The organism is Phaeovulum sp. W22_SRMD_FR3 (assembly GCF_052113705.1).
GTDB lineage: Bacteria > Pseudomonadota > Alphaproteobacteria > Rhodobacterales > Rhodobacteraceae > JBGQOG01.
The window spans coordinates 113,935-170,154 of record NZ_JBGQOG010000005.1 but is presented as its reverse complement, the minus strand read 5'-3'; the positions used below and the strand labels follow the sequence as shown (position 1 = coordinate 170,154).

Below are 56,220 nucleotides of genomic sequence, written 5' to 3'. Positions count from 1 at the left end.
GCCGAAACCATCCTGCCCTACATCCGCCGTTCCCGCATGCCACTGGTGCGCGGGATCGACAGCCGCGCCGACAGCGCGGAGGCCCTGACCGAGGCGCAGAAGCAGGATTTCCGCGCCGCACGTGCGGCGTTCAGGTCGCATCTGCGCGCCCTTCTTGGGGCAAAGGGCGTGCTGCTGGCCCCCGCCGTCCACGATGCGCCCTTCAGGCTGGATGCCCCCGTCGAAATCTTTGACGGCTTCCGCCACGAGGCCATGCACCTGCTCTGTGTGGCGGGCATGGCGGGGCTGCCGCAGGTCGTTTTCCCCGCGGGCCAGATCGGCGGCGCGCCCTATGGCGCCTCGCTGATCGGTCCCTATGGTTCGGATCTGTCGCTGATCGCATTGGCCTGTAAACTGGCACCAAAGGGGGCCGCATGACCTGCCCGATTGAACGCAAACTCGTGGCCATGGGATTGGCTTTGCCGCCCTCGGCCCCGTCCCGCGCGTTGTTCCTGCCCGGCAAAATCACCGGGAACCTTCTGGTGCTCTCAGGGCAGATTTGCGAATGGGAGGGCGTGCCACAGTATTTCGGCCCCGTCGGAGCGGTTTTCGACATTGCCGTTGGTCAGAAGGCTGCGCAGCTTTGTGCGCTGAACCTGCTCTTCTCGATCAAGGCGGTGGCAGGATCGCTGAGCCGGGTCCGCAGTGTCGTTCGTCTGGGAGGTTTCGTCGCCGCCGGACCCGGCTATCCGGACGGCCCGCAAATCGTGAATGGCGCCTCGCAGCTGTTCATCGACCTTTGGGGCGATGCCGGACGGCATGCGCGAACGGCGGTCAATGTCTCCTCACTCCCCGCCAATGCTCTGGTGGAAATCGACGCAATGGTGGAACTCAGCGAATGATCTTGCTGATGAACCCGAACAGTTCCGCCGCCACCACCGAAACGATGGTGGCCATTGCCCGGCGGTTCCTGCCCGATGTTACCGGCTGGACGGCACCTTCCGGCCCTGAATTGCTGATCTCGATGGCCTATCTGACAGAGGCCGCGGCACTGGTGGCACAAGCCGATCTGCCCCCCGCGCTGCGGGGGGTGATTGTGTCGGCCTTCGGAGACCCCGGACGTGCGGCGCTGGCTGCCAGATTGAATCTCCCCGTGGTCGGAATTGGTCAGGCCGCCGCCCTGGCCGCCGCGGCCGGGGGGCGCCGCTATGCCGTCGCGACCCATACCCCCGGGCTCGTCACCGGGATCGACGCCCTAATGCGCAGCTATGCTGCGGCAGGATATCTGGGAACCTTCCTCGCCGAGGGGGATCCGCTCGCGCTGTCAAAAGACCCGCAAAGGCTTGATGCCGCGCTGCTTTGTGCGATGATGCGCGCGCATGATGCAGGGGCCGAGGCCGTGATCATCGGCGGAGGACCCTTGGGCGAAGCGGCAGAGCGGCTGCGCCCACTGGCACCCTGCGCCCTGATCGCACCCATTCCGGAAGCCGCGCGCCTGATGCTGACACTTTTGGAGGGGACACCATGACCACATTCGCCGAGCAAGTGCTCGCGGCCTATCGCGCGGGGACCCGTGTGGCGCCGGAAGGCGATCTGCCCGCATCCGCAGAGGAGGCCTATGCCGTGCAATCAGCGCTATCTGCGGCACTGGGCCCGGTTGCAGGTTTCAAGGTGGGGCTGAAAGCGGACGGCCCGCCGATCATGGCCCCGATCATGGCCGCACGCTGCGTGGACTCGGGCGCCACCGTTGCGGTGCGCGATCACATGGGTGTCGAGCTGGAGATCGGCTGGAAGATCGTGGGCCCCCTGCCCGCTGCGGACAGCGATGATCTGGAGGCGGCACTGGCGCGGGTTGTCCTGCCGGTTCCGGTGATCGAGCTGGTGGACAGCCGGATCAGCGGGCCCGCCGCCGATGACCCTTTGGTAAAACTGGCCGATCTGCAAGTGAACCACGGCTTGGTGGTGGGGACGCCGCTGACCGCTTGGGACGGCTCCGACTTCGGGGCGGTGCGCGGGCAGATGCGCGTTGGCACGCGGGATCTGATGGCGCCGCAATCCTCTGTGCCCGGGGGATCCGCCCTTGCCACGCTGGCGGCCTTTTACCGGCATGTTGGCGGGCATTGTGGCGGCCTGCAGCCGGGCCAGATCGTCATCACGGGCACGCTGCACCCGATGACCAATCTTCCCGCCGGTTCCCAAGTGTCGGGCGAGATCGAGGGCGTTGGCGCCGTTTCCGTCACGCTGAACTGAGCGCAAGATCCGGCCATCGGAACGGTTCTGCCACCGTCTCTGCAAGGTCCGTCAACATCGCCTCTGCCCCCATCGGCCCGATCAATTGCATGCCGATGGGCATGCCTTTGGTGCCAGAGGCCGGAAAGCCGATGGCGGGCAAGCCGCAAGCATTCACCCAGCCGGTGTAGACGGCATGCCCGCGCGGTCCCACGGGCTGCCCGTCGATCTGCGCCGGATGTGTTTGGTCTGCGGGCCAGGGGTTGGCCGCGCTTGCCGGCATCAGAATGGCGTCATAGCCGAAAAGACCGCGCGCCGCGTCGCGCAACGCAAAGACCCGGCTCAGAATTTCATAAAGCTGCGTGGCGGCAAGCTGACTGCCCCGCAACGCCATCTCGCGGTATTTTGGCGCGGCGGCGGCGGCAACAGCCGGATCCGCGGCGAAATATCTCGCCAGTCCGATCTCGGCAATCTGTCCCCACACCTCGGTCAACGGCCCTAGGCACAGCGGGAGCGCACCGCGCTGCACCCTGTGTCCCGCCGCCGACAGCGCACCGCAGCTGCGCGAGAATGCCGCCCCTATCAACGGATCCAACGGGGCATCCTCCAGCGTTTCGACCGCCAGTATCCGCAAAGCGGGGCGCGGTTCGTGCCGGCATATGCTGCTCCCCGACAATACCGCGTCGAGCAGCCTCAGATCACCAAAGGAGCGGGCAACCGGTCCCACCACCTCAAAATCCAGCAGCAGTTGCGGCAATCCCCCGGCGCGCGCCACATGCCCCAATCCGGGCTTCAGCCCCACCAGCCCGGTATAGCCCACGGGCCTGCGGATCGAGCCGCCGCCATCCGTCGCCACCCCCATTGAGCACAGCCCCGCCGCAACGGCCGCGACAACACCACCGGAAGAACCGCCGGGGGTGAGGGCGGGGTCGAACGGATTGCGGGTCGGCCCGAAGGTCAGGTTGTCGGTGTAGCCCTCCACCGCGAATTCGGGGGTATTGCCCTTGCCGAGGATGACGGCGCCCGCCTGACGCAGTTTCGCCACCGGCAACTCGTCCGCGTCGCGCTGACGCTGCGAAAGCGCCGCATTGCCCCAGGCGCTTGGCATGCCCGCCACCGAGAGATTGTCCTTCACGATGACCGGCACCCCATCGAGCGGCCCCTGAGGCGCCCCCGCTTGCCAGCGCCGCGCCGCAGCCTCGGCGGTGGCACGCGCGCGCGGCGCATGCGCGACAAAGGCATTCAGCACCGGATTGAGTGTCCCGATGCGCGCCATGTGTGCTTCGAAAACGTCGACCGGGTCCAGCCGACCCTGCGCATAGGCGCGGATGAGCTGCGTCGCGTCCAGCTGCCACATTCTGTCACCATCCATCGCCTGTACACCCGGAGCCCGTCCTCGCAGATCGGATCGTCTGCGAGACAGGTCCCGGATGACAGGGAATTTGCCGCAAAAACGCCACGCGCCGCACCTTTCGCGTCCCCTTGCCTGTGGCATGAGCACCAATGCACCGCGCCGCCCAATATCGGCGCTCAGGCAGCGTCGGGTCTCCATGGCAACCGGGCGTCGCCATCGACGATCAGCGCCCGGGCAGATGATCGCCGCAGCTCTGCCGCCCGGCGATCCCGGATAGCCCGCAAGCCCCCTGAAAGGCCAGCGCAGGCGTCCCGGCCCCCGGTCATTCCACTCCGCCTGCACATCGGGCTCGTCGGCAGCGGGGTCAGATCATCGGAACCATCCGGCCGGAAAATGCCCACTTCCCTTTGTGCCGCGAATTCCGGAAACTGGCTGCATGAGCAAAATGAATGTGAACCACTTTGATCTGAACCTGCTGCGCGTCTTTCTGGCCATCTGGGATCAGCGCTCGGTGACGGGTGCGGCCGAACGGCTGAACCTGACCCAGCCCGCGATCAGCCATGCGCTGCGGCGCTTGCGTGAGCAATTCTCGGACCCGCTTTTCCTGCGCGTCGGCCAGAAGATGGAACCGACCGAAGCCGCAAAGCGCCTGCATGAGCCCTTCAGCCGGGCGCTGCGCGTTGTGCATCAGACCATGCATGACCATGAAGATTTCCGCCCCGCAGAGAGCGAGCGCAGCTTTGTCATCGCCATGTCGGACATGGCCGAATTCTACCATCTGCCGCATCTCGTCGCCTATCTGGAACGGGTGGCGCCGAACCTGCGGCTGAGGTCGGTTCAGCTTGAGGCCGCAACCATCAGCAGCCAGCTGCGCTCGGGGCAAGTGGACATCGCCCTGGGCTATCTGCCGGGGCTGGGCGCCCCCGAGGTCGATGGTCAGCATCTGATGTTTGACCGCTTTGTCTGCCTGCTGGCCGCCGGGCATCCGCTGGCCGGAAAAGTGCTGACCCCGGACGATTTTCCCCGGCTGCGTTTCGTGGATGTTGCTTTGCATGCAACGGGTTACAAGACGATCGAAGCGGGTCTGCAGGAGCTTGGGGTGCGGCGCAACGCGGCGGTGATCCTGGAGCATTTCACCATCGTGCCGGAGGTGGTCCGAAACAGCAGCTGCGTTGCGCTGTTTCCCTATTCCGCGTCACTTCGGGTGAATGAAGGCGGGGCGTTCAGTCTGGCCGAGCTGCCGTTCGATCTGCCGCAGATCGAGATTTGTCTGTTTCTGCACACCAATTTCCTCGCGGATCCGGGTCTGCGCTGGATGCGCCAGGCCATGGCAGAGGCGCTGGGACCGCTGAGCCCACCGGGCATGTCGAGGGCGTGATCAGGCGGGATCAGGCGGGATCATCCGCACCACACAGGGCATGACGGCGCGAGTCGCCATGGCACCTGATCGGGGCCAGCTGTAACGGGCCCACCTGCAATTCGCGTGGCCCGCAATGCACATGGCCTGCACCGCACATGGCCTGCGCCGCGTTTTGATACTGCCTGTTCGGCGGGCAAGGCTGCGCAGCGCGCGGCATCGCCACCGCCCCTCCCGGCCCATAGGTCAACCGCGGTTCGAGAGATCACCGTGGCCGCCTCTCATCTGACGCGGGGAACCAGCTCATCTAACCATCTAAGAAATTTGAGGTCCGTCCGATGCCAAGCCGCCGTTGCGCGGCGGTCGTCAGGTCTGGCACCGCCCGCATGTACCCTGTTTATGATGAGAATTAGAATAATGAATTTGTTTAATTAATGATCCCGGCCTTTTCTTTGAGGAACAGAGAAGGTGGACAGAATGAACCAGCAAACCCATGTGCGCCCGGTGGTGCCCCCGGCGCAGCTCCCCAAAACCGGGGACACTCCCCTGACCGAAACACCGGCCTTCCGCGCGCTGCTGGACGAAGTGGCCCGGCGCCGCGATGAGATCCAGATCCGCCGCCATGTCCCGCGCGAGATCGTGGCGATGATGAAGACGGCCCGGATTTTCCGCTCGGCGACGCCCCTGGCATTTGGCGGCGATGCGCTCGCACCGCATCTGTTCTTGCCGATGGTCGAGCGGATCGCGGAAGTTGACGGATCGACCGCCTGGGTCGCCGCCTTTGGCTCCGCCAATACCTATATTGCCGCCCTGCCCTACGAAACGCAGGCCGCGATCTATGCCGACGGGCCCGATCAGGTCTATGGCGGCGGGCTCTATCCGCTGCACAAGGCCGAGCGGGTCAAGGGGGGCTGGAAGGTTTCGGGGCAATGGAAATTTGCCTCGGGCTGCATGGGGGCGGATTGGATCGGCGTGGGGATCATCGGCGATGACGCAGAGCGCGCCGCGGGCGAGCCTGTCGCGCCGACCGTGCTGATGGCGGTGGCCCCTGCGGCAGAGATCGAGATTGTCGAGACCTGGAATGTGATGGGCATGCAGGGCACCGGCAGCCATGACACCCGCGTGGCCGACAAGTTCTATGCCGATGCCTGGACCTGCAAACGCGGCGCGGTCGGAATCTTTGACGATGCGCTCTACCGGTATCCGGCGCTGGCCTATCAGGCGCAGGTGCATGCGGCCTGCAATCTGGGATTGGCGCGGGCGGCTCTGGATCTGGTGATCGAGATGTCAGCGGGCGCCAAGATCATGCTCGGGGCGCCGCGTCTGGCCGACCGGGGCTATTTCCGCAAGACATTGGCCGAAGGCGAGGCGCGGCTGCGGGCGGCGCATGCCTTCTTCTATGACACCGCCGAACGGGCCTGGGAGGTGCTGCAGCATCAACCCGCGGTGCCGCTTGAGCTGAACAACCTGCTGCGTCTGAGCGCCAGCCATGCGGCACGGGCCTCGGCCGACACCATTCAGGATTGTTTCCGCATCGCGGGGATGGCCGCCATTCAGGAAGGCCACCGGATGCAGCGCATCCTGCGCGACAGTCTCGTGGTCACCCAGCATGCCGCCCTGAACGATGCCACGATGGAACAGGCGGGCATGGTTCTCTCGGGTCTCGCCGCCCCGGCGGGCTATCCGTGAGGGCCGGATCATGGACATGACGCAGGGGTTTCACGCGCGGCTGCAGATCTCCCCAGAGCGCGGCGAGATGCGCGATGGCGACATCCGCTATCTGATGATGCGGCCCGACGCGCTGATGGGGGCCTTCATGCGCCTGCCCGATGCGGCACGGGCGCAGGCATTGGCGGCACTCGGCGCATCGGTGGCAGAGCATGGTGGCCGCTCGGTCGCGACCTATCGCGCCCATGGTGCCGCCGCGCCCGAGGCGCTGTGGCCGGTGATCACCGCAACCTCCGCCGCCCTCGGCTGGGGCGTGTGGGAGGCGCATCCCGCCGAGGCGGGAGCGCTTGAAATCACCGTGCGCAACAGCCCCTTTGCCGCAGGTGCGGCCCGCGCCGACGGCCCGGTCTGCGCCGCCATCACCGGGCTTTTATCCGCCGTTGCCCCGGTGATCCTGAGGAACGGCGCCACGGCGCGCGAGACCGCCTGCGCCGCCGAGACCGGCGAAAGCTGCTGCCACTTCCGGATCAGCCTCTGATCCCCTGCCCCGGCGATCCGGTCGCTGGGGTCAAAAAGACCATCGCAAAACATCCCTCACCAACAGGATACCCCATGACCCCATTTCCGCTTTCCCGCCGCATGTTCGTGGCCTCTTCTCTCGGGCTGGCCGCCACCGGCCTTCTGGGCGTTCCCGCGCGTGCCGCCGCCCCTTTGCGCATCGGCGTCGGCTCTGACCCGGTGTTTGCAGCCTTCTTTCTCGCCGCCCATGAAAAGCTCTTTGAAGCAGAAGGGATTGAGGTCTCCCTGCAACCCTATGCCGAGGGCGCAGAGGCGATGAACGCGCTGGTGGCGGGCCAGGTCGATGTTTCCGCCGCCTCGGAATCCTCGACCATGGTGCGGATGCCGCGGGCCGAGCTGCGGCCCCTTGCCGTGGTCTATCATTCGGGGAAATATGTGAAACTTGTCCTGCGCGAGGGGATTGCCGATCCCGGGGAGATCCGGCGCTTTGGCCTGGTGCCGGGGTCCATCTCGGAATATTGCACCGGGCTGACCCTGCAGCATTTCAATCTCGACCCGGCGCAGGTCGAGATGATCCCCTCGGGCCCGCCGGAACTGCCCGCCCTCTTGGCGCGCGGCGACATTGATGCCTTCTTCGCCTGGGAGCCCTGGCCCGCAACGGCCCTGACCCAAGGCGGCCATGTGGCGCTGACCAGCGCCGATGTGGGCTATGTCGACACGATCTGGGCCACCGCCAGCGCCGCGATCCTGGGGAGCAACCCGGAAGGCCTGCAGGCGATGCTGCGCGCCCTCGCCAAGGCCAGCGACATCACCCAATCTGATCCCGCGCGCGCGGCCGAAGGGGTCAGGGCGATCACCCGGATTCCGGTGGAAACCTCGCTGAAAGCCTTCAAGGACATGACATTGGGGGTGCGCGATTTCACCGATGCCGATTTCATCAGTTTCGACGGGATCGCCAGCTTCCTCGCCGATCACAAGGTCACCACCGGCCTCGTGCCCTACCGCGATGTGATGCAACGCGGCTTTTACAAAGGGTAACGGCATGCGCGGCGCCTCGATCCATCTCGACCATGTGGGCATATCCTTTGGCGATGCCCATATCGTGTCCAACATCAATCTGGAGATCCGGCCGGGCGAATTTGTCTGCCTGCTCGGGCCTTCGGGCTGCGGCAAATCCACCTTGCTGAATGCCATCGCCGGTTTCCTGCCGGTGACGGGGCGCATCGAGGTGCAGGGCGCGCAGGTGAAAGGCCCGGGGCTGGACCGCGGTGTGGTGTTCCAGTCCTCGGAGGTGCTGTTCCCCTGGCTCAGCATCCGCGAGAATGTGGAATACGGGCTGCGCCTGCGCGGCGTGGCGGCTGCGGCGCGGCGTGAAAAGGCCGCCCGCTATCTGGCCATGGTCGGCCTCAGCCATGCCGGGGAGAAATTCCCCGCGCAGCTGTCGGGCGGCATGCGGCAGCGGGCCCAGATCGCGCGGGTGCTGATCAATGAACCCTCGGTGGTGCTGATGGATGAACCCTTCGGCGCCCTCGACGCGCAAACCCGCGAGGTGTTGCAGCACGAGCTGGACCGGATCTGGCGCGAGACGGGCTGCACCATCGTTTTTGTCACCCATGACATCTGGGAAGCCCTGCTTCTGGCCGACCGGGTGGTGGTGATGACGGCGGGGCCGCGGGCAGCGATCAAAACCATCGAAACGATTGACCTGCCGCATCCGCGCGATGCGGCGAGTCCGGAATGCCTCGCGCTGTATCGCCGCCTGCGCGACGACATCGGCGCCGAGGTGACGCGGGCCTTGCAACAACAGGGCCTGGCCCGAGAGGAGACACCGGCATGACCGATCTGACGCAACGCACCCAGCCGCGCCTGTCGCTGACGCTGCGCCGCCGGGGACCGGCAGTGCAGCGGGCGCTGGTTTCCGTATTGTCCATTCTGGGCGGGGTCCTGCTGTGGCATGTCGCGGCGCTCTATACCTCGCCCTTGTTCCTGCCCGCGCCGGGCACCGTCTGGACGACAACGCTGGAAATGCTGGCCGATGGCACGCTGCTGACCGCCGTGGCAGCCTCGGCCGGACGGATTCTGGCGGGCTGGGCCTTGGGCGTGGCGCTGGGGGTGCCGCTGGGCCTCTTCATGGGGCGCTTCGCGCTCGTGCGGATGGTGGTTGACCCCTATATCGAGTTCTTCCGTTTCATTCCGCCCATCGCCTTTGTCACCCTTGCCGTGATCTGGCTGGGACCGGGAGAGATCACCAAGATCGCCCTGATCTTCTACACCACCATCTTCATCGTCACGCTGAACACTATTGCCGGGGTGAATGCGGTAAACCCCCTGCGGCTGCAAGCGGCGCGCAGCATGGGCGCGGGCCGGATCTCCGAGATGACCAGCGTGATCCTGCCCTCGACCGTGCCCTTCATGATCACCGGGGCGCGGATCGCCATGGGGAATTCCTTCCTGACCGTGGTTTCAGCCGAGATCGTCTCGGCGCAGAACGGCCTCGGGGCGATGATCTGGACCGCGCGCAATTTTGGCCGCACCGATTGGGTTTTCGTCGGCATCATCGCCCTGGGCATTCTGGGCTATCTGTTCGACCGGGCCTTCCGGCTGATCACCCGGCGCTGTCTGGCACGCTTCTTGTTCTGACAAGACCGGCCCCAAAAGCAATGGCCCCCGCAAGGGGGCCATTCGGCATTCCGGCGGGCGCAATCCGCATCGCCTCTGCGCGCGATTTTTGTGCCTAGAGGCTGAACCGGTCGCGGGTCGTGGTATAGTCGCCCCCGCCAAGCCGCCCGATCGCGTCGATCAGGGCGGGATCCACATGCAACCTGTCATTCACCGCATCGGCGCGCAGATGCATCCCGACAATCCGCCCGAGCAGGATTTCGCGGACGTCGCCCAGATCGACACGCTGCAACAGGTGACATTCAAGCGCCACCGGCGCCGTGGCCAGACGCACAGAGCGCACACGAACCCCGGGGACAGCTTGCAACTGGTTGAGGTCAATTTCACTCACCTCCGGCGCATGCGGCTGCGCGCAGAGATGGACGGTCCCGGCCATCGCAACATCCGGAATATGCACGGTGAATTCTCCGGTGCCGATGATGTTGCGCGCGGTGTCCTTGAGGCTGCCATCCGGGCGCCGCTCGATCCCCAGGGCGACCACCGGCGGATCATGGCTGAGAATGCCGAAAAAGCTGAAGGGGGCCGCATTGTCGATACCATCCGGCGAGCGGCTGGTCACCAGCGCGATGGGCCGCGGCAGGATCGCGCCGCTCAGCAATTTGTAAACGGAGCCTGCGGTGAGGGTACCGGGGTCAAAGAATTGGTGCTGCACGTGGGGGACTTTCCTGAATAACACTAATCTCCCTGTACAGGGGGGCGCTACATGATCCAAATTGATCCTGGTAATGCACTGAATGCACTCCGGGAATGAATAGGTCAGAGGACCATGTCCCCCGCCGCGATGCTTTGCCGCCCTGCGGCGGCGGCATGTGCCAGTTTCGCCCCTTGAGCAGCCAACCGGCGCGGGCGCGGGATATGGCACAACGCGGCGCGGCGGCGGGGGTCGCCATCACCTGCCACAGATCTGCCGGTCAGGCTTTGGCGGTCGGGCTCTGGCAGTCGGGCTCTGCCAGTCGGGCCACGCCGGTCGGGCTCAGGCGGTCCTGCCCTGCTGGTCCTGTGCCCTGCCGGTCGTTTAGGGGGACGGGCATCCGGCGATGATCCACCGGTCCGGCTGTCCGGGCAACGGGGTTCCCGATGGTGCCCCGACGGCCGCCCGATCACCGAAGGCCGTGGCACGCGGCGCCCTGCCTTGCGGCACGCGGCGCGGCATTGAGCACATGCAAAGCCTTGCCGCCGTTCAACCTTCTGCGGCGGCCCCGGGATTGCGATCCGCGCCGCGGGGAGGGACTGTGCCCTCGGGCAAAGGCGAGACATGGCGGTCGCTGCCCCGGCGGGACCGCAACTCCGCCTGTGCCGCAGCGCGCAGCGCAGGGTCGCGCACCACACGCGCCGCCGTCGCGGCCATCACCTTCGCCGCGGTCACCATCGCCTTATGCGCATGCGGCTCCTTGCCCTGCGTCACGGTCTGCCAGGTGTGAAACGGCGTGCCCAGCACCGCGGTTGCCGTCAGACATTGCGCCGTCGGAACGATCCGGCTGACATCGCCCACATCGGTCGAGCCGAAGAACTGCCGCGGCACCAGCGGCAAGGGCAGGATCTCATCATGCAGGTTGCGCGGGAACCCTTCCGGGGCATGAAATGCCTCGGCGCTCGCGCGCCGGTCTGCATCGGTCAGCGCCGCCGCCGCCAGCCGGTCGGCAAAGGCATAATCCGCCGCATCAAAGGGCGGAGCGCCAATCGCCTCGAACTCCTCCTGCATCACCTCTTCCAATGCCCGGTTCGGCAGGACGCCCGAGGTGGCCCGGTCAAAGATCATCTCCTGAGAGGTTTCGGTCATCAGCGCGGCCCCTTGTGCAATTTTTTGCACCCGCCCGAACAGATCCACAACATCTTCCATCCGCGGCGCGCGGATCAGGTACAGGCCCTCGGCGGAGGCCTGCACCACATTGGGCGAGACGCCCCCGGTCTGGGTGATCGCGTAATGCACGCGCGCCTCGGAGGGCATATGCTCGCGCATGAAGTTGATGCCGATGTTCATCAACTCCAGCGCATCCAGCGCGCTGCGCCCGACCTGAGGGCTGACCGCCGCATGCGCCGCGCGGCCCGTGAAACGGAAATAGGCCTGAATATTGGCCAGGGTGCTGGCCGACATCACATGGTTATAATCCGCCGGGTGCCAGCAAAAGGCCGCGTCGAGATCATCAAAGGCCCCGGCCCGGGCCATATAGGTCTTGCCCGATCCGCCCTCTTCCGCCGGACACCCGTAATACCGCACCCGCGCCGCAACCCCGGCCTCGGCCAGCGCATCGCGCAGGGTCACCGCCGCGAGGAGCGACGCCGCCCCCAGCAGGTTGTGATGGCAGCCATGCCCGGCCCCCCCGGCCTGCAACGGCCGATGCTCGACCGCGCCCGCCTCCTGCGACAGGCCCGCCAGCGCATCGAACTCGCCCAGGAACCCGATGCACAGCTCGCCCTCGCCCGCTTCGGCCATGAAGGCGGTGGGCAGATCACCGACATTGCGGGTGATGCGAAAGCCTTCAGCCGCCATCGCGCGGATATGCTCCTCGACCGAGCGGTGCTCTTCAAACCGCAGTTCCGGCATACCCCAGACCCGGTCACTGAGGGCGATATAGGTGGGTGCCTTGCGGTCGGCGCAGGCGATAATACGGTCCGTGCCCAATACGTCGTTCTGACCCATCGTGGTGGGGTGCGTCATGTCAAATCCTCCGGTGAAATGTCTGCGGGCCTCAGCCCGGAACGCCCTCGTTGAGATGGCAGGCCGAGAGCCGGCCCGGGGCGATTTCGCGCAACACCGGCAGCTCCCCGCGGCAACGGTCGGTGGCCAGCGGGCAGCGCGGGTTGAACGGGCACCCCGGCGGCGGCGCGAGGGGCGAGGGCAACTCACCCTGTATTGGCGCATATTCTTGCGCCCCCGCCTCAAGCACGGGCAGCTGCGCGAGCAACAGTTGCGTGTAGGGATGGTTCGGCGCCTCAAACAGCGCCGCGGTGGGCGCGCTTTCCACCACCCGCCCCAGATACATGATCACCACCCGATCCGAGACATGCTCGACCACGCCCAGATTGTGCGAGATGAAAAGATAGGTCAGCCCCAGCTCGTCGCGCAGATCCATGAACAGGTTCAGGACCTGCGCCTGGATCGACACATCCAGCGCCGCCACCGCCTCATCGCAGATGATCAGGCTGGGTTTGACCGCCAGCGCCCGCGCAATCCCGATCCGTTGCCGCTGCCCGCCCGAGAACTGATGCGGAAAGCGGTCAATATAGGCCCCCGACAGCCCGACCTTTTCCATCAGCCCGGTGACATAGGCCCGCATCTGCGCGCGGGGCACGATGCCATGCACCACCGCCGCCTCGCCGATGATATCGGCCACGCGCATCCGCGGATTGAGCGAGGCAAAGGGATCCTGAAAGATCATCTGGACGCCCAGCGCAAATTCACGCCGCGCCTCCGGGCTCATCTCGGCCAGCGCGCGGCCACGCCAGCGGACCTGGCCGCCCGAGGGCGCGCTGATCCCGGCCAGCATCCGCGCCACCGTCGATTTGCCACAGCCGGATTCACCGACGATGCCGACCACCTCGCCCGGTGCCACCGACAGGTCAACATCGCTGGCAGCGCGGACCTGCACCGCCACCTGGCCCGCACCGAAGATATTCGCGATCCGGCCCCCAAGGCTGACAGGTTTGGAAAAGGTCTTGGTCAGCCCGCGCAGCTCCAGCAGCGGGGCACCTGCGGCGGCGGTCTGCCCGAAGGGTTCGATGCTCATTGGTCTTCTCCCACAGGATGCCAGCAGCGATGGCTGCGGCCACAGGCGCTTTTGGTGTCCTCCGGGGCGACGGCGCAGCTGTCGCTGGCCCGCGCACAGCGGGTGCGAAAGGCGCAGCCCTGCGGCAGGTTCAAAAGCGAGGGCGTCATGCCCGGGATCTGGTGCAGCCGCTGGCCGCGGGTGGCGCGCGACGGCACCGAGTCGATCAGCCCGCGCGTGTAGGGATGACGCGGATTGCGGATCACATCCGCAGTGGGCCCCGTTTCGACCACGCGCCCCGCATACATCACCGCGATCCGGTCCGCGAGACCGGCCACCACCGCCAGATCATGCGTCACCCAAATCATTGCCGTGCCGGTCTGACGGCACAGTTTCTTCACCTCATGGATGATCTGCCCCTGGATCGAGACATCGAGGGCGGTTGTCGGCTCATCGGCCACAATCAGCCGCGGCTTGTTCAGGATGGCGATGGCAATCGCCACCCGCTGCCGCATGCCGCCCGACAGCTCGAACGGATAGGCGTTCAGCCGCGCCTCCGGTGCCGGAATGCCCACCGCTTCCAGCGCCGCACGTGCCCGCTCCCGCGCCACGGCCCGGCTGACCGGTTCATGCGCCCGGATCGCCTCGATCATCTGCGTGTCGATGCGCAAAACGGGGTTGAGCGTCATCGACGGATCCTGAAAGATCATCGAAATGTCGCGGCCGCGCAGCTGGCGCTGCTCCGGCTCGGACAGGCCGACGAGATCGCGGCCCTCAAATTCGATACAGCCCCCAACGATCCGGCCGGGCGGGTCCAGCAGCCCGAGGATCGAAAAGCCGGTGATGGATTTTCCGGAACCGGATTCCCCCACAAGGCCGAGGATTTCCCCCCGCCCCAGTGTCAGATCAACCCCATCCACCGCCCTGACGACGCCAAGGCGCGTGTGAAAATGGGTCTGCAATCCCTTGATCGCCAACAGCGGTGCGCTTTCGCCCGCAACATGCTCAGCACGGGTCATCACATATTCCTCGGGTTCAGGATGTCACGAAGCTGGTCCCCGGCGAGGTTGATCCCGAGGATCAACAGGGCCAGCGCGATGCCGGGGAAGAAGGAAATCCAGTATTGCCCCGACATCATGAATTCAAAGCCATTGGCGATCAGCATGCCGAGCGAGGGTTCGGTCACCGGCACGCCGATGCCCAGAAACGAAAGCGTCGCTTCGGCCGCGATGGCATGGGCCAGATCAATGGTGGCGATCACGATCAGCGGCGGCATGCAATTGGGCAAGATATGCCGGAAAATGATCCGCCCGGCCCCAAGCGAGAGACAGCGCGCGGCCAGCACATATTCGCGGTTGCGCTCAACCAGCGCCGCGCTGCGGGCGGTACGGGCGAAATAGGCCCATTGCACCACCACCAGAGCGATGATCACCTTGTCCACCCCTTGCCCCAGCACCGAAAGCAGCACCAAAGCCACCAGAATGGCCGGGAAAGACAGCTGAATATCGACCAGACGCATCAGAATAGCCTCCGGCACGCCGCCGAAATAGGCCGCGATCAGGCCCACTGTCGCCCCGATCGCCAGCGCCAGGATCACCGAGGTGAAGGCCACGAAAAGGCTGGTGCGCAGCCCGAAGAAGATCGCGGACAAAACATCGCGTCCCTGACCATCGCTGCCCAGCCAATAGGTCATGCCGGTGGCATCCGAGACGGATCCCGGCGGCAATTGCGATTCAAAGATGTCCAGCGCGCCGATGTCATAGGGGTTTTGCGGCGCGATCCAGGGGGCCAGCACGGCAGGCACGAGAAGCGCCAGCAACAGCACCAGTCCGAACACCGCCAGCGGGTTTTCAACAAAGCGCCCGGCAAGACGGAGAACGCCGCGTTCGCCCCGTGTCGGGGACAGGAGGATGGAGGAGGGTTGTGTCATCAGCCTCGGACCTTCTCGCGCGAACTCGGGTCGAGGGCCATATAGGCGAGGTCGACCACAAGGTTCAGGATGACCAGAAAGAAGACCATGATCAGCACATAGGCGACGACCACGGGACGATCGAGCGTGATGATGCTGTCGATCAGCAGCTTGCCCATGCCGGGCCAGGAAAAGACGGTTTCGGTCACCACCGCAAAGGCGATGGCCTGTCCGAATTCAAGCCCGGTGACCGTCAGGATCGGGATCATGATGTTCTTGAGCAGATGCACGCCGAAGATCCGGCGCATCGGCAGCCCCTTGGCGCGGGCAAATTTGATGTAATCCATCGGTAACACCTCGCGGGTGGCCGCCCGGGTCACCCGGATCAGCAGTGCCGATTTCGCCAGCCCCAGCGTCAGCGCCGGCAGCGCGACATGGCGCCAGCCATCGGCGGTCAGCAGGCTGAGATCCAGTGGCCCCAGTGCCACCGTGTCCCCCCGCCCCGATGCCGGCAAGAGACCCAGATTCACCGAGAACACCATGATCAGCATCATGCCGATCCAGAATGTCGGCAGGCTGAACCCCAGGATCGACACCGCCATGACCGCGCGCGAGGTCAGCGCCTGCGGGCGATACCCCGCCAGAATGCCCAAAGGCACCCCGGTCACCACCGCAAAGACCATGGCCACCAGCACCATTTCAAAGGTTGCGGGCATCCGGGCAAAGATGAGCTGCAGCGCCGGTTGCCCGGTCAGGAAACTGCGGCCGAAATCGCCCTGCATCGCATTGCCGACAAAGGTCAGATATTGCGCGATCATCGAGCGGTCGAGTCCGAGCGCGATGCGCACGGCCTGACGTTCAGCCTCGGTCGCTTCGGGGCTGACCAGCATCGAGGTGGGGTCGCCGACAAGATAGATGCCGACAAAGACGAGAACCGACATCAGGAGCAAGACCCCCAGGGCCTGCAGCAATCGGTTGATGACAAAGGTGAGCACGGGGCGGGGCGTCCTTCTGATCGGGGGGGCCTGCCGCCGGATGCACCTGCGGCAGGCAAGATTTCATGATCACAACACCAAAGGCATCAGGGCGCGGGGGTGACGTCTTGCGGCAGGGTGAACTGATCCGCGCGCGCCGCGAAATCCAGGCCCGGACGCAACGCCCAGTACGGCACCTCGAAATAGAGCGGCAGGATGGCATAATCCTCCATCGCCAACGCATCTGCCTCTTGCAGCAAGCTGGCGCGCGCCGTGTCATCCATGGTGCCGCTGGCCTTGGACAACAACGCATCCAGATCGGGATTGGCGTAGCGGCCGTTGTTCGAGGTGCCCTGCCCGCGATCCGGATCATAGGTGGCCAGCTGCGCCGTCAGCGTGGTGCCGATCTCTGCGGTATTATTGCCCCAGGATCCAAGATAGGCGCTGTAATTGCGCGCATCCCGGTTCTTGAAATACACCGGCGGCGCCACCGCATCCACCTTGGTCTGCACGCCGATCCGGCTCCACATGGCGGCCACGGTCTGGGTGACGCGGGCATCGTTCACATATCGGCCGTTCGGCGTGCCGATGGTGATGCTGAACCCCTTGCCCCAGCCCGCCTCCTCCAACAGCGCCTTGGCGCGTGCCGGATCGGCGGCATCGGCGTCAACATGATCGGGGCTGGTGCCGAACATCGCAGACGTGCCCAGACTGCCCGCCGTCACAGCGGCGCCGCCCATGATCTTGTCGGCGATCCCCGCACGGTCGATTGCCAGCGACAGCGCCGCGCGCACGCGGCGGTCTTTGAGCGGGTTCCTGCCCTCGGTGCCGCCCAGCCCGGGACTGTCATCGCGGTCCTGATCCAGCGCGATATAGATCGAGCGCGCCGGTGGCCCCGAGACCACCTTGACGGCCGGATTGGCACGGAATTCGGCAAGGCTGGCGGTGGGCAGGCTCTCCATGATGTCGATATCCCCGGCCAGCAGCGCCGCGCTGCGGGCGGCCGGATTGGTCATCGGCTGCATGATCACCCGGTCCCATGCCGGACGGTCGCCCCAATAGATCTCATTGCGTTCGAGGATAAGATCGGCCCCCTTTTCCCAGGACACGAATGTATAGGGTCCGGTGCCGATCAACCCCTCGCCACGGTTCATCTCGGTGGTCGTGCGGCCCTCTGGCGCCGGGCCCGAGGCCGCGGCTTTCGACAGGATCGGCAGGTTGACGATATCCACCAGCAAGAGCGGATAGGGCTCGCTGGTGGTGATCCGAACGGTGCCCGGATCCAGCGCCTCGACCTTGGCGATCTTGCGGGTGAAAAGCGTGAAGGACGAAGGGCTGTTGGGGACCTTGTCCACGCGACCGAACGTATAGACCACATCGTCGGCGGTCAGCGGCGTCCCGTCGGAAAAGCTGACACCGGGGCGCAGCTTGAAATCCCACTCCGTGGGGCTGGCAAGGCTCCAGCTTTCGGCCAGCATGGGTTGCACGCCGCCCTGCGCATCCTGCGCGGTCAGCGCCTCGAATATGGCAAGCGAAACCTGCATGTTGGGCGCCAGCACATGGAACTGCGGGTCGAGCGACGTCGGCTCCGATTTCACACCGATTTTCAGATCCTCGGCCCAAGCGGGTTGGCAGGCCAAGAGTGCCAGCACGGCGGTTGTCAGCAGCGGCTTTTGAATAAAGCTCATATTTTCTCCTTTGGTTCCGGCATTTCAGCCCGAACACCCCTGTCGGTTGGTATCGCTGTGCGACCGGTTGAACGCCGCGCATCGCGCCACCGCGCGTTGAGCGCGCAGGGCGTTGTTCTGAGGCAGGTTGCGCAGGCACACCGGGAACCCTGTCAGAGTGATGCCGATCCCAAAGAGGAGCAATCAACTATCATGACCAATATCATGACTTTTGGTTATAATGAGACTGCGGGGGCATGGACAGCGCGCCGCCGCACAGGCAAAACCGTGGCAACACAGGGCAATCGGGTGCGTGTATGGATTTTCGGCAGCTCAGAAATCTGGTCTTTGTCGCGCGCTATGCCAGTTTCGGCGTGGCGGCGGAAAAGCTGAACGTCACGCAGCCCGCGCTCTCCAAAAGCATCCGGACCCTGGAGCAAAGCACGGGCGTGCGTCTTCTGGACCGCGGGCCCTGGGGGGTGCGGCCCACCGATTTCGGCGTGCGCCTGATCGAATATGGAGAAGCCATTCTGGCGCTGAGCGACGAGGCTCAGGACGAACTGGAAGCGCTGCGGGGGGCGCAACGCGGGCGGCTGCGGGTTGGCGGCATTGCGACAATGGTGCGGACCCTGCTGCCCGAGGCGTCGCGCCGCTTTCTGGCCAGACATCCCGCCGTGAACCTGACGCTGAACGAAGAGCTGAGCCAGGCGTTGCAGAACCAGTTGCTGAACGGGATGATCGACATCGCCCTGATGTCCCGGCCGCGGAGTTTCCCGGATGAAGAGCTGGAATACCGCGATCTGCTGCAGGTGCCGATCCGCATTGTCGCAGACCGCAATCACCCGCTGGCCGCGCGCGACAACATCAGCCTGGCTGAACTGACCGAATGGCTCTGGATCATTCCCGCGAGGCCCGATCCCGACCGCACGGCGCTGGACGGGCTGTTCGCGGCCGCCGGGCTGCCACTGCCCAATGCCATCTGCGAGACAACCTCATCAACTTTTCAGGTGTCGATGCAGACGGGCTCGCCCTGGCTCAGCTATCTGTCCAGCGCCAGCGCCTCCTTTGGCGGTCCGCAAGGCAAGATCGTCCCCTTGCGGCTGAACGTCCCGACCTGGAACCGCAGCATCGGGATCGTCCATCGCCGTCATCGCGTGCACCGTCCGCTGCTCGCCAGCTTCATCCGGGAGCTGGATCAGCTGGCCCAGGAGATGAACGCGGCTGCGCAGGGCTGATCGGCGCGGACAGGGGCCGCGCGGCAATCACGCGGCACGGTCATGCCATGTCCAGCCACGGCACGGCCCGTTGCAACGGCCCCGCATCCCAGCCCCGTATCCCAGCCCCGCATCCCGGTGGCATTCAGGACGGCGGGCTGAGGCATCAGCACGCCGTCCTGACCCTCAGCCAACCCATCCGGATCGCATGCTGCGGATCCGCCATCACGAGGATCAGCCCTGCGCGCCCGCGTTGCGGCCATCCCAAAGGCGGCGCTTGATCGTCGGCCCAAAGACCACGGCCACCGTCATTGCCACAAGGATCTGGCTGGTGTGATTGGCCAGCAACACGCTCCAGTCACCACGGCCGATGCGCAGGGCCAACCGCAGGTTTTCCTCCGAGAACCCCCCGAGGATCAGCCCCAGCACCACCGGCGGCAGCGGGAAACGCAACTTGTCCATGACATAGCCAATCGCGCCGAAACCCAGCATCAGATAGACATCGAACATCCGGCCGTGAATGGAATAGACCCCGATCAGCATCAGCACGATGATGATTGACCCCAGCAAGGGCCGCGGCAGTTTCAGGAGCTTGGCGAAACTGTTGGTGGCCAGCGAACCGCCCAGAAACAGCAACAGGATCGCGCCAAACAGGAACTGCCACATGAAACCAAAGACCACGTCGGGATTGTCGCGAAACAACATCGGCCCCGGCTGCAGGCCATGGATCAACAGGCCGCCCAGCATCACCGCGGCAACGGCGGTCCCGGGAATCCCCAGCGTCAGTGCCGGGATCAGCGCCGAGGCGGTATCGGCGTTGTTGGCCACTTCGGCGGCGGCCACGCCTTCTGGCTCGCCCTGCCCCCAAGTCTCGGGGGTTTTCGAGGCGCGCCGCGCTTCGTTATAGGACATGAAGGCCGCCATTGACCCGCCAGCCCCCGGCAGGATGCCGATCCAGATCCCGATCAGCGAACCGCGGATCCAGGTTTTCCAGAAACGGAACATCCGCGGCAAGGTGCGCCAGATCGGCTCGGTGCCGAGATTGTCGGCGGCGGCATTCTCGGTCTTGAGCGGGGATTCCAGCAGGTCGATCACCGGCGGCAGGGCATAGAGCCCGACCAGCAGGATCACGATGTTGATGCCGTCCAGCAGTTCCAACTGGCCGAAGGTGTACCGGTCATTGCCAAAGATGGGATCCGACCCGACGACCGAGACAAAGACCCCGAAACAGGCACTGATCAGCCCTTTGACGACATTGCCCCCCAGCAGGAAAATGATGCTGCAAAGGCCGAAAACCGCGATCCAGAACACCTCTGCGGGTCCGAAGAACAATGTAACCTTGGACAGGGGCGGTGCGAGCAACATCAAGGCGATGGCGCTGGCGATACCGCCGATGGAGGAGGAGACCACGGCCACCTGCAGGGCAAAACCGCCCTCGCCCTTTTGTGCCATCGGATAGCCGTCAAAGGTGGTGGCCACCGCCGCCGGGGTGCCGGGAATGCGCAAAAGCACGGCGGGAATGGCGCCGCCATACATGGCCCCGTTGTAGATGCCCGCCATCAGGCCCAGCGCCACCAGCGGGTCGAGGCCAAAGGTGAAGGGCACCAGCACCGAGATCGCCATCGTGGCGCTGAGGCCCGGCAGCGCGCCGACGATGATCCCGGCAATGACGCCGATGGTCACCGCGAGGATATTGGCAAGTCCGAGAACCGGCGGCAGAGCGTGCAACAAATCTGAATACATGGCGCCCTCACATCGACCAGAAGCGGCCGGTCGGGAATTCCTGAGACATCGCAAAGCTGAAGATCAGCCAGATGTCGGCGAGAACGATGAGCGTGGCGGCGGCCAGCCCCCCGGGGTGGCGAAAGCCAAAGGCATAGGCCACCAGCGGCACCGAGACCGCGGTTGCGAGGTAGAAGCCGACGAAATCGACGCCCAGCGTGTAAAGGACAATCAGCGCAAAGGCGCCCAGAACACGGCGTGGCGCCTTGGTCATGGGCTCTGCCGCCTGACCTTTGGCTGCCTTGCGCTGATCCAGGATCATCAGGGTTGCGGCCAGAACGGCCAGCGCGATCAACATGGCGGCCGGCAGCAGCGCCGACATCGGCCGCAAATCCAGCGTCGGCCGCAAGAAGGCGCCGGCCACGAGGATGGTGCCGACCGCCGTCAGCGTCTCCGGCCGCAGCCATCGGGAAGATAAAGTGTTGGACATCGGGGCTCCGTTGGATTCGAACCGGCAGGGGATCATCCCGACCGCGGGTTGTTCTGGTGCAGGCCCGTGTCCGGGGCCTGCACCATGGCATGCTCACGGCCGTGTCAGTTCCAGGGGGTGGTTTCCCAAACCTGCCGCGCCAGACCAAGCGTATCGGCATTGAGCGCCTTGAAATCCGCCCCCACCTTCAGCTCGACCGGATTGGCCGTGGCGGCCATGGCGGCGGCAAAATCTTTGTCTTCTGTCAGTTTCCCAAAGGCCTCCAGCAGTTTGGCCTCCACCTCGGCCGGCAAACCCGCCGGGGCCACGAAGCCGCGCAACGCGCCGTTCTCCAGATCAAACCCCTGCTCTTTCAAAGTCGGCACCTCCGGCGCAAATTCCGAGCGCGCGGCCTTGGCAACGCCCAGCACGTTGATCTGCTCCTGGAATTCAGCCACCTCCGAGATGTTCAGAATGCCCATGGCGACATGGCCTCCCATCAGGGCGGTGCGCGCGGGGGCTGAACCCTTGAAGGGCACGATGGTGTATTCGGTGCCGGTCAGGTTTTGCAGCTTGGTCAGCATGAAATGATCATCTCCGCCCAGGCTGGACATGCCGACGGTGATGGCGCCGGGCTCGGCCTTTGCCGCGTCCAGCAGCTTGGCGAACGTATCCAGCCCGCTGGCCTTCGAGGTGACGATCACGTTGGGATCGTTCACCACATTGGCGAGATAGGTAAAGCTGTCTGCATCATACCCCGCCTTTCGGTCCAGCGTCCGCGCCACCATTCCGGGAAGGTTGTAGGTGCCGATCGTATAGCCATCCGCCTTCGCCCCCGCGACTTCGGTGACGCCGATCTGTCCGCTGGCGCCCGGGACGTTCTTGATCACCAGACTGGCGCCCTGCCCCAGATATTTCTCGATGAACGGTGCCGCCGTGCGCGCCATCACATCGGTGCCCCCGCCGGCATCATAGCCAACGATCACCTGGATCGGCTTCTCCGGATATTCGGCCCATGCCGCGGTTGCGGCCAGCACAACGGCACCCGTCAGCGCCGCGATCTTGATCTTCTTGAGCATGTCACTCCTCCTTGTCATGCAGGTTTGTTATGCGATCCGACGCTCTGCCTCCCAAAGCAGCACCGAACCCGTTTCTCACTTGTCGGGAAAGTGGCAGCCGCGGGCGCGCAAGGCCACATCGACCCAACTGCGATCATTGCTTCCTTCGGCAATATCCTGCAGCTGCCGGGTTTCTGCCGCATGTTTGGCGGCGGCCTTGTGCAGGACCTCTTCGGCATCCTCCAGCGGCACCGACAGCACGCCATCGGAATCGCCGATCACGATATCCCCCGGCGCAATCACCATGCCGTCGATTGAGACCGGCACATTGATCTCGCCCGGGCCATCCTTGTAGGGGCCGCGATGGGTAACGCCCGCGGCAAAGGTCGGCAGGTTCACCGCCCGGAATGCGTCCAGATCGCGGATGGCACCGTTCAGGACGAACCCCGCCACCCCGCGTTTCACCGCATGCGCCAGCATCAGCTCGCCCATCAGCGCGTTCGTCAGATCGCCGCCCGCATCGCAGACGATGACATCGCCCGGTTGCGCCATGTCGATGGCCTTGTGCAGCATCAGATTGTCACCCGGCCGCGCGCGGACCGTCAGCGCCACGCCGGCCATGCCCCCCGCGCTGTGCACCGGCCGCAGCCCCGGGCCCGCGGCGGTCAGGCGGTGCATCGCGTCCGAGACATTGGCGACGGGCAGTTTGGCAAAGGCCTCGACCAGCGCTTGTGGTGCGACACGGTCGCGGTTCAGGATGCGAAAGCCAATGGACATGTCATTCCCCTTTTGTGGCGGTGGGTCTGCCTGCTGATGCCAGCAGGTTGCGGTTGATGATCCGTTCCGGAGCGACCTGTTCCCCCGCCAGCACCTGCAAAATGCCGCGTACGGCTTCGACCCCCACCCGCGCGCCCGCTTCCCGGGTGACGCCGCCGATATGGGGGGTCAGCACAATCCCCGGTTCCGTGAAGAACGGATGATCGGGCGCGGGAGGCTCAACGGCAAAGGTATCGAGCCCGGCGCCCGCCAGATGCCCCGAACGCAGCCCCGCGAGCAAGGCCGCCTCGTCGATCAGGCCCCCACGGGCGGTGTTCACCACATAGGCCCCCTGGGGCAGGCGGGCGATGGCCGCGGCATTGACGATGTTGCGCGTCTCGGGGGTCAGCGGGCAATGCAGGCTGAGCACATCGGATTGCGCAAAGAGATCCTCGATCTGCTGGCAGCGCGTGGCCGACAGCGCCGCAAAGGCGGCATCACCGGCATAGGGATCATGGCCATAAATCTCGAGGCCGAGGCCGCGGGCGATCCGGCCCGTCGCCTGCGCAATGGCGCCCATGCCCAGCAGGCCCAGCCGCGCCCCGGCCAGCTCGCGCCCCAGAAAGCCGGGTTTCTCCCACCGCCCGGCGCGCAATCCGGCATCCAGCGGCAGCAGGCCTTTGACCGTGGCCAAAAGCAGCGCGATCGTGTGCTCGGCCACCGAGACCGCATTGGCACCCGTCGCGACCAAGACCGGGATCCCCCGCGCCGCCGCCGCGGCGATGTCGATATTGTCAACACCGACGCCATGTTTGGAAATCACCCGCAGAAAGGGCGCCGCATCCATGACGGAAGCATCGATCATGCCCATGCGCGACACGATCCCCCGCGCGCCGGTTTGCACCAACAGCTCTGAAATCACCGCGCTGTCCGCATAGGGCGGCGTGTGAATCGTCTCAAAGCCATGTTCAATGACCAGCTGCGCCGCCTGAGGGTCGAGGTCCGGCCCCGTCACTAGAATCTTGTTGCTCATACATGCGTCTCCGGGCCCCCCGAAGCCGGCGGGCAATCGTCTGATGTCTAAGAAAAATGCAACTGCAGCGGCCCTCCAGCCCCCACAGATCAGTCCTCCTGCCCATCTGATAAACGCAATATTTGCTTCACAAAAGCGCATAAAACTGCGCTTTATATTAAGAAAAACTGGATATAATCATGGACACCCGCCAACTCAGATCACTTGTTGCCATTGCCACCCACGGCACTTTCGCGCGGGCGGCCGAGGCGGTGCATCTGACGCCCTCCGCCGTGAGCCAGCAAATTCAAGCGCTTGAACAGGAATTGGGCGTGCTGTTGTTCGAGCGCAGCTCACGGCCGCCCCGGCTGACGACGCAAGGGTCGCAATGTCTGGACATGGCACGCGAAATGCTGCGCCTGGCCGAAGATACCAAGGCCGGGCTGCGCGGTGACCGGATTTCGGGCACGCTGATGCTCGGATCGGTCCGCTCAAGCGCGCTCAATCTGCTGCCCGCGGCCATCGTGCAAATGCGCCACCGCTATCCGGCGTTGAAAACCAACCTGCAGGTGTCGCTGTCGGCGGCGCTGATTGCCGATGTCGCCTCCGGACGGCTGGATGCGGCGGTCGTGGCCGAACATCTGGGGATGCCGCCGTCGCTGCGCTGGAGCCCGTTCCTGCGAGAGCCGCTCTGGCTGATCGCGCCGCATGGCACACCGGCGGACAGTATTGACAGCCTGATGGCGCGGATGCCTTTCATCCGCTTTCGCAGCCCGGTTCCATTGGCCAATCTGATCGACACCGAGATCTCCCGGATGGGGATCGTGACCAATGACGTGGCCGAGATCGACACGATCGGGTCCATCGTGACCTGTGTCCGTCAGGGCATGGGGATCTCGGTTGTGCCGCATGTGGCGCTGCAAGGCGCCGAGGACGAAGCCCTGCTGCGCCTGCCCTTCGGACGGCCGCAAGTGGTGCGTCGGATCGGCATCGTCGAACGCATCGCGGCGCCGCGGGGTGAAGTCATCGCCCGTTTGCATGAGGTTCTGACACAGGTCTGTGGGGAATACGGCGTTGCGCGCGACGTCAATGCGCAAAACCCCGACGGCGGAAGCACCGCCTGATCCGCGCGGCAGGCATCCGCACCCGGCGGTGCAGGCTCTGCAGGGGCGGCCCGAGCCACCGCCGAGCCTGACGGATCTGCCCTGTCACCATCGCCGCAGAGACCCGCCGCCGGATCGCCCTTTGATCCGGCGTACCCACCGCCGGTTCGCCCTGATACGCCGCCCAAGCCCACCGGCAGAACCGGGCGACACCGGGCGCATGTGGGGCGCATGTGGGCCGAACGCGGGGCCAACGGCCGGCAATCTCCCGCCCCTTCGGAAGGCGCAATGCGCCGTGCTGCGCGCAACGCCCGCCGGGCGTTTGACGGCACTTGCCTCGCCGCTCTGCATCGTGCTAAAAATAGTTATATTATAACATAACGGAGACTCGCATGTCCGACCACCGCCTCCCCGTCACCGTTCTGTCCGGCTTTCTGGGTGCCGGAAAGACAACGCTTCTCAACCATGTCCTCAACAACCGCGAGGGCCGCCGCGTGGCGGTGATCGTCAATGACATGTCCGAGGTGAACATTGACGCCGACCTGATCCGCGAGGGGGCGGAATTGTCGCGCGCCGAGGAGAAACTGGTAGAGATGTCAAACGGTTGCATCTGCTGCACCCTGCGCGGCGATCTGCTTGAGCAGGTCCGCAACCTGTCGCAAGAGGGGCGCTTTGACTACCTGCTCATTGAATCAACGGGCATTGCCGAACCGCTGCCGGTGGCCGCCACCTTTGATTACCGCGATGCGGACGGGGCCAGCCTGTCCGACGTGGCGCGGCTCGACACGATGGTGACGGTGGTGGATGCGATCAATCTGCTCAAGGATTTTGCCAGCCATGATTTTCTGGCCGACCGGGGCGAGAGTTTGGGCGCAGAGGACACCCGCACGCTGGTCAACCTGTTGACTGAGCAGATCGAATTTGCCGATGTGGTGGTGCTGAACAAAACCACGGACGCCGGGCCCGCGCGCAGCGATGCCGCGCGCAAGATCATTCGGGCGCTGAACCCCGATGCGCGGCTGATCGAGACGGATCACGCGCGCGTGGACGCCCGCGCGATCTTTGACACCGGCCTTTTCGACTTTGATCGGGCGCATGAACACCCTTACTGGGCCAAAGAGCTGTACGGCTTTGCCCATCACATCCCCGAGACCGAGGAATACGGGATATCCTCGTTTGTCTACCGCGCCCGCGCGCCGTTTCACCCCGAGAAAATCCATGCGGTGCTGAACGGCGACCTGCCCGGCGTGATCCGCGCCAAAGGGCACTTCTGGCTGGCCTCGCGCCCGAACTGGGTGGCCGAGTTTTCGCTGGCAGGGGCAGTATCCTCGGTCACGCCGCTGGGGGGCTGGTGGGCGAGCGTGGCGAAGGAGCACTGGCCGACCCATCCCGAAGCCCTGGCCGAGGTGGCGGGGAAATGGGACGACCTCTGGGGGGACCGCCGTCAGGAATTGGTGTTCATCGGCACGGGCATGGATGAGGCGGCGCTGCGGGCCCGGCTGGATGGTGCGCTGATGCCCGCGCGCACCTTCACCCCCGCGCTCTGGGCCGGGCTGCCGGACCCGTTTCCCGTGTGGCGCAGCACGCGCGCGGCATAGGGTTCGGGCAGATGGCACGCCGCAACCTCGCCACCGCGTTGAAGCGCCGCGCCCGCGGCGATCCGATGCGGGCCTATGATGCGCTGCCCGCTGACCTGCGCCATTGGTTGGCAGGATCGGTGCTGCCCTGGAGCCCGGCCTCGGTCCGCCGCGTCTGGCTGCGGGTGCTGCGCGACGCCTGCGGCGACACCCGGGCCGCGCAGGCGGCGTTGACCGCGCTTGAACAGCGGCGGCTGCAACGGGACGTGGCCCGCATCTGGGGACAAACGCATCCGTTCCTGTCCGCCCCGGACCCGGATCAAACCGCATCCGGGCGCAGGCCGCCATGAGCCCGGATGCCCCTCGGCGTCTCGGGCGCGGGCGGCAGAACGCGTGAGACATCGCGCGGGCGGCATCGCGTGCAGAGGCCATCGGCGGCACACCGGCGCGCAGCACCGCGGGCTGAGACCACAGCTCTGCGCGTTGGGCCGATGCAGGACGCGCCGGAAATGCGCCGTGCGATGCGGTGACCCAACAGATTGGTTGAATTGCCCCGCCGGATCCGTCACGATTTTCTCACCGCCGAACGCGGCGGAGGGAGGACATGATGCAGCCACTGGTCACGCCGGTTCACAACGCTTTGCCCGTTGAACTGATTGCCGATCAGATCCGCACCGTTTGCGGCGAATTCAGCGTTGAGCCGGTCCGGGGCAACGCCGTGGTCAACGGGGGCGTGACATCCCGCAGGATCGGCCCGTTCGACGCGGCGGTTGTCAGTCTTGATGCCCTGAACGTCACCCGCGACACCAGAGCCATTCGGCAGGACCCCGGCGAGCACTTCTTTTTGCTGGTGCAGGATGCGGGGCGCTGCCGGGTTCTGCAGGGCGATCAGATGGTCGATCTTGCGCGCGGAGACATGTTTCTGGTGGATTCCGCCGCACCTTCGGTCTTTCAATTTGGCGGCGCGCATTCGCACCAGATCTCGCTGCATTTGCCGCGCGCCGAGCTGGTGCAGCGGTTCGGCACGCTCGGCACCCATGGGCAGGCAATATCGCGGCAGGATCCGCTCTGGCTGGCGCTGCGGGCGGTATTGGCCAAAATGGCGGGCACGCCGGGACCCCAAGATCCGTTGGGCGAAGTCTTTTGGGGGCTGATGGGGGCCTATCTGCACTCCGCAAACGCGCAAAGCGCACCAACACCCGCCAGCCTGCTGCTGTCACGGGCGCTGGCCTTGATCGAGCGCAACCGCACCGACCCCAGCTTTGGCCCCGGCGAACTGGCGCGGCAGTTGTCGATTTCCGAGCGGACCCTGCAACGCCAGTTCAAGGCCATTGGGGAAACGCCGGGGCACCGGCTGCTGAACCGCAGGCTGGAACTGGCGCATTCGCATCTCTCGGCCCGGGGGGGCGCCGCGCGCGCAACCAGTGTGACGGACATCGCATTGTCCTGCGGCTTCAATGATCTGTCCTATTTCTACCGTGAATTTCGCAAGAAATATGGCCTGACGCCCGGCGATGTTGCCCGCGCCTGCTGAGCGCGCCTGCTGCGGTGGAAAACCTGCAAAAAATCCACTCATTTTCGGATTTGTCCAAAAGCGCCGACGCTTTCGCCCAAGTCCGCCGCCTGCGGGCACCGTAGTCTCAAAACCCGGATGCCCCCTGAGGAGAGGGGTGCACTCCGTGGAGGAGAGACATATGAACAGCCCCGTCAACACCGCCGCAACCGGCGTTTGTGATTTTGCGGTCATCAACCCGTCGACCGGCGCCGAGATCGGTCGTGCGCCCAATATGGGGATCGCCGATCTGAACCATGCGGTGGCCACCGCCAAGGCCGCCTTTGCGCACTGGTCGCAAAGCAGCGATGCCGAGCGCCAGAACGCCTGCCGGGCGGTCGCCGCCAAACTTCAGGAACACGCGGCCGAGCTGGCCGAACTCATCACGCTGGAACAGGGCAAACCCCTCAATGGGCTTGGCTCACGCTGGGAGGTCGGCGGGGCTGCGGCCTGGGCCGCGCATACCGCGGAGCTGTCGCTGCCGGTCAAGATCTTGCAGGACAACAGCGACGGGCGGGTTGAGCTGCACCGCAAGCCTCTGGGCGTCGTGGGCTCGATCACCCCGTGGAACTTCCCGGTGATGATCGCGATCTGGCACATCATGCCGGCGCTGCGCACCGGGAATACGGTGGTGATCAAACCTTCGCCGTACACGCCCTTGTCCACGCTGCGTCTGGTGGAGTTGATGCAGGCCGTCTTGCCCGCGGGCGTCGTCACTGTGGTGACCTGCGACGACGTCACCTCCAACCTCGGGGCGGCAATGTCGGCGCATCCTGACATCCGCAAGATCGTTTTCACCGGCTCCTGCGCCACAGGCCAGAAGGTCATGCGTTCCGCCGCCGATACGATGAAACGCCTGACACTTGAACTGGGCGGCAATGATGCGGGCATCGTTCTGCCCGACGCCGATCCGGCGGCAATTGCCGAGGGTCTGTTCTGGGGTGCCTTCATCAACAACGGCCAGACCTGTGCCGCGATGAAACGGCTCTATGTGCACGACAGCATCCATGATGCGGTCTGCGCGGCGCTGGTGGCCTATGCGGCGGCCGTGCCGGTGGGCGACGGGATGCAGGAGGGCAGCGTCCTCGGGCCTGTGCAGAACAAAATGCAGTTCGACAAAGTCTCCGCGCTGGTGGATGCGGCGAGAATTAAAGGTCAGGTGTTGCTCGGCGGTGTGCCCGGCGCGGGGCTGTTCTATCCCCCGACCATCGTTGCGGGTCTGCAAAACGGCGATGCGCTGGTGGATGAGGAACAATTTGGCCCGGCGCTGCCGGTGATCCGCTACACCGATGTGGACGCCGCGATCGCGATGGCCAACGACAGCCCGAACGGGCTTGGCGGTTCGGTCTGGTCAGGCAATATCGCGGCGGCGCACGCGGTGGCCGCCCGTCTGGAATGCGGATCGGTCTGGATCAACAAACACGGTCTCGTCCAGCCCAACGCCCCCTTCGGCGGCGTCAAGGCGTCGGGCCTCGGGGTCGAATTCGGCGAAGAAGGCCTCGCGGAATATACCGACATCCAGGTCATTTTCAGCTGATCCCCCCTTCAACACAGCGCGAGGCTGACGGCTGAGCGACCCTGGCCCCCTGAGGGGTCCGGGGTCCGGCATGCGCCCGCGCGCTCCAGGACAGGAGATTTACAATGACGGCGAAACCTTCTTCTCCCATGACCCGGCGCCACTTTCTCGGCCGAACGGCCGTGGCTTCCGGCATTCTCAGCCTTGGCGGTGGCCTTTTCGGCGCCTCGGTAAACCCTGCCAATGCACAGGACAGCCAGTATGATTACATAATTTGCGGCGCCGGTTCTGCGGGCTGCGTGCTGGCCAACCGCCTGAGCGAGGACGGCGCCCGCGTCCTGCTGATTGAGGCCGGCGGCCCGGACAATACCGAGATGATCTCCACCCCGATGCGCCTGATCGAACTCTGGGGGACGGAATATGACTGGGGATATATCACTGTGCCGCAAGAGCACGCGCAGGGCCGCAACCTCTATTGGCCGCGCGGCAAGACGTTGGGCGGCTCATCCTCGCTCAACGGGATGATCTATGTGCGCGGCAATCCCTCGGACTACGATCAATGGGCCACGGAATTTGGCTGTGAGGGCTGGGACTATGCCTCGGTGCTTCCCTATTTCAAGAAGTCCGAAGATTTCTCGCGCGGGGCGGATGCGCATCACGGCGCGGGCGGGTTGCTGCATGTGACGGCCGATTACACGCCTCATCCGGTCACGAAAGCGATTGTCGAGGCGGCGCAGCAGGCGGGCTTTGCCTATAATGACGACACCAATGCCGGAGATCAGGAGGGCGTGGCCTATGTTGATCTCAACACCAAGGACGGATTGCGCCAATCCACCGCTGTGGCCTTTTTGCGACCCGCGCTTGACCGGCCCAATCTGACGCTGATCACCAATGCCCGCGTGCACCGCGTTGAGATCGACAATGGCCGCGCGACGGGCGTGACCTACATGCAGGACAACACCGTCAAAACCGTCACCGCCGCGCGGGAGGTGCTGGTCTGCGGCGGCGCGATCGAAAGCCCGCGTATCCTCATGCTCTCCGGGATTGGCGCGCGGGCCGAGCTGGAGGCCATCGGCATCGAGACCAAGGTGGATCTGCCCGGCGTGGGCAAGAACCTGCATGACCACACCCTTTGCCCGGTGATCTATGAGGGCGCCACGGAGCTGCCGCCCCCGGACGATATGGCGATCACCGTGCTGCATGCGCATCTTTTTGCCAAATCGGACCCGGCGCTGCCCGGGCCGGACATGCAGCCCTTATTCTTCAACGTCGCCTATTATGCGCCCGAGCAAGCGGCCCCGACGACGAACGCCTACAGTCTGCTCGCCTCGGGTGTGCGGCCGACCTCGCGCGGGCAGATCACGCTGACCTCAGCCGACCCGGAGGCGCTGATGGAGATCGATCCGCAGGTTCTGCAAACCCAATATGACGTCGACATTCTCGTTAAATCGATCCGGCAAATGCGCGAGATCGGCACGCAGGCCGCGCTGGACCCGTGGCGCGGGCGCGAGATTTACCCCGGCCCGCAGGTGCAGACCGATGCGGAGCTGGCCGACTATGCCCGCTCGGCGGTGATGTCCTATCACCACCAGAATGGTACCTGCAAAATGGGTGTGGATGCGATGTCGGTGGTCGATCCGCAGCTGAAAGTGCGCGGCGTCGCTGGCCTGCGGGTGGTGGATGCCTCGATCTTTCCGCAGGTGATGGCGGGAAACACCAACGCGCCCACCATCATGGTGGCCGAAAAGGCCGCCGACATGATCAAGGCCGGGTAATCCAAGCGCAGGGGGCGCCATTGCCTCCTGTCACCCCATGCCCCAAGCGCGCAAGGGCCGGTGCCCCACGGGGGGGGCCGGGCGCGTCTTTGTGCCACCGCCGGGAGGCGCCCCCGCACGCCGATGCCTGCAAAAAGCCCCCGCCCTGAATTTTGCGGGGCCCTTCGCTTACCCGTGCTGTGAGCGCCGCCGGAAGTCCGCGCTCACCGCCGCGCGGCCGCCGTGGCAAACATCGGACCGCCGCGGCGCCGCGGGAACCCATATCCATGAATTTCCACCAGGTCGATGTCGGATGGGCTGCGCGCGATGCCTTCCTGCAAAAGGGCCCGCCCTTCCGCCGCCATTTCCTGCACCAGATGCTCTGCCACCGCCTCGCGCGGCATTTCCCGGGGTGCCGCCACCAAAGGACCCAGCAGCGCCGTCACCGCGGGCGAAGGTCTGGGTTTGCGGTCATTGGCCGCATAATCATACCAGCCGCCAGCGGTTTTCTGACCCTTGCGGCCCGCGCGCACCAGAACATCGCCCAAAGTCTCGGGCACCTCCTGCCCCGCCGCCCGTGCCCCCTCGCGCTGCAGATAGGCAATGTCGAGCCCCCCCAGATCCTGCGCCTCAAACGGCCCCATCGCGAAACCATAGCCGCGCATCGCAGCATCGATCTCGGCAATCGCCACGCCCTGACGCACCAGCGCCTCGGCGGCGGCCCGGTAGCGTTTCAAAATGCGGTTGCCGATAAAACCTTCGCAGATCCCCGCCTCGACCGGCACTTTCTTCAACAACCGCGCCAGATGAAAGCTGGTGGCGAGCGTCGCGGGCGCGGTGCCCGGAAGCGGCACAATCTCCAGCAATTTCATCACATTGGCGGGACTGAAAAAATGCAGTCCGATAAAGCGCCCGGGGTATGGCACGCCCTCGGCAATCAGCTGCGGATCAAGATAGGAGGTGTTGGTGGCAAGGATCGCATCGGGTCGGCAGACACGTCCCAGCGCGTCAAAGACTGCCCGCTTGACGCTGATTTCCTCAAACACCGCTTCGATGACCAAATCGGCATCGGCCAGTGCCGCGTAATCGGTGCTGGCGATAACGCCCGCCATCCGCTCGGCGGCCTGCGCCTCGCTCAGGCGGCCCCGCGTCACCGCGCCTTCGAAGATCGCGCGCAGATTGGCCAGACCGCGCGCCACCGCGGCCGCATCCCGCTCAATCAGCACCACCGGCAGACCGGCATCGCGCAGGGCTGCGGCAATCCCCGCCCCCATCGTGCCGCCGCCGACCACCCCCACCTGCCGCAGAGGCAACACCGTCAGATCCTTCAGATGTGCCGGGCGCGGGGCTGCACGTTCGGCAAAGAACACCGCCCGCAGGGCCGCCGCCTCGGGCGTGCCCCGCAGATCAAGGAAGCACTGACGTTCAAAAGCCATTGCCTCCTCAAAGGGTTTTTCGGCCGCGTTGCGCAGGCTGGCCAAAGCGCGCAGGGGCGCCGCTGCACCACGGGCGGCCTTCGCCACCTTGGCTTCTGCCGCCGCCCAGAAGGCCGCATCGGGCGCGTCAACCGGGCGTTGCGAAACCGGCTGCGGCAAGGGGCGCCGCAGCGCCGCACGGGCAAAGGCAATGGCCTCGTCGCGCAGATCCCCCGTCACGACCGCATCGATCAGGCCCAGCGATTGCGCCGCAGCGGCCCGCACCGGCTTGCCGGTGGTGACCAGATCCACCGCCGCTTGCATGCCCACCAGACGCGGCGTGCGCACGGTGCCCGACGCGCCGGGGATGATCCCCAGCGTCACCTCAGGCAGGCCCACGGAGGCATCCGGCTGCGCCAGCCGGAACCGGCAGCCAAGCGCGATTTCAAAGCCGCCCCCCAAGGCCGATCCGTGGATCGCCGCCACCCAGGGCTTTTCGGCCGCCTCGATCCGGCCAACCAGATCCGGCAGATGCGGCGGCACCGGCGGCTTGCCGAACTCTGCGACATCCGCCCCGGCGATGAAGGTGCGCCCGTCGCAGATCAACACCACCGCCCGAACCTCGGGGTCGGCGTCCAGGGCCTCCGCCGCGTCCCACAGACCCTGGCGCAGTGATTGGCTCAGCGCGTTGACCGGCGGGTTGTTGACGGTAACAACGGCAATTTCCGCATCGCGGGTGATGGTCACAACGGACATGTCATATTCCCAGATAGGCCGCACGGATGCGGGGGTCGGCAATCAGCGCCTCGGCGGCGCCCGAAATGGTGATGCGGCCGGTTTCCATGACATAGCCGCGGTCGGCGATCTTGAGCGCGCCAAAGGCGTTCTGCTCAACCAAAAGCACGGTGACATCCAGGGCTTTCAGGCCGCGGATCACCTCGAAAATCTGGCTGACGATGATCGGGGCGAGGCCCATCGACGGCTCGTCCAGCAACAGGCAGGAGGGCCGCCCCATCAGCGCCCGCGCCATTGCCAGCATCTGCTGCTGACCGCCCGACAGGCCCCCCGCCGCCAGATTGCGCTTTTCCTTCAGGATCGGGAACATCTGGAAGGCATCTTCCATGTCCTTCCCGACCCGGTCATCGTCAAACAAGAACGCGCCCAACCGCAGGTTTTCTTCAACCGAGAGGTTGGTGAAGATCTGCCGCCCCTCGGGCGATTGCGCAAGGCCCCGGCCAAGCCGCCGATGGGCAGGCACGGGCACCAGCGCCTCACCGCGAAAGGTGATGCTGCCGCCCGAGACCGGCTGCAGGCCCGACAGACAGCGCAACAGCGTGGTTTTCCCCGCGCCATTCGCCCCCACCACGGCGACGATTTCTCCGGCATCCACCGTCAGATCGATGCCATGCAGCACCTCAATGCGCCCATAGCGCGTGCGCAATCCCTCAACCGTGAGCATGTTCGGCCCCCAGATAGGCGGCAATGACCGCCGGATTTTGACTGACCATGGCCGGATCGCCCTCGGCGATCTTTTCGCCATGGTCGAGCACCACGATATGGTTCGATATCCGCATCACCATTTTCATGTCATGCTCGACCAGCAAGATCGCCACGCCCGAGGCGGCAACCTCGGCGATCAGATGGTCGATCTCTTCGGTCTCCACCGCGTTGCAGCCCGCCGCAGGCTCATCCAGCAGCAGAACCTTCGGGTTCAGCGCCAAGGCCCGCGCAATCTCGAGCCGCTTGAGCGAGCCATAGGACAGATTCCCGGCCTCACGCTCCGCCGCGCGCTCCAGCCCGACCCGCGAAAGCAACTGCCGTGCCCCGGCTTCGGCCGCCCGCGCCCGGCGGCGGGAGGCGGGCAGACCCAGAAGATCGGCCAGGACCGCACCGCTTTCCTGCAGATGATAGCCGGTTACCGCGTTTTCCAGCACCGTCATCGACTGAAAGATCTGCAGGTTCTGAAAAGTTCGGCTCATCCCGCGGCGGGCCAGCAGATGCGGCGCCATGCCGGTCACCTCTTCGCCGTTCAGACGCACCCGCCCCGATCCCGGCTGATACACGCCGGAAATCATGTTGAACAAGGTGGTCTTTCCCGCCCCGTTCGGCCCGATGACCGAGACGATCTCGCCCGGTTTCACCGCAAAGCTGACATCATGCACGGCCTTCAGACCGCCAAAGGCAATCCCCAGCCCCTCAATCGACAGCAGGGTTTTCGTGTCGTCACGCAGGGTCATTCGCCCTTCCCCCTCAGCTTGCGCAGGATCGAGGGCAACAGGCCCTCGCCCAGGAAGATCATCACCAGCACCATCACCAGCCCCAGCACCATCTGTTCGTATTCGGCAAAGACGGTCAGGACCTGCGGCAAGAGCGTCAGGATCGCGGCGCCGAAGATGGCCCCCAGAACCGAGCCAACGCCGCCCAGAACCGCCATGGTCACCATCTCGATCGAATGCATGAAACCGGCCACATCGGGGGTGATGAACTTGTTTTGCAGCGCCAAGAGCGAGCCCGCGACCGAGGCGTAGACCGCCGAAATCACAAAGGCCTGCAGCTTCAGCCGCGCCACATCCACGCCCACCGTGCGCGCCGCCACTTCCGATCCATGCAGCGCGCGCAGCGCCCTGCCGGTCGGGCTGGCATAGAGGTTCAGCGCCAGCCAGGCGCCCAGCAGCAGACACAAGCCGCAGAAGAAATACCAGAATTCGCCATTCGACAGGTTCAGCCCCCAGTCTTTCAACAGGCCGCGCAGGCCCAGATCCGGCACGTCGATGCCATCGGGGCCGCGCGTGAGCGCGCGCTCGTTGTTCAGCACCATCGAGACCAGAATGCCAAAACCCAGCGTCGCGACGCCGAGATAATAGCCCTTCAGCCGCAGGATCGGCCGCCCCACGAGATAGGCCAGCAGCGCGGAAATACCCGCGCCCAGAAAGACCGCCAGCCCCGGATGCAGACCCAAATGCACCGGCGCCAGCGCGCAGGCATAGGCGCCGATCCCGGAAAAGCCCGCATGGCCCAGACTGATCTGCCCGGCATAACCGGTGAGGATCACAATGCCGGTCACCGCGATGGCATTGACGAAAATCAGCGCGCCGACGCGGTAGTAATAGCCGGAAGGAAACAGCAGCGGCGACAGCAGGATCAGCGCCAGCAGCACCATCAGCGTCGCGCGTTTCGGGGTCATTTTCATCATCACACCCGGTCCGTGGATTTGCGGCCAAACAGGCCCTGTGGCATGAAAAACAACACCATCAGGATCACGACAAAGGCCGCCGCATCCTTGTATTGCGAAGAGAAATAGCCTGCGGTCAGCGCCTCGATCAGCCCGATCAGGAAACCGCCGATCAGCGCCCCTTTCGGGTTGCCCATCCCGCCCAGCATCGCCCCGGCAAAGCCTTTCAACGCAAAGCCGATGCCGACGCCATAGGAGGTGAGGGTGATCGGTGTGGCCAGCACGCCCGCCAGCGCCCCGATCCCCGCCGACAGTGCGAAGGAAAGCGTCATCACAAAATTGGTGTTGATCCCCACCAATTGCGCCGCCATCCGGTTGTTCGAGGTGGCCAGCACCGCCCGGCCCATCAGCGTACGGGTGAAGAACAGCCACAGCCCGACAAACACCGCCAGCGCGCCGCCGATCACCCAAAGGCTCTGCGGCAGGATCGTGGCACCGCCAATACGGATCGGTGCATCGCCGGAGAAGGCGGGGAAGCTGTGGATCTGTTTGTCAAAGATCAGTTGCGCCGCACCTTGGATAAAGATCGAAGCGCCGATGGTGATGATGATCAGCGACACGACCGGCGCGCCCCGCGCGGGCTCGATGGTCATCTTGTACATCGCCACCCCCAATGCTGCGGTCAGCACGATCGCCAGCAGCGCCGCAAGCGGCAGCGGCAGGCCTGCGGCATGGCCAGCCCAGGTGATCATCCCGCCCAGCATGACGAATTCGCCCTGGGCAAAATTCACCACATCAGAGGCGTTGTAGATCAGCGTGAAGCCGAGGGCGACGAGCGCGTAAACCGCGCCCACGGTCACCCCGGAAAACAGGAATTGAAGAAGTTCCGACATGGGGCCTCCGGCTCGGATGCGGGACGGGATCAGCGGCGGATCGCAGCGCCTCCCCCGCCCCGGAAGGGGGGGGGAGACCTGAAAGAAGATCAGTCGACGAGGGTCCACTTCCCGTCTTTGATCTCCAGCATGCGGAAGGCCGAGAGATCGAGGCCGAGGTGATCTTCGGCACTGAAGGTGTAGATCCCGGTGGTCCCCGCGAGGCCCGAGGTGGCCTCAATCGCGTCGCGGATGGCTTTCGGATCTTCACTGCCCGCGCGTTTCATCGCATCGGTCATGATCAGGAAGGCGTCGTTGGCATAGCCGCCGAATGTGCCGACCGGGGTGCCGGTTTTCGCCTCGAACGCCGCCTTGTAGGCAGTCACTGCGGGCTTTTGCGCGTCATCATCGGCCAGAATATCCGCAACCAGCAGCGCGGTGCCCGGCAGACGCACGCCTTCGGCCGCATCTTTGCCCGCAAGGTCGATGAACCCATCCGAGGCCACACCATGCGATTGGTAGAGCGGCACTTCGATCGCCAGTTGCTTGTAGTTGCGGGTGACAATCGACGGGCCTTGGCCAAAGCCGGGGTTCAGCACGGCCTGCACGCCGTCGGTGTTGCGGATCTTGGTCAGCTGCGCCGTCATATCGGCGTCTTTCGGATCGTAGGTCTCGTCGGCGATCACCTCGATGCCGTAATCCGCCACCACCGATTTGCACTGCGCCTGCATCGAGGCGCCAAAGCCGTCGGTGCCCGAAATCATGCCGATCTTGGTATAGCCCTGCTTTTGCATGTCCTCGAAGATTTTCTGGCAGGCCATGCGGTCGGTGTGCGGGGTTTTGAACGTGTAGGGCTTCACCGGCTGGATGATGTCGATGGCCCCGGCGAGCGAGATGAACGGCACTTCGGCATCCTCGGCCACGGCCAGGATCGACATCGACGTGCCGGTGGTGGTGCCCCCGATGATCGCCACAACCTCATCATCCTCGACCAGACGGGTCGCGAAGGTGCGCGCCTTGTTCGGGTCGCCATTGTCGTCATAGAGCACCAGCTCGATCTTTTCGCCGTTGATGCCGCCCTCTGCATTCAGCGCCTCGACCAGCATCTCGAGCGTCTTTGCTTCGGGATCACCGAGGAAAGCCGCAGGGCCCGAGGCGGAAATCGACGCCCCGAGTTTGATCTCGGCCTGCGCCGCAGTGGACAGGCCCAACGCGGCCATCAGGCCAAGCGTGGTCGTCGTGAGGGTCTTTTTCATCGTATCTCCTCCCAGAGCATATGCATTCTCCTCCTCCGGCAGAATGCGGTGTTGAAATCAGGCACGCAGTTGCCGCCGCCACATCACGCGGCGAAAGCGCGGGGCGACGAAGGCGGTATCGGTCAGGCTGGCATTGCCGGCAGGATTGCCGCCGGTGACGTGAAAATCGCTGAAGGCCGCCGATTGGTTGACAAAGATATTGCCGGTCAGATTCACCGAGAGGTTCACCCCGGCACCGGCGAAGGCCTGCACCGCGCGCAGGATCCGGGCCGCATCGGTGTCATAAATTGCGCCGGTGATCGCCCCTTTCTGCGCGGCAAGGGTGCTCGCGCGGGCGATGCCCTCCTCGGCATCCTTGGTGGCCACGAAAAAGGCCACCGGACCAAAACACTCGGCTTCAGACGCAGGATCGCCCGCCTCCAGCGCCAGCAGCAAAGGCGACGCGCTGCGCCCCGCGCCCACTGGCGCGCTGTCGCGGATCATCCGGCCGAGGCCGCGCGCCGCATCAAGCCGTTGCAGCGTCGCGGGATTGGCGATGGCGCCACAAACGCCCGCCGCCCGCGCCGGATCAGACAGGAGCACGTCAATGGCATCGGCCACCCCCTGTGCCACGGCGTCAAAGCTCTTGTGCCCCTGATCGGTCTCGATCCCACCGGCGGGCACATAGAGGTTCTGCGGCGCGGTGCACATCTGGCCGGAATAGAGCGCCAGCGAGAAGGCCAGATTGCTGCACATCCCGTCGAAATCGTCGCAGGCCGCAATCACCACGCTGTTGACCCCGGCCTCTTCGGTGAAAAGATGCGCCTGCCGGGCATGATCGCGCAGCCAATCGGCAAAGGCGTTCGAGCCGGTATAGTCGATCAGCTTCACCGCCGGATCCACGGCCAGCGCCTGCGTCACTTCGGCCCCCGGTGCATCCACCGCCAAAAGCACCGCATCGGCGGGCAGGCCCGCCTCTGCCAAAACCTCCCGCGCGACGCGCACGGTCAGCGCCAACGGCAGGATCGCGGCGGGATGCGGCTTCACGATCACCGGATTGCCGGTCGCAAGGCTCGCGAAAATGCCGGGATAGCTGTTCCATGTCGGAAAGGTATTGCAACCGATGCTCAGCGCGATGCCCGCAGGCACCAGCGTCCAATGCTTCTCGAGCACCAGTGGCGCCGCTTTGCCCTGCGGCTTTTCCCAGCGCGCGGCATCGGCGAAACGGGTCATCTCGGACCAGGCCATCGCCACGGCTTCCAGCCCACGGTCCTGCGCATGGGGTCCGCCCGCCTGAAAGGCCATGGCAAATGCCTGCCCGGTGGTATGCATTGTCGCATGGCCCATCAGAAAGCTCATCCGGTTCAGCCGGACCAGAATCTCCAGACAGATCCCGACCCGCCGCTCGGGAGCCGCCGCGGCGAGGGCCGGGGCTGCCGCTTGCGATGCGGCAACCAAGGCCGCGGGCGCGGCGGCGGGATAGTCAATGCCAAGCGGAAACCCATAGGGAGACTGCTCCTGCCCCAGCCGCCGCGATTCGGGATGACCCGGCAGATCAAAGGCCCGGCCCTGCAGCGCCGCGAATGCGGCTTCGGCCTCCGCCTTGGCGGTCTCGCCATAGACCTTGCCGCTCGGAATCTCGGAAAACGGCGTCCAGAATTCACGGCTTTGGAGGGCCGCAAGAGCAGCGCGCAGCATAGGCCCGTGACGGGTGAACAGGTCGGTCATAGCATCTCCCCCATCGGGTCTCCTCTCCCGACAGGCTTTATCATTGACCGGACGGTCGGTTTATGCAACAAGATTCTGCGAGGGCCGTCGAAAACATGACGGCAAGGGAGAAACAGATGACCCGTTCGGAAACCGTTCTGTCGGCCTTGGCCGACGGTGTGCTGACACTGACGTTGAACCGCCCCGAAAAGCTGAATTCCTTCAACGAAGAGATGCATCTGGCGCTTCGCGATGGCATCCGGCGCGCGCATGATGATGCGGCCGTGCGGGCGGTGTTGTTGACCGGCGCCGGACGCGGCTTTTGCGCGGGCCAGGATCTGGGCGACCGCGACCCGCGCAAGGGCGGCCCCGCGCCGGATCTCGGCCATACGCTGGAAACCTTCTACAATCCGACATTGCGCCTGATCCGCGCGCTGGAAAAACCGGTGATCTGCGCGGTGAACGGCGTGGCAGCCGGGGCGGGCGCCAATATCGCCTTCGCCTGCGACATCGTTCTGGCGGCACGATCGGCAAAATTCATTCAGGCGTTCTCAAAGATCGGCCTGATCCCCGACGCTGGCGGCACCTGGAGCCTGACCCGCATTCTGGGCGAGCCGCGCGCCAAAGCGCTGACCCTCACCGCCGAGCCGCTGCTGGCGGAACAGGCCGCCGACTGGGGGCTGATCTGGAAAGCCGTTGAGGATGCCGAGCTGATGGCAGAGGCCTCGGCACTGGCCATGAAACTGGCCGCCGGGCCCACGCTGGGCCTCGGGATGACCAAACGGTTGATTCAGGCCGCCACGACCAACAGCCTTGACGCGCAGCTGGACATGGAGCGCGATTGCCAGCAAACCGCAGGCCGCAGCGCCGATTATGCCGAGGGCGTCACAGCCTTCCTTGAAAAGCGCAACCCGGAGTTTCGCGGAGAATGAGCACCGAAACCCTCCGATCCGCCGCCGGGATGACGCCGCAAGAGATGGCCGAGGCTTGCGCCCGCGCCATGTGGAACAATGACAGCACCAGCCAGAGACTGGGAATGACGCTGGACCACATCGGCCCCGGCACAGCCGTCTTGTCGATGACCATCACCGAGGCCATGTCCAACGGCCACGGAAATTGTCACGGCGGCTATATCTTCACCCTCGCCGACAGCACCTTTGCCTTTGCCTGCAACAGCTATAACCAACTGGCCGTCGCGCAGCACTGCAGCGTCAGCTATCTGCTTCCGGTGCGCATCGGCGACCGGCTGACCGCCACCGCCACCGAAGTGTCGCGCCGTGGCCGCTCGGGCATTTACGACATCCGCATCACCACCCAGGACGGGGCGCATGTGGCCGAATTTCGCGGCCATTCACGCAGCGTCAAGGGCACTCATCTGCCGGACTGACCGGCACCGCCATTCCAAGGGAGGAAACCATGGAAGATCTGACCCCGCGCAAACAGGATCTCGACCCGATTGAAATCGCCTCTCGCGACGAAATCGAGGCCCTGCAATTTCACCGCATGAAGCGCTCGCTGAAACATGCGTTCGAGAATTCGCCCTTTTATCGCAAGCAGTTCATCGAACATGACGTGCATCCCGAGGATCTGAAGACCCTCCGTGACATCGTCAAATTCCCCTTCACCACCAAGCAGGATCTGCGCGACACCTATCCGTTTGGCATGTTCGCCGTGCCGCAGACCAAGCTGGCGCGCATCCATGGCTCGTCCGGCACCACCGGCAAGCCGACCGTCGTGGGCTATACCGCCTCGGATATCGACAACTGGGCAAACCTCATCGCCCGCTCGATCCGCGCCGCAGGCGGCCGGCCCGGGGACATCCTGCACAATGCCTATGGCTATGGCCTGTTTACCGGCGGCCTTGGCGCGCATTATGGCGCCGAGCGGCTGGGCTGCACCGTGGTGCCGATCTCGGGCGGGATGACCGAACGGCAGGTGACCCTGATCCACGACTTCAAGCCGCGCATCATCATGGTGACGCCGTCCTACATGCTGTCGATTCTCGATGAATTCCGCCGTCAGGGCCTTGATCCGCGCCAATCCTCGCTCAAGGTCGGCATTTTCGGCGCCGAACCCTGGACCAATGCGATGCGCGAGGAAATCGAACAGGCCTTTGACATGCACGCCGTCGACATCTACGGCCTCTCCGAGGTGATGGGCCCGGGCGTGGCACAGGAATGCGTGGAGACCAAGGACGGGCTGCACATCTGGGAAGACCATTTCTACCCCGAAATCATTGATCCGGTCACCGGCGAGGCCATGCCCGACGGTCAGATGGGCGAGCTGGTCTTTACCACGCTGACCAAAGAGGGTCTGCCGATGGTGCGCTACCGCACCCGCGATCTGACGCGGCTTTTGCCCGGCACCGCCCGCAGCATGCGCCGGATCGAGAAGATCACCGGCCGCAGCGACGACATGATCATCCTGCGCGGCGTCAATGTCTTCCCCACGCAGATCGAGGAGCAGATCCTGAAATGCAGCGGCCTCGCGCCGCATTTCCAGATCGAGCTGAACCGCAGCGGCCGGATGGACAACATGACCGTCCATGTCGAATGCACCGCAGATCATGTGGATGCCGCCGCCCGCGCCCATTCGGCCAAGGAGCTGGCACATCACATCAAATCGGTGGTGGGTGTCTCGACGCGGGTTGAGGTCAAGGATCCCAATTCCGTGGCGCGCTCGGAAGGCAAGGCCAAACGCTTGGTGGACAACCGCCCGAAAGAGTAAGGCGAGAATGGCGCTGCGGGCGTGACAGGATCGCCCGCAGCCGCTAAAGCGGCAATGGCTTCGCGTGCCAGCGCGCAGCCCCGGGGGATGCAGAGCGCGCCCCTCCAAGCAGGAAAGTGACCAGATGGCTCGGACGCGGGCACAGGATTTTGAAGAAAAGCAACGCGGCATCCTGGACAAGGCGGCCGCGGTTTTCGCCGATCAGGGCATGGAAAAAGCTTCCATGTCGCAGATCGCGGCCCATGCGCAGGTCTCAAAGGCGCTGCTTTATCACTACTATCCCAGCAAGGATGCGCTGATCTTCGCGATCATCATCACGCATCTGGAAGAGCTGGATGCGGCGGTCGAAGCCGCCGATGATGCCACCCTCGCGCCGCCGGACCGCCTGCGCCATCTGGTGGGCGCGGTGCTCGAGACCTACCGGGGCGCGGACAACCAGCACAAGGTGCAGCTGAACGCCGCGGCCGCGCTGTCGGATGCGCAGAAGGCCGAGATTCTGACGATGGAACGGGGCATCGTGCGCCGGTTTGCCACCGTGCTCGATCAGATCAATCCGGGGCTGAGCAATACCGAACGGCCACTGCTGACGCCGGTCACCATGTCCCTCTTTGGGATGATGAACTGGATGTATATGTGGTTCCGTGACGGGGGCCGGATCAGCCGCGAGGATTATGCCGATGTCGCGACCACGCTGATCCTCGAAGGGATCAAGGCCGTTCGCTGAACCGCGCCCGCTCGAGAAACAGCGGGTCATAGGCGGGGGCTTCGGCCCGGCGCCGGTCAGCCTCTGGCCGGGTCAGGGCCTGCGCCGGAGCGATTTTATCGCGCCCCTCCAGCGCCAGCCGCTGATAGATGCCGGTCCCCTGCCGCTTCCAGGCGATTTCATCCGCCGACAATGCCCGCACCACTTTGGCGGGCGAACCGACCGCCAGCATCCCCGGCGGCACCTGCAGGCCCGCCTTCACAAAGGCCATCGCGGCGATGATGCTGTTTTCGCCAATCACCGCCGCATCCATCACCACGGCATTCATCCCCACCATGGCATTGCGCCCGATATGGCAGCCGTGCAGCACGGCCCCATGCCCAATGTGGCCCTCCTCCTCGATCACCACATCCTTGCCGGGAAAGGCATGCACGACACAGGTTTCCTGCACATTGCACCCTGCCCGCAGCGCGATGCGGCCAAAATCGCCCCGCAGCACCGCGCCCGGGCCGACATAGCAGGCCGCCCCGATCAGCACATCGCCGATCACCACCGCCTCCGGATGCACATAGGCACCGGGATCGATCACCGGCACGATGCCGTCATAGCTGTAGATGCGGCCCATCGCGGCTTATCCCGCCACCGGCGGCCAGACTTTGGCCACCATTGTGAGCACATCATATTGCGCCACCACCGCCCCATGCTGGTTGGTGATCTGGCTGTCCCAGCGCACTTCGCCATGCTCGGCATTGGCGCGCGGATTGATCTCCTTGCAGGTCAGGCGCACCTGCAGGCTGTCGCCGAAATAGACCGGGGTCAGAAAGCGCAGATTGTCCACCCCGTAATTGGCGAGCACCGGGCCCGGGTTCGGCTCGACAAACAGCCCCGCCGCGAAAGAGGCAATCAGATAGCCATGCGCCACCCGGTCGTCGAAGAACGGGTTCGCCTTTGCCGCCTCGGCATCCATATGCGCGTAAAAGGTGTCGCCGGTGAACTGCGCGAAATGCTCGACATCCTCCAGCGTGACCACGCGGGTGGCCGTCACCAGCTGATCGCCGATCTGCAGCTCTGCCAAGGACTTGCGGAAGGGATGCACGCCCTGTTGCGTGTCGGCACCCTCGATCCAGCGCCCGGTCACCGCCGACAGCATCCGCGGCGCGCCCTGAACGGCGGTGCGCTGCATGTAATGCCTGACACCGCGCATGCCACCCATTTCCTCGCCGCCCCCCGCGCGGCCCGGGCCGCCGTGGACAAGCCCCGCCAGCGGCGAGCCATGCCCGGTCGAGGATTTCGCTGACAGCCGGTTGCCAATCATCACCCGGCCATGGAACGGCGCGACTCCCAGCACCACCTCTTCCACCACCCGCTTGTCATCGGTGAACACCGAGGACACCAGCGAGCCCTTGCCCATCCGCGCCAGTTCGGTCGCCTCGCCCAGATCGTCATAGGGCAGCAAGGTCGCCACCGGGCCAAAGGCCTCAACCTCATGCACCGCAGCGGCAGCAAAGGGTCGGTCCGCACAGAGCAGGACCGGGTTCAAATAGGCCCCCTTCGCCGCATCGCCGGAACGCAGCGTCACCGCATCCGGATCGCCCGCCACAATCTCGGCCACGGCCTGCAATTCGCGGATACGGTCGCGCACCTCGTTGCGCTGCTCATACGAGGCAAGGGGGCCCATCCGGGTCCCCTCCGCATCGGGAAGGCCCAGGGCGGTCTTGCCCAAACGGTCGCGCAGCGCCGCGGTCAGCGCCTCCAGTTGCGCGCGCGGCGCAATCACCCGGCGGATGGCGGTGCATTTCTGCCCGGCCTTGGACGTCATCTCACGGGCGACTTCCTTGACGAAAAGGTCGAACTCCGGCGTGCCCGCCACCGCATCGGGGCCGAGGATCGCGGCGTTCAGACTGTCCGCCTCCATCGTGAAACGCACCGAATTTGCCACAATCGCCGGATGCGATTTCAGCTTGCGCCCGGTCCAGGCCGAGCCGGTAAAGGTCACCGCATCCTGCCCGGTCACATGGTCCAGAAGATCACCGACCGAGCCGCAAATCAGTTGCAGCGCACCCTCGGGCAGAATGCCGGTCTCAATGATCCGGCGCACCACCAACTCGGTCAGATACGCGGTCTGCGAGGCGGGTTTGACCACGCAGGGAACACCCGCCAGCAGCGTCGGCGCAATCTTTTCCAACATGCCCCAGACCGGGAAATTATAGGCGTTGATGTGCACGGCCACACCCTGCAGCGGCGAATATATATGCTGGGCGCTGAAGGAGTTATCCTTGGACAACAGCTCAACATCGCCATCGGTCAGCACCCGGCTGTTGGGCAGCTCACGCCGGCCCTTTGAGGCAAAGGTCAGCATGGTGCCGATGCCCCCCTCGATATCGACCCAGCCATCCGGCCTCGTGGCGCCGGTGCGGAAGCTTTCGGCGTAGAATTCCTCTTTCATCGCCATCAGCGCGAGGCCCAGCGCCTTCAGCATCCCGGCACGGTCGTGGAAGGACATCGCCCGCAACTTCGGCCCGGCCGCGCGGCGGCCATGCTCCAGCACTGCCGCAAAATCAAGGCCGGAGGAATCGACATAGGCCACCGGATCACCCGTCGCCGCATCCAGCAGTGCCGGACCTTCCTTGGCGCCAAGCGTCCAGCTGCCGCAGACATAGCTTTCAAGACGGCGCGGGGGGCGGGCCGGAGCGTTCATGGGGTATCCTTTGTCTCTGGTGCGGCGTTGGCGGGCCTTGCGGCCCGGAACGGCCGTGTCAAAGGCCGAGTGTGGCCAGTTTTTCCGTCGCCAGCCGGTCCCAACGGGCGGCCAGCACTTCATTTTGATCATGGCGCAGGCCAAACCTGCGCAGGGTTTCATAGCGGGCCGAGCCTGCAATACCGAACCCCGCCGCCACGCGGGGCCGCCAATAGGCGACTGCCGCCTCTGCCTCGGCCCGGCCGGTGTCGGAGGCGACAATCCGCACCAGCCCGTTCAGGCCAAGCTCCGCGTGGCGCGCCTCGCGCGGGGCAATCTCGCGGAACACCTCGGCCAGCGGCCCATAGGAAAGCCGGGTCAGTTCGGTCATCTGCACACCGGTCGCCAGCCCTTGCAGGACGTTCATCACCACCGCATCGGTCCAGCCAAGGATCGGATAGTGAAAGACGGAAAGCCGCATGTCGCCGCCCGTCCGCACCGCGCCCAAGTCATCATCCCGGGCGACACGGGCCGCCCAGTCATGCTGCGCCTCATAGCGGGTGGCATCGGTGCCAAACCCGGTCATCACCGCCAGAACGCGTTCGGCATGGTCGGCCTTTTCCAGCGTGATCCGGCTGGCGGCAATCCGCGCCCGGATCCCCGGCGCCGCATTGATCGCCGAGGCAAAGCCCGCCGAGGCCGCCAGTTCGCTGTCCACGAATGATGACATCAGCCGCAGCAATTCGCCCCGATAACGGGGCGGAACATTCTCCGGCGCGCTCAGCACACCGCCCTGCGCCAGATAATCCTCGATGTTCATCGTCTCGGCCATCTTTTCCCCCTCACTCGTCATAGGTGACCACGACGCGCGCACTGACCGGTGTTGCCTGACACGACAGCACATAGCCCGCGCGCACCTCGTAATCCTCCAGCGCATGGTTCACCGCCATCTCCACCTCGCCCTCCAGCACCTTGCAGCGGCAGGTGGAGCAGACCCCCGCCTTGCAGGCATAGGGCGCGTCAAGCTTGGCCTCGATCGCCGCCTCCAGGATCGTCTGGCCACTGGGGGCCATGGTGAAATTGCGCGTGGCGCCATCCAGCGTCACCGTCGCCGCCACCCCGGTGCCGGGAGCAATGGCGGTTTTCGACACCGCCTTGGTCTTTGCCCGCCCCGGCTGACCCGAGGCGAAAAGCTCAAACTTGATCTGATCGTCGCGCAGCCCATGCGCGCGCAGGCTGCCCGCAATGGCCAGCATCATCGGCTCCGGCCCGCAGATGAAAGCGGTGTCCACCGTCTTGGCATCCAGCCAATGGCTGAACAAGGCGGTCATCTTTTCTGCATCAATCCGGCCGGTGAACAGGTCAATCTCCTGCCCCTCCTGCTCGAGCACATGGATCACCGAGAAGCGGCCCAGATGGCTGTTCTTCAGATCCTCCAGATCCTCGCGGAACATGATGCTGTTGATCTGGCGGTTGGCATAGACCAGCGTGAATTCCGATTTCGGCTCGCGTGCCAGCACGGTCTTGATGATCGACAACAGCGGAGTGATCCCCGAACCGCCGGCAAAGCCCAGATAATGTTTCACCGCCGCCGGATCGAGCGCGGTATGGAATTTGCCCATCGGCGGCATCGCCTCGATCTCATCGCCCGGTGCCAGATTTTCATTGGCCCAGGTGCTGAAGGCACCGCCATCCACCCGCTTGATGCCGATCTGCAGGCGGCCCTCGTCCTTGCCCGCGCAGATTGAATAGCTGCGGCGCAGTTCAGCGCCGTCAAAGTCGCGGCGGAAGGTCAGATACTGGCCCTGAGTAAAGTCAAACAGCGCCTTGTCCTCGTCGCGTGGCGTCAGGGTGACGACCACGGCATCGCGGGTTTCGCGGCGGACTTCGGTGACTTTCAGCGGGTGAAAACGTGCCATAGCGGGGGGTGTCCTATGCGGGGCGCATCCTCAGATGCACTTGAAATAATCAAAGGGTTCCAGACAATCCGTGCAGCGGTAGCTGGCCTTGCAGGGGGTCGAGCCGAACTGGCTGATCTTTTCGGTCTGCGCCGAGCCGCAGCGCGGACAGGCGATCACCAGGTTTGACGTGCCCGCCAGCCGCGAGATGCGCCCCACCAGCCGCCCATCCGCGGCGGTGCCGTCGATCGGCGGGGCAATTCCATACTGACGCAGCTTCTCGCGGCCCTCCTCGGTCAGCCAATCCGTGGTCCAGGGCGGCGACAGCCGACGTTCCAGCCGCAGCTTCTCGATGCCGCGCGCCCGCAGCGCCGTCCCGATGTCCAGATTGATGATGCTGGTCGCGGGGCAGCCCGAATAGGTGGGCGTGACGGTCACCACCAGCACATCCGCCTCCCAGGCAACATCGCGGATGATGCCCAGATCGGTCAGGCTGATCACCGGAATTTCCGGGTCCGGCACCTGCGACAACCAGTGCCAGACCTCTGATACCTCGGGATGGGGCGCCTGTGTCATCGCGCTTACCAGGTTGCCCCGGGATAGGCGCGCTGCAGGAATTGCATCTCGGCCAGGATAAAGCCCAGATATTCCGTGTGCACGCCCCGTTTGCCGCCCTTGTGCTGATAGGTCTCACCGGGATGCACCAACGTCGCTTCGGTCAGCACCGCGCGCAAGGTGGCATCCCAATCGGCCTTCAGGCTGCCCGGCAAAGGCGCAATGCCTGCTGCGGCCAGCGCCTGATCCACGGCATCTTCCGCGAACAACTCGCCCGTGTAGGGAAAGAGCAGATCCAACGCCTTTTGCATCCGGTCATGGCTTTCCGCCGAGCCGTCGCCCAGCCGGATCACCAGATCCGCCGAGCGTTCCAGATGATAGGCCACTTCCTTTTCCGCCTTGGCGGCGATCTCGGCCACCCGCGGATCGGCCGAGGTCTTCAGCGCCCGCATCAGCTCGATATGCCAGGCATCAAACAGGAATTGCCGCATCAGGGTCTGCGCGAAATCCACATTCGGCCGCTCGACCAAGAGCACATTGCGAAAGGCGCCTGCGTCGCGCAGATAGGCCATCGCATCGGCATTGCGTCCCTGCCCCTCAACCTCGGCGGCAAGGCCCAGCCACAGCTGGCACTGGCCAATAAGATCCAGCGCCTGATTGGCCAGTGCGATGTCTTCCTCCAGCGCCGGGCCATGCCCGCACCATTCCGACACCCGATGCCCCAGGATCAGCACATTGTCGCCAACCCGCTGCAGCCAGTCGACAAAGGCGGCCCGATCGACCGTTTCCACCGCGCTGCCCATCACATATGCCCGATTTCTTCGGGAATATCGAAGAAGGTCGGATGCCGGTAGACCTTGCTGTTCGACGGCTCGAACAGCGGGCCTTTATCCGAGGGCGACGAGGCGGTGATCGCATTCGACGGCACCGCCCAGATCGACACGCCTTCATTGCGGCGGGTATAGACGTCACGCGCGTTGCAGATCGCCATTTCGGCATCCGGCGCATGCAGGCTGCCGACGTGGCGGTGGTTCAGGCCATGCTGGCCGCGGATAAAGATTTCCCACAGGGGCCATTCGCTGGACATGTCTTGCTTCCTCCCGAAGCTGGATGCGCTGCGCGGGCACCTGCCCGCGCGAAATTCAGGGATCACTCGGCGGCAATGGCAGAGCGTTTGCGGGCCGCGGCCTTCTCAGCATGCGCCATCAACCCGTCGCGGTACCAGGCGCCGTCTTCCCAGGCCTTGACCCGGGCGCCCAGACGCTCGGCATTGCAGGGGCCATTCCCGGCGATCACCGCGAAGAACTCGGTCCAATCGGGCTCGGAGAAGTCGTAGCCGCCCTTTTCCTCATTCCAGACCAGATTTTCATCCGGCACGGTCAGGCCCAGATATTTGGCCTGCGGCACGGTCTGATCCACGAACTTCTGCCGCAGTTCATCATTGGTGTTCATCTTGATCTTCCAGGCCATCGACTGCGCGCTGTGCACCGAGTCCTTGTCAGACGGCCCGAACATCATCAGCGAGGGATACCAAAAGCGGTTCAGCGCATCCTGCGCCATCGCCTTTTGCTCGGGGCTGCCCGCGCACATCTTCATCATGATGTCGTAGCCCTGCCGCTGGTGGAAACTTTCCTCCTTGCAGATCCGGATCATCGCCCGACTGTAGGGACCATATGAGGTCCGCTGCAGCGGCACTTGATTCATGATCGCCGCTCCATCCACCAGCCAGCCCACCGCGCCCATATCGGCCCAGGTCAGCGTCGGGTAGTTGAAGATCGAGGAGTATTTCATCTTGCCGGCGTGCAACTGCGCCAACAGCTGATCGCGGGAAATCCCCAGCGTTTCAGCGGCAGAATAAAGGTAGAGGCCATGCCCCGCCTCGTCCTGCACCTTGGCCAGCAAGATCGCCTTGCGCTCCAGCGTCGGCGCGCGGGTGATCCAGTTGCCCTCGGGCAATTGCCCCACAATCTCGGAATGTGCGTGCTGACCGATCTGCCGGATCAGCGTCTTGCGATACCCCTCCGGCATCCATTCCTTCGGCTCAATCTTCTCGCCGCGGTCAATCCGGTCCTGAAACGCCGCCTCTTCGGGGGTCATTTCCGCGCGGGCCTTCGCCCCTTCAGACGTCACAAGTTGTGCATACATGGCTGATCTCCCTCAGACGCGTTCCAGAATAAGCGCGATGCCCTGCCCCACACCCACGCACATCGTGCACAATGCATAGCGGCCCCCGGTCCGGTGCAGCTGATACATCGCGGTCATCACCAGCCGGGCGCCCGACATGCCCAGCGGATGGCCAATGGCAATCGCACCCCCGTTGGGGTTCACCTGCGGCGCATCATCGGCAAGCCCCAATGCGCGCAACACAGCCAGACCCTGAGCGGCGAAAGCCTCATTCAATTCAATCACATCCATCTGATCGAGCGAGAGCCCGGCCTTGGCCAGAACCCGCCGCACTGCAGGCACGGGGCCAATGCCCATCACCCGCGGCTCAACCCCGGCCGCCGCCATCGCGACGATCCGCGCCTTCGGCGTCAGCCCCTGCGCCCGCGCCGCCTCCCCCGACAGGATCGCCAGCGCCGCCGCCCCGTCATTGACGCCGCTGGCATTGCCCGCGGTCACCGTCAGATCCGGGCCATTCACCCCCCGCAACCGCGCCAATTGCTCGGCCGTGGTACCCGGGCGCGGATGTTCATCCACCGAGATCACCAGCGGATCGCCCTTTTTCTGCGCGAGGGTCACCGGGACGATCTCATCGGCGAAAATACCCGCCGCCTGCGCCGCCGCCCACCGCGCCTGACTGCGCGCCGCGAACGCATCCTGATCGGCGCGACTGATCCCGTAATCCTCGGCGACATTGTCGGCGGTTTCCGGCATGGAATGCGTGCCAAACGCCGCTTTCAGCGCCGGGTTGGGAAAACGCCAGCCGATGGTGGTGTCATAAACCGCCGTGCTCCGGGAAAAGGCGGTTTCCGCCTTGGGCATCACGAAAGGCGCGCGCGTCATGCTTTCAACGCCACCCGCAATGACAAACTCGCAATCGCCCGCGCGGATCGCCCGCGCCGCCATCCCCACCGCATCCATCCCCGAGCCGCAGAGCCGGTTGACCGTCGTGCCCGGCACAGTGACCGGCATGCCCGCCAACAAGGCAGCCATCCGCGCGACGTTGCGGTTGTCTTCGCCCGCCTGATTGGCGCAGCCGTAGATCAGATCCTCAACCGCCGACCAATCAACCCCGGGGTTGCGCGCCATCAGCGCCTTCAACGGCAGCGCCGCCAGATCATCGGCGCGCACCGTAGCCAATGCGCCGCCATAACGCCCGACCGGTGTCCGGACCGCATCGCAGATGAATGCTTCACGCATCGCTTGCCTCCCAAAAGGTGAAAGACCGACGATTCTCCCAATTCGCCGACCGATTGGTCAGGGTATAGCATCAAAACATTACATCAAAAAGTGAAAACTTTGCATTGATGTAATGTTTAAGCGGCTGCGGAGAAACCGGCCGCCGCAGGCCGCCGTCAGGACCAACTGGCCCGACGCATCTGATCCTGAGGTGTTTGGGCGGCCAACAATCCGTCCCGCCCCTCCAGCGTCAGCCCGAGTTGCGTTTCCGCCAAGGGTGTCAGCGCGGCATAGACCTTGCGAAACAATGCCCGCGCGGCCGTGCCCTGCCAGTCTGCGGGCAACGCAGCCGTCGGCAAACAGGGATCGCGCAGCACCGCACTTCGGTAGGCCTGCACCAGCAGCAAGCGGGCGATCAATGCGTCACTCGCCGACAGCACCTGTCCCGCCAGGCTAGCGCGCTCAAGCGGCGCAAACCGGGCGATCATCGCGGCATAGCGATCCTGCAGCGGCCCCAGATCCCAATACTGAGAGACAATGTCCGGCGCAGCGGCATCCACCACCTCTGCCGCAAAGCTGATCACGCCGGGCAAAGGCGTCTGGCCGCGGCTTGACGTGATCCAGATGTCACCCCCCATCCGCGCCATGTGATGACGCCGGGCACTTTCATCGGCCAGCCCCGGCACCTGCTGGATCAGCCAGCCCTGCGGCTCCGGCAGGGTCTCGTACAACAGACGTGCTGCCTCGGCGAATTCGGCGCGCGCAGCGGCGGCCAGCCGGTAATAGCTGCGCCGCCCATTGCGCTCACCCTGCAGCCGTCCGGCGGCGACAAGGCGCGAGGTTGCGGTGCGCACCAGATTTTCGCTGATCCCGACCCGGGCGCAGATGTCAATCAGACTGCCCATCCAGAGAACTTCCCCCCGGGGCACAACCAGGTCACCATAAATCGTGATGATGAATGAGGCCGCCGTCAGCGGCAGACCATCGGTCAGGGTTTCAATCGTGCTGCTGACAATCATGGGCGCGGGCCTGTCCTTGAACGCCCCTCGGGGCTAGGCGAGCGGCACCCTCTTGTCAAACCGATCCTGCCGCCACCGCACGATCCAAGCGCGCCGGTGCACCCGCGCGCCGCAGGCTGACGCCGGCCTCTGCGCGGCCCACCCCGCGCCCCGATGGACCCCGGCGCGCCCGCGCGGGGGCCGGGGACTGGGGAGATGTCGGGGCCGGGGTCGGATGCCGCCCCACGCAACCGCTGCGGGGCGGGCGGGCGCGGGCGATCACCCTTTGGAAAGGCAGCTTTCCAACTCGGTCAGCGCGTAGAACATGCTGCCCGCCGCAACCGGCTTGCACCCTGCGTGAAACGGCACTTCGCGCTCGTTGTAGAGCATCCGCACCAGATAGCCGGAGGCGTCATTGCTGAACACATCCCATTGCACATTGGCCGCCATCGGCGTGACGAGCGCCCCGCGCCAGGGGTTGCTGGCATGGCTGTAGGGCACGGCATCGCTGGCCTGCACGGCACTGCCCGGTGCCTTGATCAACGCCGCAAAGGGCATGATCTCTTCGGCATGCGCGAACCGGAAAGTGGCAGCCGCCTGGCTTTTCCCGTCGATCCGCGCCTCGATCCGGTCAAAGAAATCCTGCAGCAACGGCGCGGCCATCCCATAGGTGATGTCACTGCCCGCAAAGCCCGGCCCCTTTTCATAGAACTGCTCGCCATCCGAGAATTCGGCCATGACCTCGGCATCGGCGGGCGGCACGAAGGCGCTCAGATCCCAGTTCTCTTCCGGCACGCCGGGGGCGATGATGTAGAGGTTGTAGAGCGAATCCGCCGCCGATGAGATGTCGTCAAGCTTGGCTTTGCCCTTGCCGTGATCGACGAAACTGATGGCACCCGACTGCAGCTTGTCGACGAAAGCCGGGGTGTAGATCCGCTCCAGCATGTCACGCCCGGCCGCCGCCACATCGGGGCGCTCGGCCAAGGCCTCCAGCGTCGCTTTCAGATGCGGATCGTCGTCGACATAGGCGTTGTAGGCCACATCCGTGTCGTGGAAATACAGCGTGCGCGGGTCAACGACCATCTCGCCGATCAGCGGTTTCAGTGCCGGATCAGCCTCGACAAGCCCGGCCACAAAGCTCTGACTGCTGTCGACGGCCCGGTCCTTGCCCGAGGACAGGATGTCGATCGGGCGGTTCTCGGCCTCGGCCGCATCGAAGAGCGGCTTCATCCGCCGGGCGGTGCGTTTCGCAATCTCGACATGCTCTTGCGCACCGAGCGTGCTGAGATTTCCGTAACCGGCCTTCTGGTGATACGTGATGATCTTTTCCAGCAAGGGCCCAAAGGCCTCGCCTGCCGGTGTCAGCGCACCCTCGGCCTTGGCCATTTCCCACAGCTGCAGCGACAGATCGTCATATTTCGCGCTGCTGAGAAGGCGTGATCCGTGGCGGGCGACATGCTCGATCATGAAGGGCGCATAGCCGGCCGGCGGCGCGCTGTAGCTTGTGTCCGCGGGCGGAATATAGGGATGCTTGCTGGACAGCGGCGCATAGGCGATCTCCTCGGCCTGCGCGGCAGTCCCTGCCATCAGCAAAATCATCAGCGGCAGCCCAAGGCGGCGCCCGGGGCTTTGGATTTCAACAGACATGGTCTTCCTCTCCTATTGCCGTCCCGCCAACCCGTCGGGGCAGGCGGCCTCCCGGCTTCTCGTCATGCTTCAGTCTTGGAATCGAGACATATTGCACAGGAATGCAACGCAGATTATCGCAGAGTCGTGTAAAGTATTTATGTAATGTCGATATATAGGCGTAGTGAGTCAATGAAATTTTACTGGCGTTGATTTTCTTCATATAAATGTTGCACAGCAGTGCATAAGCGCTCGCCCGAAAGGTCCCGTGGCACAGATTCGCCCCACAACCGGCACATCAGACGGCGATCACAGAAAGCGATGCGCGCAATGCAGCGGCCGCCGGACTGACGCCAAAGCTGGCGCGGCGGTGCCTTGTCGCCGCATCAATAGCCCAGCCGCTCCGGAAGCCATGTCACCACGCCGGGCACCAGCATGCACAGAAGCAATACCCCATACATCGCGGCGATGAACGGCCAGCTTTCGCGTACCAAAGTGCCCATCTTGACGCCGGTGATGCCGCAGACGACGAAGAGTACCACCCCCACGGGGGGCGTCAGCATCCCGATCACCAGATTGAGCACGAAGAGAAAGCCGAAATGCAGGGGATCCAGGCCATATTGCAGGGCGATGGGGTGAAACAGCGGCACCAACATGATGTAGGCGGCATTTGATTCAAGGAACATGCCCACAATCAGCAGCATGACCGCCACCAGACAGAGAAAGGTGAATGGATCATCCGTGACGCCCTGCAGCAGCGCCGCCAGCTTCATCGGCAGCATGTCGATGGTGAACAAAAAGGTGACGGTCGAGGCAAAGGCGATCATCGCCCCCACCAGCGCCGAAGTCTTGGCCGCGGTCAGCAGCACTTCGGGCAGATGATGGAGTCTCAGCTGGCGGGTCACGCAAAAGCCGAGGAAAAGCGCATAGAGAACGCCGATGGCCGCGCCCTCGGTCGGGGTGAAGGCGCCCGCCACAATGCCGCCGATGACCACGACGGGCATCAGGAACACGACAAAGGAGCGGCGGATTTCGCGCAGGATGTTGCGCAGCGTCACCGGTGTGCCCGTCAGGGGGTAGTCGCGCTTCCAGGCGATGCACCAGCACAGCGCCATGAAGGCCCCGAACAGGATCAGCCCGGGGATCACGCCCGCCATGAACAAGCCGCCGACCGAGACCGATGACCCCGCCATGAAGGCATAAACGATCATCGCGCCGGAGGGGGGAATGATCGGGCCAAGGTTTGCCGCAGCCGCAACAATGCCGGTGGAGAAGCCCAGCCCGTATTGCTTTTTCAACGAGGGAACCAGCGTCGAGGACAGCGCCGATGCATCGGCCACAGCAGCCCCCGACACCGAGGCGAGGCCCGCCCCCGAGATGATCGCCACCTGAGCAAGGCCGCCGCGCATCCGGCCGATAAAGGCATTTGCGAAATCAATGAGGCGGTCCATGATCCCGCCCTTCAGCATCAGCTCGCCCGCCACCATGAACAGCGGGATCGACATCAGCGGAAAGGAA

General features: G+C 64.9%; 53 protein-coding genes (2 of these 53 cut by a window edge). 21 read left to right on the top strand and 32 right to left on the bottom strand.

Annotated elements, in window-relative coordinates:
* The 4 genes in view from ACEN2S_RS08885 to ACEN2S_RS08870 are tightly spaced (each overlapping or abutting the next) and all read left to right on the top strand, a layout consistent with a single transcriptional unit that may run on beyond the window.
* Positions 1-417, top strand: partial view of an amidase gene (locus tag ACEN2S_RS08885; RefSeq protein ID WP_441865153.1) — the end only. The gene continues 762 nt to the left of window position 1, outside the view; 417 of the gene's 1,179 nt are visible here — the last part of the coding sequence; its start codon lies beyond the left edge, outside the window; it ends in the stop codon at positions 415-417.
* On the top strand, positions 414-881 hold the full coding sequence (locus ACEN2S_RS08880; protein WP_441865151.1) for a RidA family protein: 468 nt from the start codon (positions 414-416) through the stop codon (positions 879-881). The genes ACEN2S_RS08885 and ACEN2S_RS08880 overlap by 4 nt, the downstream gene beginning before the upstream one ends.
* The gene (locus ACEN2S_RS08875) at positions 878-1,507 is read left to right on the top strand and encodes an aspartate/glutamate racemase family protein (protein ID WP_441865148.1); all 630 of its coding nucleotides are present in this window, start codon (positions 878-880) and stop codon (positions 1,505-1,507) included. Before ACEN2S_RS08880 ends, ACEN2S_RS08875 begins: the two co-directional genes overlap by 4 nt.
* Positions 1,504-2,229: a hydratase gene (locus ACEN2S_RS08870; protein ID WP_441865146.1), complete on the top strand. Its 726-nt coding sequence runs from the start codon at positions 1,504-1,506 to the stop codon at positions 2,227-2,229. The genes ACEN2S_RS08875 and ACEN2S_RS08870 overlap by 4 nt, the downstream gene beginning before the upstream one ends.
* Here the strand turns inward: ACEN2S_RS08870 and ACEN2S_RS08865 are convergent.
* A complete protein-coding gene (locus tag ACEN2S_RS08865; protein WP_441865143.1) occupies positions 2,216-3,565 on the bottom strand; it encodes an amidase in 1,350 nt (449 codons plus the stop codon). The genes ACEN2S_RS08870 and ACEN2S_RS08865 overlap by 14 nt on opposite strands.
* A 433-nt stretch (positions 3,566-3,998) precedes the next feature.
* Between ACEN2S_RS08865 and ACEN2S_RS08860 the strand changes: the two genes are divergently transcribed.
* From ACEN2S_RS08860 to ACEN2S_RS08835, 6 genes are all read left to right on the top strand, one after another.
* A complete protein-coding gene (locus tag ACEN2S_RS08860; protein WP_441865140.1) occupies positions 3,999-4,940 on the top strand; it encodes a LysR family transcriptional regulator in 942 nt (313 codons plus the stop codon).
* A 456-nt stretch (positions 4,941-5,396) separates the two neighbouring features.
* On the top strand, positions 5,397-6,608 hold the full coding sequence (locus ACEN2S_RS08855; RefSeq protein ID WP_441865138.1) for an acyl-CoA dehydrogenase family protein: 1,212 nt from the start codon (positions 5,397-5,399) through the stop codon (positions 6,606-6,608).
* Positions 6,609-6,618: 10 nt separating this feature from the next.
* Entirely contained in the window at positions 6,619-7,125 is a 507-nt protein-coding gene (locus ACEN2S_RS08850) for a V4R domain-containing protein (protein ID WP_441865136.1), read from the top strand.
* A gap of 74 nt (positions 7,126-7,199) precedes the next feature.
* Complete coding sequence (locus ACEN2S_RS08845) at positions 7,200-8,144, top strand: ABC transporter substrate-binding protein (protein ID WP_441865133.1); 945 nt, start codon at positions 7,200-7,202, stop codon at positions 8,142-8,144.
* A 4-nt stretch (positions 8,145-8,148) separates the two neighbouring features.
* Positions 8,149-8,943: an ABC transporter ATP-binding protein gene (locus ACEN2S_RS08840; protein WP_441865130.1), complete on the top strand. Its 795-nt coding sequence runs from the start codon at positions 8,149-8,151 to the stop codon at positions 8,941-8,943.
* On the top strand, positions 8,940-9,746 hold the full coding sequence (locus tag ACEN2S_RS08835) for an ABC transporter permease (protein WP_441865128.1): 807 nt from the start codon (positions 8,940-8,942) through the stop codon (positions 9,744-9,746). Before ACEN2S_RS08840 ends, ACEN2S_RS08835 begins: the two co-directional genes overlap by 4 nt.
* Positions 9,747-9,840: 94 nt before the next feature.
* Here the strand turns inward: ACEN2S_RS08835 and ACEN2S_RS08830 are convergent, their stop codons facing one another.
* The 7 genes from ACEN2S_RS08830 to ACEN2S_RS08800 all read right to left on the bottom strand — a co-directional run bounded on the left by ACEN2S_RS08830 (position 9,841) and on the right by ACEN2S_RS08800 (position 18,063).
* Complete coding sequence (locus ACEN2S_RS08830; protein ID WP_441865125.1) at positions 9,841-10,437, bottom strand: flavin reductase family protein; 597 nt, start codon at positions 10,435-10,437, stop codon at positions 9,841-9,843.
* Between the two features lie 528 nt (positions 10,438-10,965).
* Positions 10,966-12,444: an amidohydrolase gene (locus ACEN2S_RS08825; RefSeq protein WP_441865122.1), complete on the bottom strand. Its 1,479-nt coding sequence runs from the start codon at positions 12,442-12,444 to the stop codon at positions 10,966-10,968.
* A 31-nt stretch (positions 12,445-12,475) separates the two neighbouring features.
* Positions 12,476-13,513, bottom strand: a complete 1,038-nt coding sequence (locus ACEN2S_RS08820) for an ABC transporter ATP-binding protein (protein WP_441865119.1) — start codon at positions 13,511-13,513, stop codon at positions 12,476-12,478.
* Complete coding sequence (locus ACEN2S_RS08815) at positions 13,510-14,511, bottom strand: ABC transporter ATP-binding protein (RefSeq protein WP_441865116.1); 1,002 nt, start codon at positions 14,509-14,511, stop codon at positions 13,510-13,512. Before ACEN2S_RS08815 ends, ACEN2S_RS08820 begins: the two co-directional genes overlap by 4 nt.
* Positions 14,511-15,422, bottom strand: coding sequence for an ABC transporter permease (locus ACEN2S_RS08810; RefSeq protein ID WP_441865113.1), 912 nt, complete (start codon positions 15,420-15,422; stop codon positions 14,511-14,513). Before ACEN2S_RS08810 ends, ACEN2S_RS08815 begins: the two co-directional genes overlap by 1 nt.
* Positions 15,422-16,396 (bottom strand): ABC transporter permease, encoded by a 975-nt coding sequence (locus ACEN2S_RS08805; protein WP_441865110.1) that lies wholly within the window; start codon positions 16,394-16,396, stop codon positions 15,422-15,424. Before ACEN2S_RS08805 ends, ACEN2S_RS08810 begins: the two co-directional genes overlap by 1 nt.
* A gap of 86 nt (positions 16,397-16,482) precedes the next feature.
* A complete protein-coding gene (locus tag ACEN2S_RS08800; RefSeq protein ID WP_441865107.1) occupies positions 16,483-18,063 on the bottom strand; it encodes an ABC transporter substrate-binding protein in 1,581 nt (526 codons plus the stop codon).
* Positions 18,064-18,359: 296 nt separating this feature from the next.
* Here ACEN2S_RS08800 and ACEN2S_RS08795 point away from each other — a divergent pair, with 296 nt between their 5' ends.
* Complete coding sequence (locus tag ACEN2S_RS08795) at positions 18,360-19,277, top strand: LysR family transcriptional regulator (protein ID WP_441865104.1); 918 nt, start codon at positions 18,360-18,362, stop codon at positions 19,275-19,277.
* Between the two features lie 213 nt (positions 19,278-19,490).
* On the opposite strand, the gene ACEN2S_RS08790 is transcribed toward ACEN2S_RS08795, so the two are convergent.
* The 5 genes from ACEN2S_RS08790 to ACEN2S_RS08770 all read right to left on the bottom strand — a co-directional run bounded on the left by ACEN2S_RS08790 (position 19,491) and on the right by ACEN2S_RS08770 (position 24,294).
* Positions 19,491-20,999 carry a tripartite tricarboxylate transporter permease gene (locus tag ACEN2S_RS08790; protein ID WP_441865101.1) on the bottom strand — a complete coding sequence of 503 codons (1,509 nt, stop codon included), beginning with the start codon at positions 20,997-20,999 and terminating at the stop codon, positions 19,491-19,493.
* A 7-nt stretch (positions 21,000-21,006) separates the two neighbouring features.
* Entirely contained in the window at positions 21,007-21,468 is a 462-nt protein-coding gene (locus ACEN2S_RS08785) for a tripartite tricarboxylate transporter TctB family protein (protein ID WP_441865098.1), read from the bottom strand.
* 104 nt (positions 21,469-21,572) lie between these two features.
* Entirely contained in the window at positions 21,573-22,526 is a 954-nt protein-coding gene (locus tag ACEN2S_RS08780) for a Bug family tripartite tricarboxylate transporter substrate binding protein (protein WP_441865095.1), read from the bottom strand.
* A 75-nt stretch (positions 22,527-22,601) separates the two neighbouring features.
* Complete coding sequence (locus ACEN2S_RS08775) at positions 22,602-23,282, bottom strand: RraA family protein (RefSeq protein ID WP_441865092.1); 681 nt, start codon at positions 23,280-23,282, stop codon at positions 22,602-22,604.
* A 1-nt stretch (position 23,283) separates the two neighbouring features.
* On the bottom strand, positions 23,284-24,294 hold the full coding sequence (locus ACEN2S_RS08770; protein ID WP_441865089.1) for a hydroxyacid dehydrogenase: 1,011 nt from the start codon (positions 24,292-24,294) through the stop codon (positions 23,284-23,286).
* 179 nt (positions 24,295-24,473) lie between these two features.
* On the opposite strand from ACEN2S_RS08770, the gene ACEN2S_RS08765 reads away from it, so the two are divergent.
* The 6 genes from ACEN2S_RS08765 to ACEN2S_RS08740 all read left to right on the top strand — a co-directional run bounded on the left by ACEN2S_RS08765 (position 24,474) and on the right by ACEN2S_RS08740 (position 31,796).
* Complete coding sequence (locus ACEN2S_RS08765) at positions 24,474-25,397, top strand: LysR substrate-binding domain-containing protein (RefSeq protein ID WP_441865086.1); 924 nt, start codon at positions 24,474-24,476, stop codon at positions 25,395-25,397.
* Between the two features lie 371 nt (positions 25,398-25,768).
* Positions 25,769-26,974 carry a GTP-binding protein gene (locus tag ACEN2S_RS08760; RefSeq protein WP_441865083.1) on the top strand — a complete coding sequence of 402 codons (1,206 nt, stop codon included), beginning with the start codon at positions 25,769-25,771 and terminating at the stop codon, positions 26,972-26,974.
* 11 nt (positions 26,975-26,985) lie between these two features.
* A complete protein-coding gene (locus tag ACEN2S_RS08755; RefSeq protein WP_441865080.1) occupies positions 26,986-27,303 on the top strand; it encodes a DUF6525 family protein in 318 nt (105 codons plus the stop codon).
* Between the two features lie 254 nt (positions 27,304-27,557).
* Positions 27,558-28,487: a helix-turn-helix domain-containing protein gene (locus ACEN2S_RS08750; protein WP_441865078.1), complete on the top strand. Its 930-nt coding sequence runs from the start codon at positions 27,558-27,560 to the stop codon at positions 28,485-28,487.
* Between the two features lie 160 nt (positions 28,488-28,647).
* On the top strand, positions 28,648-30,042 hold the full coding sequence (locus tag ACEN2S_RS08745; protein WP_441865075.1) for an aldehyde dehydrogenase family protein: 1,395 nt from the start codon (positions 28,648-28,650) through the stop codon (positions 30,040-30,042).
* Positions 30,043-30,146: 104 nt separating this feature from the next.
* Positions 30,147-31,796: a GMC family oxidoreductase gene (locus ACEN2S_RS08740; RefSeq protein ID WP_441865073.1), complete on the top strand. Its 1,650-nt coding sequence runs from the start codon at positions 30,147-30,149 to the stop codon at positions 31,794-31,796.
* A gap of 203 nt (positions 31,797-31,999) precedes the next feature.
* On the opposite strand, the gene ACEN2S_RS08735 is transcribed toward ACEN2S_RS08740, so the two are convergent.
* From ACEN2S_RS08735 to paaN, 7 genes are all read right to left on the bottom strand, one after another.
* Positions 32,000-33,946, bottom strand: coding sequence for a 3-hydroxyacyl-CoA dehydrogenase NAD-binding domain-containing protein (locus tag ACEN2S_RS08735; protein WP_441865071.1), 1,947 nt, complete (start codon positions 33,944-33,946; stop codon positions 32,000-32,002).
* 1 nt (position 33,947) lies between these two features.
* Entirely contained in the window at positions 33,948-34,649 is a 702-nt protein-coding gene (locus ACEN2S_RS08730; protein ID WP_441865068.1) for an ABC transporter ATP-binding protein, read from the bottom strand.
* Complete coding sequence (locus tag ACEN2S_RS08725; RefSeq protein ID WP_441865065.1) at positions 34,636-35,427, bottom strand: ABC transporter ATP-binding protein; 792 nt, start codon at positions 35,425-35,427, stop codon at positions 34,636-34,638. Before ACEN2S_RS08725 ends, ACEN2S_RS08730 begins: the two co-directional genes overlap by 14 nt.
* Complete coding sequence (locus tag ACEN2S_RS08720; RefSeq protein WP_441865062.1) at positions 35,424-36,383, bottom strand: branched-chain amino acid ABC transporter permease; 960 nt, start codon at positions 36,381-36,383, stop codon at positions 35,424-35,426. The genes ACEN2S_RS08725 and ACEN2S_RS08720 overlap by 4 nt, the downstream gene beginning before the upstream one ends.
* Positions 36,383-37,255: a branched-chain amino acid ABC transporter permease gene (locus ACEN2S_RS08715; RefSeq protein WP_441865059.1), complete on the bottom strand. Its 873-nt coding sequence runs from the start codon at positions 37,253-37,255 to the stop codon at positions 36,383-36,385. The genes ACEN2S_RS08720 and ACEN2S_RS08715 overlap by 1 nt, the downstream gene beginning before the upstream one ends.
* Positions 37,256-37,344: 89 nt before the next feature.
* Positions 37,345-38,490: an ABC transporter substrate-binding protein gene (locus ACEN2S_RS08710; protein WP_441865056.1), complete on the bottom strand. Its 1,146-nt coding sequence runs from the start codon at positions 38,488-38,490 to the stop codon at positions 37,345-37,347.
* 57 nt (positions 38,491-38,547) lie between these two features.
* A complete protein-coding gene (paaN, locus tag ACEN2S_RS08705) occupies positions 38,548-40,197 on the bottom strand; it encodes a phenylacetic acid degradation protein PaaN (protein ID WP_441865053.1) in 1,650 nt (549 codons plus the stop codon).
* A 116-nt stretch (positions 40,198-40,313) separates the two neighbouring features.
* Here paaN and paaG point away from each other — a divergent pair, with 116 nt between their 5' ends.
* From paaG to ACEN2S_RS08685, 4 genes are all read left to right on the top strand, one after another.
* On the top strand, positions 40,314-41,108 hold the full coding sequence (gene paaG / locus ACEN2S_RS08700; RefSeq protein ID WP_441865051.1) for a 2-(1,2-epoxy-1,2-dihydrophenyl)acetyl-CoA isomerase PaaG: 795 nt from the start codon (positions 40,314-40,316) through the stop codon (positions 41,106-41,108).
* 29 nt (positions 41,109-41,137) lie between these two features.
* Positions 41,138-41,563: a hydroxyphenylacetyl-CoA thioesterase PaaI gene (gene paaI / locus ACEN2S_RS08695; RefSeq protein WP_441865503.1), complete on the top strand. Its 426-nt coding sequence runs from the start codon at positions 41,138-41,140 to the stop codon at positions 41,561-41,563.
* 29 nt (positions 41,564-41,592) lie between these two features.
* Positions 41,593-42,903 (top strand): phenylacetate--CoA ligase PaaK, encoded by a 1,311-nt coding sequence (gene paaK / locus ACEN2S_RS08690; RefSeq protein ID WP_441865048.1) that lies wholly within the window; start codon positions 41,593-41,595, stop codon positions 42,901-42,903.
* Positions 42,904-43,027: 124 nt separating this feature from the next.
* Positions 43,028-43,627: a TetR/AcrR family transcriptional regulator gene (locus ACEN2S_RS08685; RefSeq protein WP_441865045.1), complete on the top strand. Its 600-nt coding sequence runs from the start codon at positions 43,028-43,030 to the stop codon at positions 43,625-43,627.
* Here the strand turns inward: ACEN2S_RS08685 and ACEN2S_RS08680 are convergent.
* The 12 genes from ACEN2S_RS08680 to ACEN2S_RS08625 form a co-directional block, all read right to left on the bottom strand.
* Positions 43,611-44,231 carry an acyltransferase gene (locus ACEN2S_RS08680; RefSeq protein WP_441865043.1) on the bottom strand — a complete coding sequence of 207 codons (621 nt, stop codon included), beginning with the start codon at positions 44,229-44,231 and terminating at the stop codon, positions 43,611-43,613. The two genes, ACEN2S_RS08685 and ACEN2S_RS08680, sit on opposite strands and share 17 nt — an antisense overlap.
* A gap of 6 nt (positions 44,232-44,237) precedes the next feature.
* Positions 44,238-46,304: a phenylacetic acid degradation bifunctional protein PaaZ gene (gene paaZ / locus ACEN2S_RS08675; RefSeq protein WP_441865040.1), complete on the bottom strand. Its 2,067-nt coding sequence runs from the start codon at positions 46,302-46,304 to the stop codon at positions 44,238-44,240.
* Between the two features lie 58 nt (positions 46,305-46,362).
* Positions 46,363-47,115 (bottom strand): Phenylacetic acid catabolic protein, encoded by a 753-nt coding sequence (locus ACEN2S_RS08670; RefSeq protein ID WP_441865038.1) that lies wholly within the window; start codon positions 47,113-47,115, stop codon positions 46,363-46,365.
* 10 nt (positions 47,116-47,125) lie between these two features.
* A complete protein-coding gene (gene paaE, locus ACEN2S_RS08665; protein WP_441865036.1) occupies positions 47,126-48,202 on the bottom strand; it encodes a 1,2-phenylacetyl-CoA epoxidase subunit PaaE in 1,077 nt (358 codons plus the stop codon).
* A 30-nt stretch (positions 48,203-48,232) separates the two neighbouring features.
* Positions 48,233-48,757, bottom strand: a complete 525-nt coding sequence (gene paaD, locus ACEN2S_RS08660) for a 1,2-phenylacetyl-CoA epoxidase subunit PaaD (protein ID WP_441865034.1) — start codon at positions 48,755-48,757, stop codon at positions 48,233-48,235.
* 5 nt (positions 48,758-48,762) lie between these two features.
* The gene (gene paaC, locus ACEN2S_RS08655) at positions 48,763-49,539 is read right to left on the bottom strand and encodes a 1,2-phenylacetyl-CoA epoxidase subunit PaaC (protein WP_441865032.1); all 777 of its coding nucleotides are present in this window, start codon (positions 49,537-49,539) and stop codon (positions 48,763-48,765) included.
* On the bottom strand, positions 49,539-49,823 hold the full coding sequence (gene paaB / locus ACEN2S_RS08650) for a 1,2-phenylacetyl-CoA epoxidase subunit PaaB (protein ID WP_441865030.1): 285 nt from the start codon (positions 49,821-49,823) through the stop codon (positions 49,539-49,541). Before paaB ends, paaC begins: the two co-directional genes overlap by 1 nt.
* A gap of 62 nt (positions 49,824-49,885) precedes the next feature.
* Positions 49,886-50,881 carry a 1,2-phenylacetyl-CoA epoxidase subunit PaaA gene (gene paaA / locus ACEN2S_RS08645; RefSeq protein ID WP_441865028.1) on the bottom strand — a complete coding sequence of 332 codons (996 nt, stop codon included), beginning with the start codon at positions 50,879-50,881 and terminating at the stop codon, positions 49,886-49,888.
* A 12-nt stretch (positions 50,882-50,893) separates the two neighbouring features.
* Positions 50,894-52,099 carry a 3-oxoadipyl-CoA thiolase gene (gene pcaF, locus ACEN2S_RS08640; protein ID WP_441865026.1) on the bottom strand — a complete coding sequence of 402 codons (1,206 nt, stop codon included), beginning with the start codon at positions 52,097-52,099 and terminating at the stop codon, positions 50,894-50,896.
* 155 nt (positions 52,100-52,254) lie between these two features.
* On the bottom strand, positions 52,255-53,097 hold the full coding sequence (locus ACEN2S_RS08635; RefSeq protein WP_441865024.1) for a PaaX family transcriptional regulator C-terminal domain-containing protein: 843 nt from the start codon (positions 53,095-53,097) through the stop codon (positions 52,255-52,257).
* Positions 53,098-53,355: 258 nt separating this feature from the next.
* On the bottom strand, positions 53,356-54,723 hold the full coding sequence (locus ACEN2S_RS08630) for a histidine-type phosphatase (RefSeq protein WP_441865022.1): 1,368 nt from the start codon (positions 54,721-54,723) through the stop codon (positions 53,356-53,358).
* A 365-nt stretch (positions 54,724-55,088) separates the two neighbouring features.
* Positions 55,089-56,220 carry the 3' portion of a TRAP transporter large permease gene (locus ACEN2S_RS08625; RefSeq protein WP_441865020.1) on the bottom strand. Its footprint extends 149 nt past the window's final position, so 1,132 of the gene's 1,281 nt are visible here — the last part of the coding sequence; its start codon lies off the right edge, out of view; it ends in the stop codon at positions 55,089-55,091.

What these genes read in the sequence shown, in the direction of transcription:
- ACEN2S_RS08745 (WP_441865075.1), top strand. Translation starts at nt 28,648, where the DNA reads ATGAACAGCCCCGTCAACACCGCCGCAACCGGCGTTTGTGATTTTGCG.
- ACEN2S_RS08870 (WP_441865146.1), top strand. Translation starts at nt 1,504, where the DNA reads ATGACCACATTCGCCGAGCAAGTGCTCGCGGCCTATCGCGCGGGGACC.
- paaA (WP_441865028.1), bottom strand. Translation starts at nt 50,881, where the DNA reads ATGTATGCACAACTTGTGACGTCTGAAGGGGCGAAGGCCCGCGCGGAA.
- ACEN2S_RS08825 (WP_441865122.1), bottom strand. Translation starts at nt 12,444, where the DNA reads ATGACGCACCCCACCACGATGGGTCAGAACGACGTATTGGGCACGGAC.
- ACEN2S_RS08845 (WP_441865133.1), top strand. Translation starts at nt 7,200, where the DNA reads ATGACCCCATTTCCGCTTTCCCGCCGCATGTTCGTGGCCTCTTCTCTC.
- ACEN2S_RS08875 (WP_441865148.1), top strand. Translation starts at nt 878, where the DNA reads ATGATCTTGCTGATGAACCCGAACAGTTCCGCCGCCACCACCGAAACG.
- ACEN2S_RS08855 (WP_441865138.1), top strand. Translation starts at nt 5,397, where the DNA reads ATGAACCAGCAAACCCATGTGCGCCCGGTGGTGCCCCCGGCGCAGCTC.
- paaI (WP_441865503.1), top strand. Translation starts at nt 41,138, where the DNA reads ATGACGCCGCAAGAGATGGCCGAGGCTTGCGCCCGCGCCATGTGGAAC.
- paaC (WP_441865032.1), bottom strand. Translation starts at nt 49,539, where the DNA reads ATGGGCAGCGCGGTGGAAACGGTCGATCGGGCCGCCTTTGTCGACTGG.
- ACEN2S_RS08775 (WP_441865092.1), bottom strand. Translation starts at nt 23,282, where the DNA reads ATGTCCATTGGCTTTCGCATCCTGAACCGCGACCGTGTCGCACCACAA.
- ACEN2S_RS08725 (WP_441865065.1), bottom strand. Translation starts at nt 35,427, where the DNA reads ATGACCCTGCGTGACGACACGAAAACCCTGCTGTCGATTGAGGGGCTG.
- ACEN2S_RS08750 (WP_441865078.1), top strand. Translation starts at nt 27,558, where the DNA reads ATGATGCAGCCACTGGTCACGCCGGTTCACAACGCTTTGCCCGTTGAA.
- ACEN2S_RS08735 (WP_441865071.1), bottom strand. Translation starts at nt 33,946, where the DNA reads ATGTCCGTTGTGACCATCACCCGCGATGCGGAAATTGCCGTTGTTACC.
- ACEN2S_RS08685 (WP_441865045.1), top strand. Translation starts at nt 43,028, where the DNA reads ATGGCTCGGACGCGGGCACAGGATTTTGAAGAAAAGCAACGCGGCATC.
- ACEN2S_RS08835 (WP_441865128.1), top strand. Translation starts at nt 8,940, where the DNA reads ATGACCGATCTGACGCAACGCACCCAGCCGCGCCTGTCGCTGACGCTG.
- ACEN2S_RS08815 (WP_441865116.1), bottom strand. Translation starts at nt 14,511, where the DNA reads ATGACCCGTGCTGAGCATGTTGCGGGCGAAAGCGCACCGCTGTTGGCG.
- ACEN2S_RS08755 (WP_441865080.1), top strand. Translation starts at nt 26,986, where the DNA reads ATGGCACGCCGCAACCTCGCCACCGCGTTGAAGCGCCGCGCCCGCGGC.
- ACEN2S_RS08635 (WP_441865024.1), bottom strand. Translation starts at nt 53,097, where the DNA reads ATGATTGTCAGCAGCACGATTGAAACCCTGACCGATGGTCTGCCGCTG.
- ACEN2S_RS08670 (WP_441865038.1), bottom strand. Translation starts at nt 47,115, where the DNA reads ATGGCCGAGACGATGAACATCGAGGATTATCTGGCGCAGGGCGGTGTG.
- ACEN2S_RS08710 (WP_441865056.1), bottom strand. Translation starts at nt 38,490, where the DNA reads ATGAAAAAGACCCTCACGACGACCACGCTTGGCCTGATGGCCGCGTTG.
- ACEN2S_RS08770 (WP_441865089.1), bottom strand. Translation starts at nt 24,294, where the DNA reads ATGAGCAACAAGATTCTAGTGACGGGGCCGGACCTCGACCCTCAGGCG.
- paaD (WP_441865034.1), bottom strand. Translation starts at nt 48,757, where the DNA reads ATGACACAGGCGCCCCATCCCGAGGTATCAGAGGTCTGGCACTGGTTG.
- paaG (WP_441865051.1), top strand. Translation starts at nt 40,314, where the DNA reads ATGACCCGTTCGGAAACCGTTCTGTCGGCCTTGGCCGACGGTGTGCTG.
- ACEN2S_RS08630 (WP_441865022.1), bottom strand. Translation starts at nt 54,723, where the DNA reads ATGTCTGTTGAAATCCAAAGCCCCGGGCGCCGCCTTGGGCTGCCGCTG.
- ACEN2S_RS08740 (WP_441865073.1), top strand. Translation starts at nt 30,147, where the DNA reads ATGACGGCGAAACCTTCTTCTCCCATGACCCGGCGCCACTTTCTCGGC.
- paaZ (WP_441865040.1), bottom strand. Translation starts at nt 46,304, where the DNA reads ATGAACGCTCCGGCCCGCCCCCCGCGCCGTCTTGAAAGCTATGTCTGC.
- ACEN2S_RS08840 (WP_441865130.1), top strand. Translation starts at nt 8,149, where the DNA reads ATGCGCGGCGCCTCGATCCATCTCGACCATGTGGGCATATCCTTTGGC.
- ACEN2S_RS08865 (WP_441865143.1), bottom strand. Translation starts at nt 3,565, where the DNA reads ATGTGGCAGCTGGACGCGACGCAGCTCATCCGCGCCTATGCGCAGGGT.
- ACEN2S_RS08680 (WP_441865043.1), bottom strand. Translation starts at nt 44,231, where the DNA reads ATGGGCCGCATCTACAGCTATGACGGCATCGTGCCGGTGATCGATCCC.
- ACEN2S_RS08880 (WP_441865151.1), top strand. Translation starts at nt 414, where the DNA reads ATGACCTGCCCGATTGAACGCAAACTCGTGGCCATGGGATTGGCTTTG.
- pcaF (WP_441865026.1), bottom strand. Translation starts at nt 52,099, where the DNA reads ATGCGTGAAGCATTCATCTGCGATGCGGTCCGGACACCGGTCGGGCGT.
- ACEN2S_RS08850 (WP_441865136.1), top strand. Translation starts at nt 6,619, where the DNA reads ATGGACATGACGCAGGGGTTTCACGCGCGGCTGCAGATCTCCCCAGAG.
- ACEN2S_RS08715 (WP_441865059.1), bottom strand. Translation starts at nt 37,255, where the DNA reads ATGTCGGAACTTCTTCAATTCCTGTTTTCCGGGGTGACCGTGGGCGCG.
- ACEN2S_RS08720 (WP_441865062.1), bottom strand. Translation starts at nt 36,383, where the DNA reads ATGATGAAAATGACCCCGAAACGCGCGACGCTGATGGTGCTGCTGGCG.
- paaB (WP_441865030.1), bottom strand. Translation starts at nt 49,823, where the DNA reads ATGTCCAGCGAATGGCCCCTGTGGGAAATCTTTATCCGCGGCCAGCAT.
- ACEN2S_RS08790 (WP_441865101.1), bottom strand. Translation starts at nt 20,999, where the DNA reads ATGTATTCAGATTTGTTGCACGCTCTGCCGCCGGTTCTCGGACTTGCC.
- ACEN2S_RS08810 (WP_441865113.1), bottom strand. Translation starts at nt 15,422, where the DNA reads ATGACACAACCCTCCTCCATCCTCCTGTCCCCGACACGGGGCGAACGC.
- ACEN2S_RS08785 (WP_441865098.1), bottom strand. Translation starts at nt 21,468, where the DNA reads ATGTCCAACACTTTATCTTCCCGATGGCTGCGGCCGGAGACGCTGACG.
- paaN (WP_441865053.1), bottom strand. Translation starts at nt 40,197, where the DNA reads ATGACCGACCTGTTCACCCGTCACGGGCCTATGCTGCGCGCTGCTCTT.
- ACEN2S_RS08860 (WP_441865140.1), top strand. Translation starts at nt 3,999, where the DNA reads ATGAGCAAAATGAATGTGAACCACTTTGATCTGAACCTGCTGCGCGTC.
- ACEN2S_RS08795 (WP_441865104.1), top strand. Translation starts at nt 18,360, where the DNA reads ATGGATTTTCGGCAGCTCAGAAATCTGGTCTTTGTCGCGCGCTATGCC.
- paaE (WP_441865036.1), bottom strand. Translation starts at nt 48,202, where the DNA reads ATGGCACGTTTTCACCCGCTGAAAGTCACCGAAGTCCGCCGCGAAACC.
- ACEN2S_RS08800 (WP_441865107.1), bottom strand. Translation starts at nt 18,063, where the DNA reads ATGAGCTTTATTCAAAAGCCGCTGCTGACAACCGCCGTGCTGGCACTC.
- ACEN2S_RS08780 (WP_441865095.1), bottom strand. Translation starts at nt 22,526, where the DNA reads ATGCTCAAGAAGATCAAGATCGCGGCGCTGACGGGTGCCGTTGTGCTG.
- ACEN2S_RS08760 (WP_441865083.1), top strand. Translation starts at nt 25,769, where the DNA reads ATGTCCGACCACCGCCTCCCCGTCACCGTTCTGTCCGGCTTTCTGGGT.
- ACEN2S_RS08730 (WP_441865068.1), bottom strand. Translation starts at nt 34,649, where the DNA reads ATGCTCACGGTTGAGGGATTGCGCACGCGCTATGGGCGCATTGAGGTG.
- paaK (WP_441865048.1), top strand. Translation starts at nt 41,593, where the DNA reads ATGGAAGATCTGACCCCGCGCAAACAGGATCTCGACCCGATTGAAATC.
- ACEN2S_RS08765 (WP_441865086.1), top strand. Translation starts at nt 24,474, where the DNA reads ATGGACACCCGCCAACTCAGATCACTTGTTGCCATTGCCACCCACGGC.
- ACEN2S_RS08820 (WP_441865119.1), bottom strand. Translation starts at nt 13,513, where the DNA reads ATGAGCATCGAACCCTTCGGGCAGACCGCCGCCGCAGGTGCCCCGCTG.